The following is a 57,086-nucleotide window of genomic DNA, read 5'->3' on the forward strand; positions in this document are numbered from 1 at the left end:
GTCCGCTTCGTAGTCGGGCCGCGTCATCGAATTCTGACACCGGCCTGCGCGCTTGTTGGAGCGGCGTTTCTAGTGGGTGCAGACTTGCTGGCCAGAACTGTTAATCGTCCCGAAGAAATTCGGCTAGGCATTGTCACAGCGATCATCGGCGCGCCTTATTTCCTACGCTTGCTCTTGCGACCTATGGAATAACGGTTGAGGGCAAGCTGCCCTATGCCATCGCCAACAGGGTTTAGTCCACTCGGCAAGTACGCGACCCAACTTGGCGTCCAGCTGACCCTATGGCGCGGTGAGAACCTCTGTCAAAACAGCGACGGCATAGGCAATATCTTCCTCATCCAGAATGAGGGGCGGGAGCAGCCGAATAACACTTGGGCCGGCGTTGAGAACCAGTAACCCTCGTGCCTGAGCGGCTGCGATGTAGGTCGCCGCCGGTTCAGTCAGCTCAATCCCAATCATGAAGCCGCGTCCGCGTACATCTCGAATCCGGCGGCTTGGTATGGCGCGCAGTCGCTCAAAAAGCACAGCACTGCGGCGCGCAACCTGCGCCGGAAGGTTTGTTTCCCTGAGAACGTGCAATGTTGCACGGGCGGCGGCGCAAGCCAGCGGCCCACCGCCGAAGGTTGTGCCATGCTGGCCGGTCGCCGGCTGCGCCACCCGCTCGCCCACCGCCACGGCCCCCATTGGAAAGCCGCTCGCAATTCCTTTGGCCATTGTTAGGATGTCCGGCTGTACGCCAACGGCTTCACAGGCGAAGAATGCACCCGTTCGTCCAAAGCCTGATTGCACCTCGTCTACAATCAGTAACGCGCCACGCTCCCGGCAGAGATGCTGAGCCGTCTGAAGGAATTCAACTGTTCCGGGCCGGACACCGCCCTCGCCTTGGATGACTTCAAGAATGACCGCCCCAATCTCATCCGTCACGGCGCGCTCCAGCGCCGCGACATCGTTGTAGGGAACGTACTTAAATCCCGGCAACAGCGGCTCAAACGGCTCGCGGTATTTTGGCTCCCACGTCGCCGTCAGCGCTCCAGCCGTCCGGCCGTGAAAGCCCCGGATTGCCGCCACAACGCCATGGCGGCCTGTCGTCAAACGCGCAAACTTGAGCGCCGCTTCATTGGCCTCGGCCCCGGAGTTGCAGAAAAACAGTCGCGTCAAGCCCACCGGCATCACCGCTGTCAGCTCAGCGTAGAGCTGCGCGCGCTGGTCATTCCCAAACGAGCCGGAACAGGCGATGAGTGTCGCCGCCTGCTGACTGATTGCCTCCACGACAGCCGGATGGCAGTGACCGAGACTTGCCACGCCATACGCAGCGGTGCAGTCGAGGTAGCGCCGGCCTTCGGCGTCCCAGACATATGCACCGGCACCACGAACAAGGGTAATACCGCGTGGGAGGTACAACCCCAGGCTGTGTTGGGCTTCAAGCGCAGCAAGGGCGGCGGTTGGCGTCACCTCGTCTCCTGAAAGGGGGCGCAAGCCCGGGTAGCGTTAGGCGTCCGTCCTCTGACCGTTGCCCTGCGCCAGATGTTTCTTGATGAGCAGTTCAGCCAGATCAGGAACCACTTCCCAAGCAATTTCGCGGACAACCCGATCTGAAATTTCAGCGACTACCCTCCGTACGATGTCGTCCACAACGGCTGGCGGCAGTGTAAAGGATGACCAATCAACGGCGGCTGGCGGCATAGCTTCAACGGGCGCAACCGGCAAAGCCTCCGTTGTAGCAAGTTGCGCCGTCTCGGCCGCCAGCGGCTCCTCAACATGAGCCGGTAGGACGGAGGGAGTAGGCGCGACGGCAGCCGAAACCTCAGTAACTGATATTGATTCGTCAACGAGGGTCGCCGGCCCATCTGCAAAACGAACTGACTCATCCACCAGCGTCATTGGCCCGATCGGCGAAACCGCCGCCGGCGTAGCTTCCACAGCTTCAACCGACGGGGAATCCACCGGTGACGCCGGTGCAAAGGGCGCGATTTCCAGCGCAGCCGGCGTAAACGTCGGCGCGAATGCCGGCGTCGAAGCGCTTTCTTGCAGCGTCGTTGGCGTGGTAACGGCCATCACCGGCTTCGGCGCAACGGCCGAAACATCGGCCTCCCCCGCTTCCATAGCGGCTGCCACAGCCGTCTCAGCCTGGGGAGTGTCAACTGCAGAGGTGAAAGATGGGGCTTCTACAACCGGCGTTGGCGGCGGCAGCGCTGGCTCAACCGACGTTTCAAGTGAAGGAGCGCTGGTTTCAGCGACTTCCATCGCCGCCACGCTGGCTGTTTCGGTGGGTGTTTCAGCAACCTCAAAGACCAAGGACGGCGCTTCCGCCGCCGGCGTCGGCGCAGACTCAACGGCAGGTTCAACACGAGCCTCTGCCTGCTGTTGTTTGCGGATGGCAAGCAGTTCGTCCGGGAGTAGATCAGTGTCCGCTATTGAGGACTCTTCCTGCACTGCAATCTCAAAGGCTGGCGGCGACGGTGGTGCAGCTAGCTCCGTCACCGGCTCCATCACCGGCGCACCGGCTGGCGCAGCGTCATGGGGGCTGGGCGCCGGGGCGACTTCCGCCGCTGGCGGCTCAGCCGCTGTTGGAGGCGAGACCATCCCAACCAGAAAGTCAGGCGGCGGGATTGGCTCACTCAAAAGATCGCTTGTTTGAACGGTCGTTAGCGATGTTGTGGCTGGAGGCAAGGAGGTGGTTTCGTCCTTGGTCTCCAACGCCGTTGCCAAAGGAGGTTGGTCAAGCGGACTTGTCCACGGAGGCGTAACCTGTGCTGGCGGGGTGACAACAAAAGTGGGCGCTGAAACTTCCGCAGCAACTGGCGACGACTCGCTTGTCCCTGCGTCAACAATAAAGACCGGGGCTTCTTCCAGCGGCGCTGCTGCGGCGGAAACAGGCGTCTCAGCCGGTTCAGAGGAAACAACCGCGCTAACCTCTTGCGTAAGGATTTCCGTCTGAACCTCTGTCGCCGGCGTAACCAGGACATCTGGTGTAGACGATGGCGCAAACGTTGGGGCCTCATCCAGTTCCAGCGGCGACTCTGTCTCAAGCGCGCTTGAAGTGGTTACTGGAGTCGGGGCGGCTGCCAACAGTTCGGGGAGTTCCGCCGGATCGAGCTTCGTGGTGGTCACACCAAAGTCCGGCGGCGGCATCGGTGGAAATGTCGGACGAGCGATCGGCGTAGAAAGCGTCTTGGGCGGCTCCGGATAGGTCAACACGGGTGGCGCTTGTTCCGGCGGCGGCAGGTCAAGAATAAAGTCCCCTGTGTCCTGAGAGGGTGGCGGCGACGGCGCTGGATCAAGCGGCAGGAGCGGTTCCAAGTCAGGAAGCCGCCCGTCGTCTATCATTGAAGGTGTAACCTTAATCGTTGGCGGTGGAACATCGGCTTTCGGATCCAAGCCGACAAAGTGAAAGCTCGGCGGTTGGTTGCCAAGCGCGGACGGCTCCTTCGCGACAGGAGTAACAGGCGGTGGAGCAAACGAGCCAAGCACTTGTGTCTGAGCAACTGACGGCGCGGTGGTTGGCGGCGAGGCCGGCTTTGGCGCAGCCCGTTCCAGCATTTTCCGAATGAGCGCGACAAACTCCTGCTCCGCAATTGGTTTGACAATATGTCCGTCAGCCTTGACGCGCTTAGCTTCCTTTTCGTCGTACGGCTCAAATTTGCCTGTTAGGAGGAGAACCGGAATATGCTTGAAGTCTGGATGTTGCTTGACGTATTCGCACACCTCGTAGCCGGTGCGGCCAGGCATGAAGACATCGGCCAGAATCAAGTCCGGTTGGATGGCGGGCAGTTTCGAGACCGCCGTTTCCCCGTTGCTTAGAGCGACGACGTCAATCTCGCACTTTTCAAGGTACAGCCCGAACATCTTCTGGATGCTCAAACTGTCGTCTGCCAGCAGGACTTTACGACGCATTGGCCGTTCTCCTTCTTACGCGGCGGAGCCTGTATGGGCTTTGAATTCGAAACAGAAAGTGAGCGAAAGTTAACACCCTTGTCGAGGCCTGTCAAAAACTTCACCTCCCACCGGCCAAAACATCATCCGGCGTTAGTTTCCGGACGCGCCACCCGGTGGGGGAAAACTATCCGCGACGCCGTCCATGGTGACATGGCGTTTTCAGCCGATGAAGTGCGTTTGCTGGACACACGCGCCATGCAACGCTTGCGCGGCATCAAGCAGCTTGGCCTTAGTTCCTTGGTGTATCCGTCGGCGGTGCACACCCGCTTCGAGCACTCCTTAGGCGCATGCCACTTGGCTGGAAGAATCATTGACAGCCTTGAGCAGAAGGGCGTCTACCGCTTCACGGAAGATGAGCGCCGCCGCATCCGTGCGATGGCGCTGCTACACGACATCACCCACGTTCCTTTTGGACACACCTTTGAAGACGAACGCCGCATTGCGCCACGCCATGACGCAGATGCGGCGCGGCTCGACGCCATACTGGACGATGATCTGGGCTGGGAGCTTGAACGACAGGGGTTGCTGGCGACAGTGCGCGCTCATCTAACCGACGGCGTCGCCCGGACGCCGGACGACGATTTTCTTCACGACATCTTCGCCGGTACGATTTGCGCTGACTTACTAGACTATCTGCGGCGTGATGCGCGTTTTTGTGGGCTAACAGTGGACTACGACGACCGCCTGTTCACGCTCTTTACACGTCTGGGTGGGCGGCTGGCGCTTGACCTCCAGCGCCATGGACGATTTCGCCACGACGCCCTATCGGAAGTGGTTCAGGTGTTGCGGATGCGCTACCTCCTGACCGAGCGAGTGTATTTCCATCACGCCAAGATCGCGGCCGGGGCGATGCTGTCAAAGGCGCTCGAAATGGCTATCGCCGCCGGCAGGTTTCGCTACGCCGACCTTTTCCACTTGCGGGATGACGTTTTTCTCTACGTTCTGCGTCAGCAAACCGCCGATCTACCGGAGGTGCGACGACTGCTGGCGGACATTGAGTGTCGCCGACTGTACAAACCGATTTTCTGGACAACCCGTGACGGAATCCGGGAGGAGGAGCTGGCTGACCTCAAGCGCCGATTTTATGAAAATGCCGACGGCGCACGCGCCCAGCTGGAGACGGAGTTGTGTGAGGCGGTAGGAATGCCCCAAGGCAGCGTAATTGTCTATTGCCCATCGCCAGACATGTCACTCAAAGAAGCCGATGTGACGGTACAGTTGTCGGAAACGCAGTCGGCGCGGTTGTCGTCATTGCGGCATCCTGAGATTGAGACTTTGCTGTTACGGCATCGCCAACTGTGGCGCTTAGTAGTGCTGGCTTGCCCAAACTTTGGACGCCGCGACGCCGCCATCCGACGGACGCTAACACGGCTGTGTGAAACGCGACTCAATCTACCCCATGGCGGCGACGGCGGCAGGACGCAACCCCCTTTTGCTTTTCCGCCGTTTCAGACGCAGGTTTAGCCGCTTCAAGCGCCGATAAGTGCTGAAAGAGCCTCACACGAGGCTATCATTGCATTGACAAACATTTAACGAACTCTATAATCTCGCGCTTTTGCATTTTCCGTTGAGTTTTGAGGCAGGTGTTTTTGAAAGGCGGTGAGTACGCATGCCGAACCCAAAACGACGCCACTCTTCATCACGGCGTGGGAAGCGTCGCGCTCATGACGCGCTTCCTTACCCCACCTTGGTGCGTTGCCCAAACTGTGGGGCGCCGCGCTTGCCGCACCGTGTCTGCGGCGAGTGTGGCTTCTATCGCGGCCGTCAGGTCATCCAAGTTCGTCGGAAAGAGGAAGAATGACAAGCGAAACCGCACCGCTCGGCCGGACCGGCCGACGGTGCCGCTGATGCGTTCTCGTCCGCTGTTTTGGCAAGACGACTATGCTGCACATTGCGCTTGACGCCATGGGTAGCGACCGCGCTCCCAGGCCGGAAATTGAAGGAGCGCTGTCGGCTGCCCGTGAACTTGGGGTCGAGATTTTGCTGGTTGGGCCGCCCCACCGACTGCAACCGGCGCTGCGGGACGCCGGATGGACAAACGAACCAATTGCCATCCTTCCTGCCAGCGACGTTGTGACGATGGATGACGCCGCTGTTGACGCCGTTCGCGCCAAGCGTGATTCGTCCGTGCGTATTGGGATTGAAGCTCTCAAGCAGGGGACAGCCGTCGGTTTTGTGAGCGCTGGCAATACTGGCGCCGTCGTCGCAGCGGCGACCCTGCGGCTGGGGACGCTGCCAAGCGTGATCCGGCCGGCTCTGGCGACGGTGCTTCCAACGCTGAGCGGACGAGGAACGCTGCTGCTGGACATCGGCGCTAACGCGGACTGCCGCCCTGTGATGCTGGATCAGTTTGCCGTAATGGGAGCGGCGTACGCCGCGCGGGTGATGGGAGTGGCGCGACCGCAGGTTGGATTGCTCTCCATTGGCGAGGAAAGCGGCAAGGGGAATGCCCTAACACGCGAGGCGCATGGGTTGCTGCGCCGGCACGCGCCGCACCGAATGTTTGACTTTATCGGTAATGTAGAGGGGAAAGACCTCTACGCCGGCGTTGCGGATGTAGTGGTCTGCGACGGCTTTACCGGCAATGTCGTCCTCAAAACGAGCGAAGGACTGGCCGCCGCCTTGCTGGCGCTATTGGGACGGGTTTGGGACGAGGTGACGCCGCCGCCGAACGCCGCCACGCTCGCCGAGCTGCGGCGGGTGCGTGCCAAGTTTGATTACGCCGAATACGGCGGCGCTCTTCTATTGGGCGTACCGCACCCCATCGTTATTGCCCATGGGCGTTCAACCGGCCGCGCCATTTACAATGCGATTCGCGCAGCGCGGGACGCCTTCTTGAACAACGTCAGTCACCAGATCGCCGCCAATGCGACGGCGGCGGTGGTGCAAACGGCGCACTACAACGGCGCAACTCACAACGGACGGACTTAGCGGCGAGTTTGATATGGCTGTGCAAAATGCTCCGTTGTCCGTTGGCGACCCGGCTCCGGATTTCGCCCTTCAGGACGCCGCCGGCAATCTCGTCAGGCTGTCTGACTTCGCCGGGCGGCGCGTCGTCCTGTACTTTTACCCGCGCGACAACACGCCGGGCTGCACCAAGGAAGCGTGTGCCTTCAACAGTGTCTTGGACAAGTTAACGGCGCTTGGCGCACAGGTCATCGGGATTAGCCCCGACGACGTGCCTTCCCATGCGAAGTTCGCCGCTAAGTTTGGTTTAGCGTTCCCGTTGCTGTCCGATCCCGATCATGTCGTTGCCGAGCAGTACGGTGTGTGGCAGGCGAAGAAGAACTACGGGAAAACCTACTTCGGCGTTGTCCGCACGACCTTTATCATTGACGAGCAGGGGCGCATTGCGCGCATTTTTCCCAAGGTCAAAGTTGAGGGTCACGAAGCGCAGGTGCTTCAGGCGCTTGCCGAACTAGACCGCAAGAAAGGTTAGTTGTCTGGGGTCTTGGCAGTGGATAGAGGCGTGACGATGGGACAACGGACACAATGGCTTGGGCTGTGGTGGTTGACGTTGGGGGGCTTGGTTGCGGCGGCGGCGCAGGATATTCCCCTCCCGTCGTCAACGCCTACCACTGAGCGAAGCGGTGAGGTGCGCAAGTTCGCCGATCCCGAAGCCGGTTTTGAACTGGAACTGCCGCCTGGTTGGCGCACGGAAAACGCCATTGAGAACGACGGTCGGCGCATTCTGGAAATCATTTACCGTGATCGCAGCCAGTCATTGCTCAAGGTGCGCCGGGAAGCGATCCCGGCCGAGTGCGATGATGATCCGCCGCGTTGTATGGCCGACCGCGAGGCTGAGACTTCACTTCAGTTCCGTCCCGACTTCCAGTTGAAAAAGCGCGAACGTTTTTCGACGGCCGTGGCGCGCGGTACGCTGCTGACGTTTACGTTTCGCCGCGTCGGCAAGCCGATGACTGGCCGCTATTACTTTCTACAAACCGACGAGCGAACGGTCTGGGTGCTACGCTTCGAGGGCGAGACACGCTTCCACGACACCCTGCGCTACCAGACGGATCGGTTGGCGTACTCGTTTCGTCCGCTGCCGTAAGGCATTTTGGAGTGCCCAAGCTTCACTGGCCCGCGAAGACAACTGGAGATCAAGCCGCCTGCACGCTGGACAGGCGGTACAACTTACGCTGGGGCGACGGCAATAGCTTTGATTTCAATGAGTAAGTCAGGATGTGGTAGTTCACGAACCGCCACCGTTGTGCGTGTCGGGCCGCTCGCGGCGGTGAAATAGCGGTCATAGACGGCATTGAAGGCTGCGTAGTCGGCCATATCCGTCAGGAACACCGTCACATCCACAAGGTGGTCAAGCTCGGCGCCGGCGGCGCGTAGGACGGTTCGCAGGTTCTCGAGAACGGCTTCTGCTTGCGCCGCAATGTCACGCACGACCTGTCCGTCCGGCGTATGAGTCACGCCGGCAATGGTGTCGTCGGCCTGGCGCGCTGACAGCCCAGAGACAAACAGAAACCCGCCGGCCCGTCGCGCATGCGGATAGTTAGCCCGTGGACGGGCAAAATCGGCCACAATGATGGTATCTTCGCCCATGGCTCGCTAATTCAGTGAGCAAAATGGTTCACAAGGAGACGACCTGTGATCCCAGTTCGTGACGACATTCCCTCAAGCCGCATTCCGTTTGTCAACATCACCCTGATTGTCGTCAACGTCGTCGTCTTTTTGTTTGAACTGGCGCTTACGGAACGTCAATTGCGTCTGTTTTTCTATGAGTTCGCCGTCCAGCCTTACGAATACCTTCTCTACTTCAGCCCATACAATCACGGTCGTATTGAGCTGACCGATCTTGTCGTGCCGCTGTTTACCTCTATGTTTATGCACGGCGGTTGGATGCACATCATCGGCAACATGCTCTACCTATGGATTTTCGGCGACAACGTCGAGGATCGCATGGGACACGTCAAATACCTTGTGTTTTACCTGCTGTGCGGCGTCTTGGCTTCCGGGGCGCATATCCTGTCCGACCCGACCAGCCGCATTCCGAGTCTTGGTGCCAGCGGTGCCATTGCCGGTGTCCTGGGTGCCTACATTTGCCTCTATCCGCATGCACGGGTGTTGGTGCTGATACCGGTGCTGTTGTTTTTCTTCACTGCTGAAGTACCGGCATGGATTTTCCTCGGCGTCTGGATTCTCCAGAACTTCGCGTCCGGTGTGGCCACGCTTGGCGTCGAGACGGCGCAGGGCGGTGGGACGGCCTGGTGGGCGCACATCGGCGGTTTTGTGGTCGGCGCGATACTTGTCTGGGCCTTCGCCCGTCGCATTCCACCGCGCCGCGTAGTGTACTATTACCCCGACTGGGATGACTGAAACACCACGCGCCGTCCTTCGATGCGCCATGGCTCGTAGAGTAAGCGCTCGACAGCCGCCGGGTAGGTTTTGTGTTCGGCGGCGAGAATCCGCGCCGCTAAGGTTTCCGGCGTATCGTCGTCCAGCACCGGCACAGCTGACTGCATAACGATAGGGCCATGATCAAGCTCCTCATCCACGAGATGGACAGTGCAGCCGGACACCTTCACGCCATAGTCAAACGCCCGCCGCTGGGCGTCTAGTCCCGGAAAGGCAGGGAGCAGCGACGGGTGAATGTTTACAATGCGGTTGGGAAACGCCCGGATAAACGTCGGCGCAAGCAAACGCATAAAGCCAGCTAAACAGATTAGGTGCGGCGCAAACGGCACCACCGCCTCGCGCAGCGCGTCGGAATGAGCGGCGCGCGACAGTCCAGTGTGCGGTACAATCCGGGTTGGAATGCCCTGTTCGTCCGCAAAGGTTAGACCAGCGGCGTCGGCCCGGTTGCTGACGACGGCGGCCACCGTTGCGTGCAGGCGTCCTTTCCCAATAGCTTCAACAAGCGCCCGCAGGTTCGAGCCGCGACCGGAAATCAAAACGACCAGACGCGGTGGGTCGGTCATGAGAAGAACCCCTTGAAGAGGGTAATGGTGGGGGTTGTGGCTGGCGCGTCCCAGAGAATGGCGACGACATCGAAGCGATACGGCGCATCCGCCGGCCCGATCAGCCGCCGGTAGCGTTGGGCGGCGCGGCGTAAGCGGTACCGTTTGAAGGCCGTCACGGCGCTTTCCGGCGTGGCGACGCTGGCGGACGTACGGGCTTTGACCTCAATGAACACCAGGGTCGGGCCGTCAAACGCTACCATATCAATCTCACCGTAGATGCGTCGGCCGGTGTGCGTGCGTCCGATGGGCAGGCGCACGTTGTAAGCGGCGATACGTAAACCGCGCCGCATCAGAAATTGCGCGGCGAGCCGTTCCCCCATTCGTCCAAGTTCGGCGCGGTTCAGGCCAGCGATTGAGGACTTCCCGGTGAGTTCCGTCATGGTGATGGCTCACGATGATTGCTGCGGATGGCTTGCATCAGCCCGTGGCGTCGCCCGCCGAAAAGGCGTAAGACACAGACGAATCAGGGTGTAAGTCCAGCGGGTCGCCGCCGCCTTCCACAGTGGGCGGCGGGCCAGCCGCTCGATGCGTTGTAACCGCTCTTCAAGCAAAGTGCGTTCTTCCTTGGTGTAGTAGTCGCTGCCGCTGGACGGCGCAAGGCGTTCCGTCAAAGTTTCCCGGAGTTGCCGCGCCAAACGCGCGACTTCCGTCGGCGGATAGGACGCCAGCACCATTTCCAAATCGCGTAAGCGCACCGGCGGCGTATCCAGCCCCAAACAATCCTCCAGCAGGTAGGTTTCAGGCGGTCGCCAATCCGGTACTGAGGCGACGCATTGCACCGTCCAGATGAGTCGCAGGAACCAACGGCGTAGCCACCACGTCAGCCAAGACATCTTCGCTAGTTCCTGAAGGTCCTGCCGGCGCTGCGCGTAAGTGCGGCGTTCCGCCGGATCAATGTCTTCCGGCAGCGTTGCATACCATTCGTCAAAGGCCCGCGCCAGCGCACGCAACGCCGTCCGTGAACGGGCCATAATTAGCACTGACGAAATCTGTGTGAGACGCTGGATGGTGGTTTCAAGGGTTTGCCATTCGACCAGCACTCGTTCATCCGTCAGGTCGAGCGTTTCCAGTTCACCCAGCGCGACAATATACGACGCTAGCTGGATGGGCTCACGCCGGTCTAGATCGCGGAGCATTGCCGGGATGCGCGCCCGATATTCAAGGCGCTCCGTTTCGTTCAATACCAATAAGTCATCCAATCGGCGCTGAATGCGCCGCAAACAGGCGCGCGCCGCAACAATTTCTTCGTAAACATAAGCTTGCCCAGCTAGTTCGAGGGCGACCTCGATGGATTGCGTCACGACCGTCGCGTCGTGCGTCTGCGGCGTAACGTGTTGCGCCAGTCGCTCAAACGTATACGTCGCCATCGGCAGATCACTGCGCGCCAAAAAAGCGCGTTTGCCCAGATCGTCCACCGACACCCGCGCCGCATGCCGTTCATGCTTCTCCGGCGAAAAAACACGCTCCTCGTATTCAGCCTGCTCCTGTGCGCGGGTGAGAATGCTGATGTGAAAAGCGCGCCAGAAGCGTAAAAACGCCTCCTGCAGAATTTCGTGCGGTTGGCGCATGGTCGCCGCGCCAACCAGCTCGGCGTTTCGGTCAGACTGCACAAAGGACGGAAAGTGAATTTTAGTAAACGCTAGCTCCTGTTCGATATGCCAAGCGGCGATGCCGTCCAAATGATACTGCTCAACATCGTTCGGCGTTCGTCCGGTCAGCAGGCGGACGTAGGTGCGACTCCACTCTAGAACCAAGCTTCGCCAGTACAGATAATGCTCGTAGCTGTTTTCTCGTGCGCGGGCGTAGTCATGGTCAAAGACCCGGCGTAAATGGTTGAGGCAGTTAAGGAGGTCGCTGGTCGCCACGCTTTCGGCTTGACGGCGGAGTTCTTCCGTGTCGCCAACTGACAGAGGAATGGAGCGCCGGTGCTTGATCGCGTTGACCAGCAGTTCAGCCAACGTGTTCCGCTGGTTGAAGACATCCATGCCTTCGGCGAGCGGCAGCCCATTGCGCCGCGCAAAGTGCGCTGTGCCTTCGGTCAGTCGTTCGACGGCGTAGATGTCGCCGGTCGGTGTGGTGAATTTTCGCATCGCGTCGTGGCAGTAGAACGCCAGTTCGCAGAAATCGCCCACCCGCTTGAGCAGGAACAGTTTGCTGCGCAGTGTCCTAGATGAACTCAAGAACTCCCGCTCAAAGCCATGCAGGAAGCGATGGAGTACGTCGGGAAAGAGATCGAAAAACACCTGCCGCAGCAGCGGTACGTACACGTATCGGACGGCGTCCACGAACCGTGCGCCTTCTTCCTTCAGCATCTGCACCGTTGCAGCCAGAGCGGTTTCGATAAACTTGATCTGAGCTTCCAGCGACTCAGACAAATGATGCTGGACGTATTCGCTGAGGATATAGGCTACGGGGTGGTCAGGGCCTTGATTCCGCAGCGTAATGCTTGGAATTCCACGACGCTTGGCTAGGGCTTCTAGCGTGTACTCCACCGCCGCCGCAAAGAGCGCGTCGTCAGTGATTTTTTGCCACTTGCGCGCGCTAATGAGCATTGCCAGCAAACCGACCTCTCCTTCTCGGTCAAGCAGTTTTTGTTCTTCAATAAGGCGCTTAAGGTAGGCGGCGTCAGAGGGGGAATACACCGCCGTCCCATTTTTGTCCTTGAGCACCGTCGTTTGCAGGCTGACTTCCGCATGGTCGGCTGCGGTTTGTGGGATGAGCGGGTGTTTCAACAACGCCTGAATCACTTGTACGGTGCACCGGTCAATTTCATCCGGCGTCAGGGGGCGGTCGAGGCCGCGCGGCAGTGTTGTGCGGAGAATGGTTTCTAAGTTGAGATCTACCGCCAACTCTACTGGACGCATTGCAGCGGGAAAGTTGGGAATGAACTCCCGGCAGTACGGCAGCAAGATGTCGGCGGCGCGCACCTCAAAGTCGGCGATTTTAATTTCGCCAGTTCGGAACTTCTCCCGATGCCATTCCAGAATGATGGCGGCGATTTGGTCTTTGATTTCGGCGATGCGAACTTGCTGGCGCAGAGCCGTCCGCAGTTCACTAAGGTTAAGGATCTGGGTCATCCCGCCGCCGCCAGTGCGGAGCGGCGTTGTCGCGCGGGCCGCTGGGGGCGTCGTCGGTATCAGCGCCGGCAGACCGAGTTTGCTGAGCCGTTCGTTGAGTTCCCGCTCGATCTCCTCCAGCGAAGGCGTCACTGGCGACGGTTCTTCCGACGCTGTTTGTTGAGAAGTAGCCTTCGGCGGAACTGCGGTAGGAGAATTCCGCTCCATAGAACAGCTTCCCCGAGCCGTGAAAAAATGGGCGGAAGGCGGCGCGGGGCGCCGCTTTGACGCCGTCACCGCCGCCTTACCGGGGCAATCCTTGCTAATTGGCGGCGCGAGCTAGCCTTGCCGTTTGATGAGCCGCGTGATGTCCATCGCCAGCGTAATCTGATCGGCCACTTCATAGGCCTCAAAGGAATACATCAGCAGCGGCGACGCCAAAATTTCCCGTACGGCGGTTTCGCCAAGGCGATCTTCAAGCTTGGCGTGAACCGCGTGGCCGCCCTCGAAGAAAATCGCGCCGGAAAGCGGCGCACTGCTTTCCTCGGCGGCTTTGATCAAGACCGTCAATTTGCCGCTCAGTTTGTGCCGTATGACAAGGTCAATACACTGCGCCAAGGTGATTTGTTGCAACGGATCTGGTGTGGCCTTGCCGGTCGCCATCGCCTGATGTTTCGCCAAGGCGCTGTTGACGCGAATCAGAAGCTCCTCCAGGGCAAACGGTTTTCCAAGATAGTCGTCGGCCCCCAAACCCATACCTTCGACCCGTTCTTCAACCTCCCGCTTGGCGCTCAAAAAGATAAACGGAATATGCTTAGTCGCCTGATTGAGGCGCACTAGTTGACAAACTTCATGCCCGGTCATGCCGGGCATCATCACGTCGCACACAATCAGGTCGAAAGGTCCGGCTTGCTGCAGGAGGCGCATCGCCGTCAATCCACTGTCGGCCTCCACCGGCGTGTGTCCGCCATGCTTGAGCGCCATGACGGTCGCCAACCGCACATCCGCTTCATCGTCAATCACCAGAATGCGTGCCATAAGCTATGTCTTTTCAGGCTGGAGGCTAGAACGCCGGTTCCTGATATTCCCCAAAGACAGGTCGTAAGCAGTCGCAGATTTCGCCAAGAGTGGCATAGGCCCGTACCGCCTCGATGATAAGCGGCATGGTGTTGGCGTTGGTGCGCGCGCCGTCGGCCAATGCTTGCAACGCGCGTTCAACGGCGGCGTTGTCGCGCCGGGCGCGTAGCGCCGCCAACCGCTCACGCTGCTTTCGCTCGCTGCTTTCATCAATCAGCAACAACGGCACTTCCTGCGGCTCCGACTGCGTAAAGCCGTTGACGCCAACGATGATTTTGTCGCGGCTGTCCACCGCCTTTTGGTACTGGTATGCCGATTCCTGAATCTCCTTCTGGGGGAAGCCAGCTTCAATCGCTGCTACCATCCCGCCCATGGCGTCAATCCGCCGGATGTAGTCCAGCGCTTCGGCTTCCAAGTCATTGGTCAGTTTCTCCACAAAGTAGCTCCCGCCCAGCGGATCCACTGTATTCGTCACGCCCGTTTCGTAAGCGATGATCTGCTGCGTCCGCAAAGCGATCGTCGCGGCTTGCTCGGACGGCAGCGCCAGGGTTTCATCCAACGAGTTGGTGTGGAGCGACTGAGCGCCGCCCAAGACGGCCGCCAGCGCCTGAATCGCCACCCGCACGACGTTGTTGTAGGGCTGCTGCGCCGTCAGAGTACAGCCGGCCGTCTGCGCATGAAACCGGAGCATCCAAGAGCGCTCCTGCTTAGCACCGAACCGGTCGCGCATGATGCGCGCCCAGAGCCGGCGGGCGGCGCGATACTTGGCGATTTCTTCAAAGAAGTCGTTGTGGGCGTTGAAGAAAAACGATAGGCGCGGGGCGAAGTCGTCAACGTTCAGTCCGGCGTCCAGACAAAACTGGACGTACTCCATACCGTCGCGCAGCGTAAACGCCAATTCCTGTGCCGCCGTCGCGCCGGCTTCCCGAATATGGTAGCCCGAAATCGAAATCGGATTGAACTTGGGCATCCGCTCAACGCAGAACGCAATGCTGTCCGTCACCAGTCGCATGGCCGGACGCGGCGGATAAATCCACTCCTTCTGGGCGATGTATTCCTTGAGAATATCGTTTTGGAGTGTGCCGGAGACCTTGCGCAGGTCAGCACCTTGCTTTTCCGCCGTGACGATGAACATGGCAAAGATGACCGACGCCGGCGCGTTGATGGTCATCGAAGTCGTCACCTGTTCCAATGGAATTCCATCAAACAGCGCCTCCATGTCGGCGAGACTTGACACGGACACGCCGCACTTGCCGACTTCTCCGATGGAAAACGGACTGTCCGCGTCATAGCCCATCAACGTCGGCAGGTCAAAAGCCACCGATAGTCCGGTTTGCCCCTGTTCAAGCAGGTACTTGAAACGCCGGTTGGTGTCTTCCGGCGAGCCGAAGCCGGCGAACTGCCGCATTGTCCAGAGCTTGCCGCGATAGCCGGTCGCATGGATGCCCCGTGTATAGGGGAACTCTCCCGGAAACCCCAGATCACGGAGGTAGTTGAAGTCGGGAAGATCGTTTGGCGTGTACAGTCGCTTGACCGGACGGAGCGACACGGTCGTAAATTCCGACCGGCTTTCCGGCATCTTCGCCAGCGTCTGGGCCAAGGTTGTTTCCTCCCAGCGCCGTTCAGCCGCATCCACAGCGTCTCGTTCAGCGTCGGCGCTCAGCTTTGTCAAAACTGCACTCATGAAGCACCTTCCTTGCGTTGTTTGCGGGGCTTGGCGGAGCAAAATGTCAGCTAAAGGCTTGTCCGGGCCGGTTTGTTTGAGTCGGCGGCACTATACCCAAAGGCACGACAGGGCGGCAACGCGCATCAACATCAGCGGCTGCAGTATATGCGGTCTTCAAGTTTGCCCCCGCCGGGCAGCATGGAGGCCGGAACGTCGCCCTTCCATCGGTTCAGTCAGGAATGGGACGCCCCATGCTTTGGTAGATAAGTTCAATTTCTCGTTTCTTTTCGGCGGCTTCCTTGTGATTGGCGTCAAGGGCAAGCGCCTGCCGGTACATGCGCAGGGCAGCCGGATAATAGATGCGTGGTCCGGCCTGCCCCAAGTCGCGCAGCGCATTGCCGTACTCAACCTTGGCGGCGACGAGTCGCTGCTTGAGAGCCGCGTCCTGCGGCGCGGCGTCGTAAGCCGCCTGGAGCTTGCGTACCTTTTCGACAAGCGCCAAGGTCTCCGGCTTGAGCAACTTGACGAAATTTTCATCTGTGACTGGGTCGCCGTACTTAGGAGCGGCGTTGGCGTCGGCGGCCGGCGGTTGACTGGTCGGCGTCGGCGGCGTTTGCGGAGGCGTCCCGTAGCCGCCGGCCGGGGCCGGTGCATTTGAAGAAACAGGTCGTGGCGCGTCACTGCATGCGCCGACCAGAAGGCATCCGGCAAGGGCCGCTGTTTTCAGAAACGTGGCTGTTTTCATAAAGTCCGTCTCCATGCTTTGAAATGCACTGCTCACCTTATCACAGCCCCCGGCGACGCAGCCGCGGCTTCCCGCTGGACGACGGCCGATGCGACGGCCTCCGGCGTCTCCAGCACCACCATCAAGTGGAAGCCCTCATGCGCCAAGTTTGGACGGGCCAGACGGAGCGCCGCATGTTGTTTTTCCACGACGGCTGGTGGGACCTGCCGCAGCGGACGGGCGGCGTTGCCGGCTAGGCAGGTTTCCAGCGGCAGGTCAAAAACAATCAACAGGACGCCCACGCCGTGCGCGGCTGCAAACTCGCGCAGACGCGCACGGGCGGTCGGCTGCGTGTGGGTGGCGTCCACAACGACGAGCTTGCCGCGCGCTAAGCGGCGAGCGGCGATGAAGTATAAGGCGTCGAAAGCGTCTGCAGTCGCCGACTGGTCGCTTTCGTCATCGGCGATCAGCGACCGGAAGGCGTCGGAGGAAAGCACTTCAGTCGGCGCAAACCACCGCCGTGCGAACGTGGTTTTCCCAGACCCGGACGCTCCGGCCAACGCGACCAGTGTCCGTGGCGGAATATGGATGCGAATGGGTGGAGGAGAGCGAAGATCGTTGTTCATCCGTTGGCGTCAGATGGTGTTTGTCCGAAAATGTACGTTTCGATGACCTGCGCTACGCCGTCTTCGGCGTTTGACGCCGTGAGTTCAAAACCTAGCGCCTTGAGTTCCGGTTCGGCGTTGCCCATCAGGATGCCGCGTCCAGCGTAGCGGAGCATATCCAAGTCATTGTAGTTGTCGCCCACCGCCAGAATTTCCTCCGGCGCAATCCCAAGTTGCGTTGCGACATGGGCTATGCCGGCCGCCTTGGAGCATTCGGGATGCATCAGATCGAGAATCGTCATGTCGTTGTGCGGGTAAGTGGTGACGAGCAGACGGGCTTCGGCAGCCATTTCTCGCTCCAGAATTTGCGCCAACGCCTGCATCGGCGCACAGGGGCCGCAAAACATCACTTGCGTGACGGGCGCGGTGACGGACGTGCGCAAGTCGTCCACCTGATGGACGTAACGGCGGTTGAGTTCAAGGTAGTAGCGCAGCGCAGTGTTCCGCTCTGACACACCGTCCGTCAGGATGCGACCGTCGCCCTCCGGGTCGTCCAGTGCAATGGTGTCCGCTCCGTAGGCTTTCCCAATCGCCAACAACTCCCGTGCGACAGACAAATCAAGAGGTTGGTAGTAATGAACGGCCGCCGTGGCGATGTCTTTGACCAGCGCGCCGTTGTGTGTCACCAGCGGGGTGGTGAGTCCGGCGGCTTGGGCAATGGGGCGGGCTGAATGAAAGCGCCGTCCCGTCGCCACAACTACGGCGACATCGTATTCGCGAATGGCGCGCTCCATGGCGGCGCGGGTTCGCGGCGTGATTTGGCTATCCGGCCCTAGCAGCGTGCCGTCCAGGTCAACGGCGAGCATGCGATAACGGGTCATGGGGCAAAGCCTCCCGTAGTAGATGCTCGGAACGATTCCCTGAGACGGGATAAGTCGTCAATGACGATATCCGCCTCGGCGAGTTCGTGTGCGGCGCGAAAGCCGTAGGTGACGCCGCAGGTGCGCGTTCCGGCGGCGCGTCCGGCGCGAATATCGTTGGGGCTGTCGCCGATCATGACGGCCGCCGATGGGTCGGCGACGCCGCAGGCTACAAGTCCGGCCAATACCGGGGCTGGATGCGGTTTTCGTTCAGGCAGGGTATCGCCGCCGATGACGCCGACGAAGTAGGCACGCAGCCCTAGACCTTGCAAAATTGCCTCGGAGAAGGCAACCGGCTTGTTCGTGACAACGGCTTTGGGAAGGGCGGCGAAATGTTCCAGCACGGCGACGACGTTTGGGTAGGGCTGCGTCGTCGCCAACAGACACTGAGCGTAGTGTGCCTTGAAGCGTTCTAGCGCCTCTGTCACAAAATCCTCTGAGAAAAACTTGTCTGGGCAGGCGGCAGTCAGCCCGCGCTCCACCAGCCGCCGTGCGCCGTCGCCGACAAAGCGCGTCACGACTTCGACGCCGAGCGACGGCAACCCAAGCTCCGAGAGCGTTAGGTCAAGCGCCGTCGCCAAGTCCCGTCGTGAGTCCACGAGTGTGCCGTCCAGATCAAACAACAGGGCGCGAACGTCATACACCGGCAACGGATCAGCCAAGCGGTTTGCCGATTTCACGGAGGAGTTTGAGAGCGGCGCGAATTGGTACGGCGAGGTTGTTGCCCGGCACTTGCCCACCGCCTTCATCTACCGTCACCTGTGCATTGATGCCGATGACCTTTCCAGCGCTGTTGAAAATGGGGCTACCTGACCCACCTTCCTGTGTCGCGGCGTCATGAACAATCCGCCCAGCGACCAGCCGTGTGACATGGCCCTGCGTCACAAGCGGGACAAGTTCGCCGCGCTGGGCTAGCAGAATAGCTTTTTCAGAAACTTTCAAACGACGTTCGAGGTCGCGTTTGAGCCGGCCGTCCGTCAGTTGCGCCACCAAAACCTCGACGCCATTGGGGAAGCCCATGAGCAAAATCGCCTGTCCGGTGATATCCGGTAAAGGCTTCGCTTCGTCCTCGCCGACCCCTTCAATTGGCAAGAGGGGGATTTTGGCGTCGCCGGGGGTGAAGGTGCACACCGCTACGTCGCTTTCCTGAGAAAAGCCGATGGGCTTGAGTGTAAACGGCGTCTTGTGATCGGGGAAGTAAGCTTGAATTTCCTTGATGTAAGGCTTTCCACCCAGTTGGGTGATGAGCTTGTCGGCTGGGTCGGTCCACCACGGTTGGGCAATGTGCCGATTCGTGAGAACTAGCCCCTCGGCGACTGCAAAGCCGGTTCCGCTGAATTCCTCAAAAAACTCATTGCCCGTTCCTTCAAAACTCACGTTGAGTTTGCCGTCGGCCGAAAGCGCCCGGCTGTCGTCAAAACTGTGGTCGAGATAGCGCAACGGGCGTTGCTGGGCGTCGCGGTAGCTGTATGAGCCGATAATGAGGCACACACCGCCACGGTAGGCGGCGGCGATTCTAGGCGCAAAGTTGATGGCCTCTTCGTAGTCCTTGATTCGGTTTTTGAGTTTCTCGTTTTCGTCTAAAAGCTCATCAATCTGGATGCCCGAACTACGGTTTTTCATCCGCAAGTCTTCAGTCAACTTGGCGTAGTTCCACAAAAAGATAAACACAATCACCGTTGCGGACATGACGGCGACCGGGATGAGCACCGTCAGCAGCAACGCTACAGCGCGCACCCAAGCTGGCATTTCCGCGTACAAGGCAAAGACGAGTTCTCTGAGGAAGCGCGTCGCCGTGCGTGGGTGAAGCTGCCCGCCTGCATCTACTTCCGGGAAGTGCATAACGCCCGTGGGGGGCATCGGTTTGGTCGTTTCCAAGACAGCCTGCGGTTTGGCGACCACCTGTACGACCACTTTAGCCAGCCCACCGGCCGCTGTATCACGCGGCTCAACGGCGATAACATCACCGTTGGTCAAGAGAATTGGCGTCCCGTCAGCGGGTGTGTGAAGCTCGTCGTTGATGCGGAAAGAGTAGTGATCGGCGTCGTGGACAAACAGTTCCAGTCGCTCAGCGCGGCGGCGGATGGCGGCGACAGCGCCCGGCGCCGTTGTCCCCGGCGGATCAAGTACAACGTCGCACTCTGCTCCGGCACCGATGGTGACGGCTTCCTTATCAAACACGAACGACCGACCTTGTCCCGCTCCCGTCAAAGACACCACAAGCAGGTTGGATACGGTGTTGCTGACGCCCATGACGCTTACTGCAGACAACCTTGCGCCGGCTGACGAACGAAGTCGCGCCGTGCGGAAACGAATCGAACCCAAAGACCTATGGCGATGTTTTGGGGAACCTTGTCACGACCGCAGCGTTGGAAAGCGGACATGCCTTGCCAATGACCTCGGCGGGGATGTTACTTTTGACTGTAGCTAGCGACAAGATTTCCTTGAAGTTTTGTCGTCCAAATCCGGCGCGACGCTCATGGAACAAAGCCTGTCCCAAATGACATCCGCTGCCAGGATGGGTACGGCGCTAGGGCTGGGATTGGACGCTGTTCCGTCTGGCGGCGTCGTTTTTCTCGTCGGTTTCATGGGCTGCGGCAAAACCACCGTTGGGCGACGGCTGGCGACGCTGTTGCAGGGGAGTTTTGTTGACCTTGACGAGTATATCGAGCGCGCGGCGGGCCGGACGATTCCCGACCTATTCCGTTTGGAAGGGGAAGCTGGTTTTCGGCGGCGTGAGCAGGCGGCGCTCGTTCAACTCTGTGCAGCGTTGGCGAATGACCCGACGCCATGGAAGGTTGTTGCGCTTGGCGGCGGCACCTTTACAGTAGAGGCGAACCGCGACTGTGTCCGTCGGAATGGGTGCAGTGTTTGGCTGGATGTGCCCTTTGAGGTCCTAGCGGCCCGTATCATGCGGGACGGCGGCCGTCCATTGTGGACCTCTCAAGCCGACGCAGAGTGGCGTTACTGGAGACGTCGGGCGGACTACGCGCACGCCGACATTCACCTGCCGGTTGGTGACAGGACGCCGGATCAGGCAGCGGCGGCCATTGCGCAAGCTCTGGCTGCGTGGCAAAACCTGCGCCCATGACTTGACAAACACCGCCATTCCTCCGGTATAAGTTGGGACTGCCTTGGTCGTACGACAACAACTGGGTCGTACGCAGGCGGTTGCTTATCGCGGGGTGGAGCAGTCCGGTAGCTCGTTGGGCTCATAACCCAAAGGTCACGGGTTCAAATCCCGTCCCCGCATCCACATCTAAAGCCCCGAAAATGCTTTTTCGGGGCTTTCGTTTTTTGCAGGCCGATGACTAAGGTCGTGCGGCGGCTTGGTGCCGTGCCTTCTCCAACCAATTTTTGACCAACGGTGAATCGGGCAACAGCTGAGCGGCGATGGTCAACTCCCGTTCGGCGGCGGTGGCGTCCCCGGCCTCAAGCAGCAAGACGCCAAGCCGCGCACGCGGCCTGCCGGCCTTCGGCAACAACGTGGTCAGCCGGCGGTACACTTCAATAGCCGCGGCGCGCTCTCCGGCCATAACCAAAGCCTCCCCGGTTGCCAGCAGCGATTGTGGGGCGTCCGGCGCATAACGCAGCGCCGTTTGCGCTTCTCGGCGAGCTTGTTCTGTTTCGCCTAGCCCCGCCAGAGCTTGGGCATAGAGGGCATGAATCAAGCCCCACTCATTGGACGGCAGGGGCAGACCGGGCGGCTCTTTGGTCAGCATGCGCGCCAGACGTTCCTGAGCCGTCGCAAACGCCCCAGCGTCAATGTCGAGCGTCGTCAGCATGATGTTCGCTGAAATGGAGCGTGGCTCAAGCTGGAGCGCCTTCTCGTAAAACACCCGCGCCTGCGCCGGCTGGGAGCGCACGATCGCATCGCCGACGTTGACGTAGCCAAGCGGATGCCGTGGGTCAGTCTCAATGAACCGGCTGAACAGGGTGTAGTTGTCCCGCCAGTCGAGATTCCGTTGAACCGTGCGATAGGTATAACTCCCAACCACGGCGACCAAGCAGACGCCCAAACACAGCCGCACAACCTCCGCCCGTAGACGCCGACCTGCTCTGAGGCAGGCTGCCTCCAGCCGGGGCGTCTGCTTCCAAAGCAACCAAACCCCGTAGCCCACGGCAACGGCGTACCCTACGGATGGGACATAAAGCCACCGCTCGCCGATGAGCGCTCCGAGCGGGATTGGAACATTGCTGACGACGGTCAAGGTGATGAACCAGAAACCGACGGCAAAGGCGACCAGCGGAGCACGTCGCCGACAAAGCCAAGCGGCGACGATGAGACCGCCGGTTATGAGCAGCCCTAACATTTTGGGCTGATTCCAATCCAATGTGACGGAGATGTTTGTTTCGTCATACCACGGGCGTAACGGGTACCCGATAAAGAGCAGGCGATACCAAACAAGCCCGACCTCAAGCATGATGAGAGCGCGCTGTCCGACGGTGTAGCCGGCAAGCGGGACAATCCCAACACCCGAAGTCTGCGCAACGCCTTCACCGGCCGACGCACGCAACCAAAAGTACGGCGCCAGCGCCGCCGCAAACACCCAGAACGGCGCGGTCAGCCGCCACAGATGACGGTACTGCGCCGCCCGGTCTCCATACCTTTGACGCTGTCGTCGTGTGCGAATGGCTTCCGCAAGCCACAGGGCGGCCGGCAAAACAACCATGTTTTCCTTCGAGAGCAGCGCCGCCAAGTAGGCTGCTGCGGCAGCCGCTCGCCAGACGAAGGTCTGTTTGACCCGCCGCGACTTGATCCAGGCCCACCACATCAGCCCGCCAAAGGTCAGGCCCAAAAGTTCGCTGCGTCCGACAACATTGGCGACCGCTTCGGTATGGATAGGGTGAACGGCGAAGACGAGCGCTGTGACGCCTGCGACACCGGGGGTCGCCCGGTAACAGCGCAGCAAGTGAAACAACAAGATGACGTTCGCCGTGTGGAGGAGGGTGTTGGTGAGATGATACCCAGCTGCCCACAATCCCCACGCCGCGTATTCCAGCGTGAAGGTCACAAGGCTCAGGGGGCGGTAGTTGCCGCCGCCGCCGGTTTTGTGGCTCCAGTAGCCCTTGGTAAACAGCCAAGGGATGCGCCGCCAGTCGGTGATGTACGGGTTGGTCTGAACAATGCTGATGTCGTCAAAAGTGAACCCATTCACCAGCGTGTTGGCGTACACCAGCGCCGTCAGGAGGGCGACAGCGAACCCAAGTCGGCGCGGCGTGTCGGCGACGTTCACGGTAATGCACCCAGAGACGTTGACGACGGCGTTGGGCTGGAAACGGCGCGTTGCCGGCGTACAAAGGCGAGACGCTCTTCCAAGGGCGGGGCGTTCGGGGCCAGCCGCAAGCCTTGCAACAGTACCTCCTCAGCCTCGGCGTAGCGCCCTAAGTCTATGAGCACCGTCGCCAAATTTCCGTAGGCGCGAACGTGATCACGGTCGTGAACCGTCAGCCGTCGAAATCCATCCAGCGCGGCTTCAATGTGGCCGGCTTGCAAAAACACCTGGCTGGTCTCGAACAAGACGATTTCCGACTCCGGCGACTGGCGCAACGCAATCTTGGACTGTTCCAACGCCGCCGGCAGGTCGCCGGTCAGCGCGAGCGCTTTAGCGTATAAGGCGTGCCAATCGGCCCATTCGCCGGTCGGGATCGGAAGATTTTTCGGCTCCTGCGCCAATAAATGTGCGAAACGTTCGCAGGCCGCCGCCGCCCGACCTTCGCGCAGATCAAGTTCGGCCAGGCTCCCCTGCGGCGATAAAAACTCAGGATCGAGCCGCAACGCCGCTTCCTGCAGCACCCGCGCCCGCTGTGGGTCGGCCTCCATCAGTTCGTGACCCAGCATCATGTAGCCTGAAGGATTGTTTGGCGCGACAGCGACCAAACTCTCAAACAACGTAACATTGTTCCGCCAATCGCGGTTCCGTTGGACGGTTGCAACCACATAGAACACAAGCAGGACGAATACCCCTGCCGGAGCAACCACGCGGAGGACGCCGCCTTTGCGGGCGCACCAAAACACTCCTGTGGCGATCCCAAGCGAAGCGGCCGCGGAGGGCAAGTACAGCCAGCGTTCCGCCAGCAACGCGCCAATCGGCAGCAGTATGTTGCTCGTAATCGCCAGCGTGATGAACCAGAAAGCCACGGCAAAGGTGACCAGCGGCGCACGCCTTCGGCAGGCGATCGCCAACCCAATGAGTCCGACCGTGACGGCCAGCCCCGCCGCAACACGCCAGTGCAACACGGGCGTCAGGTTGAATTCGCGGATGCCGTAATGGATTTGCAGCGGGTAGCCGACGAGCGCCAGCCGGTACCAAGTCACGCCGACGCCCGCCATGATGATGGCGCGTTCCCAAAAACTTCTATCCGCCAACGGCGTCTGCCCGACTTCAACCGCCTGTGTGAGGCCTTCGCCCGCCAGTGAGCGCAGCCGGAAATACAGTCCGAGCGCGAGTGTGAAAAGGAGGAACGTCCACCCGCTCCGACGCCAACTTTGATACGGACGCTTGGCCAAGCATTCGGCAATCAACAGCGCCGCCGGCAGAACAATCATGTTTTCCTTCGACAGCACCGCCGCAAGATACGCTGTGGCGGCGCCGGCTCGCCAACACCAAACGACCGCGCCGCTCTCCGAAGCGCCTTTCAGCCATGCCCACCACATGAGGCAGCCGAAGAACATCCCCAGCAACTCGGCTCGCCCGACGACATTGGCGACGGCTTCCGTGTGTACCGGGTGGACGGCAAAGAGCAACCCCGTCAGCCCGGCGATCTCGGCTCCAACGCGGTAACGTCGCAGCAAATAAAAAAGCCAAGCGACGTTGGCGGCGTGCAGCAACACATTTGTCAGGTGGTATCCAAACGGACGCAGTCCCCACAGCCAATAGTCCAAGGCGAAAGTTGTCACCGTCAGCGGACGGTAGTTGCCGCCGCCGCCGGTGATATGGCTCCAGTAACCATGCAGCCAAATCGCCCGCCAGTCCGCTTCGTGAACGGCCGGGTTGTTGACGATGATGGGGATGTCGTCATAAGCGAAGTCGTTGGCGAGCGTATTCGCATACACCACCACGGCAAGTCCGGCCAGCATCGTCGCCGTCAGTGATGAAGCGCGCGGTCGCTGCAAGCCGATCCCCTGTCCTTGAGCCGACGTGTGTGGAGTCATCATTTGCGAACCAGCTCCGACGGCGGACGTTGGCGGGTGGTTTGTGCAAACGTTGGACGCGCCGCGCCAGCGCCGAGCGCCTCAATCGCCTGTTGCACACGGTCAAGCAAACGGTTGCGCGCCCAACCGCGCGTCCGGGCGCCGTAGGGCTGAAGCCGATGCTCAACTGTGACCAGAAACCGCCGCCAAGCGGTTTCTAGTTCGTCGGCGATACGCGGAAGCTGGGAAATGTCATAGGGTACCGCCACCGCCGCCACCCCCAACTGCGCAAACACCGCCAAGTAACGCGCCGTCGCTACATCCGGGCAGCTCAGTCGTCGTCGTCCAACCTTTAACTCAATGCCGAGTAAAGTGTGCTGAATCCTGACGACAGGACGCCGTAAACAAGGCGTGCTGAACAGGTTGTACCGCCGTGTCCGCTGGCTCAGCACCGATGTCTCGTACAACTTCGGCAACGTTTGGTCGCCGAGCGTCTGCGTAATGTCTGCGTACAACTCAGCGAGTTCGTCTTCCGTCATCGTTTCACACGCTGTTTCCGTTCGGTGGACGCATCCAGCGCTCAGGCGGCCGCAGCGGCGGGGTGACCTTCCGGCAACGCCACGCCTTCTGCGTAGAGCATATGCGGCGTTGCGTGGGCAATCCGTACGGTGTACAGCCCCGGCTTTGGCGCGGTTGCCCGCGATACCACTACCGTATGGTTGCCGCGAGTATGACCCTGCATGAGGCCTGCTTCGTGCGCCGGCCCTTTGACAAGGACCTCCACCGTCCGCCCAACCCACCGCTGGTAGTTCCGCAAGCTCCAGTACTTTTGCCGCTCGATGAGCCGCATGAGCCGGGCGACCTTGGTTGCATAGGGAATGTCGTCAAAGTGCCTTGCCGCCGGCGTCCCCTCGCGTTCGGAGTAAACGAACATAAACGCCATGTCAAACTGCACGGCGTCGTATAGCGTCAGAGTTTCCTCGAAGTCTTCCTCCGTTTCGCCCGGAAAACCACAGATGATGTCCGTTGAGAGTGTGGCGTCCGGCAGTTGCGACCGAATCGCCGCGATGCGCTCAAGGTAGTACTCGCGTGTGTACTCGCGCGCCATCCGGCGCAAAGTGCGGTTTGAACCGGCCTGCACCGGTAGATGGATGTATCGGCACACGGCCGGCGTTTCCGCAATCGCTGCGATGATGTCGTCGGTGAAGTTGATAGGGTGGCTCGTCAGGAAGCGGACACGCGGAATGCCCACTTGGCCAACCATCCGTAGCAGTTCGGCGAACGAAGGAAAGCCCGGCAGCAGCTTGCGGTGTGGCCCCAGCCCCGGTTCAAGTCCGTAGCTGTTGACGTTCTGCCCCAGTAGATTGACTTCCACCACGCCGGCGTCCCGCAGCGCTTCAACTTCGCGCAAGATGTCAGCCGCCGGCCGCGAGACTTCCGGCCCCCGCGTCGTCGGAACGATGCAGTAAGTGCACTTGTGATTGCAACCGCGCGTAATCGCCACGTGCGCCGCGAGCGCCCCCTTCGGCGGTGGAGGGGCGTAATCGCGCAGGTCGTCCTTGAACGCAAAGCTCTTGAATCCCTTCTGCTGCAGGGCCGGAATGAGATCGGTCAATGCGCCGGGGCCAAGCATGAAGTCCACGCCAAACTTTGCGCCCATAGCTTGGCCTTCAGGCAATTGCGCCAGACAGCCCATCAACCCGACCGTGACGGGACGACGCTTTTTTTCCTTGCGGAGTACGCCCAAGATAGAGCGGGCTTTCTCGACAGGCTTGCCCCGCACCGCACAGGTATTGAGCAAAACCAAATCGGCGTCATGAATGTTGTCCACGAACGAATACCCAATCCCGGCCAGTTGCGACTGGATAGCGTGGGTGTCGTATTCATTCATCTGACAACCAAGAGTGATGACGCATGCCTGCATAAGCGACCGACCTGCCTTACGGTGAATAAAGTGTGACTATAACGTGCGCGAACAGCTTTTCAATCCGTTCGGTAACGCGCCGTCCCACACGGGCCTTGACCCCAACCCGCCAACGTCCAAGAATGTGGCGACTTGTCCCACTTGGCGACCTGCTTCCGAGCCGTGCTCCCTGACGTTTCCTAACTCACCATGTTGGTATCAGATTATGAAGTTCCCTACGCGCACCTCGTCGTCCTTGGCTTTTGGCGTCTTCAGTTTGGTTGCCCTACTTTGTCTTGCCGGCGTCCCGGCGCCGATGAGTGACGCCTGCCGTGGCGTTGTCCATGCTCAGGAAGTAGAGTTCGGTCTGGGGCCGGAAACGGTAAACGGCGATGCCTGGAAGGGTAAGGCGGTCACAACGGCGTACATTGAGGCGTTGACGCTCGTGGAAGAACACTACGCTGGTCCCATTGACCACGAACGCCTCTGCGACGCCGCCGCGACCGGCATGCTGCGGACTCTTGACCCGCACTCCAACTTCTTCACCCGGGAGGAATTCAATGAGTTTCGCAGCCAGCAGCAGGCGAATTACTCCGGCATCGGTGCGCTGATTGCGCAGCACGGCAGCAAGGTCTACATCTGGTCGCCAATCGCCAACACGCCCGCCTACCGCGCCGGGCTGCGCTACGGTGACGAAATCATCGCCATTGATGGAGAGTCAACCGAAGGGTGGGATGTGTCAAAAGTGCGGTCGCGGTTGCGTGGCCTACGCAGTACAGCCGTCACCGTCACCGTCAGCCGGCCGGGCGAGCCGTCGCCCATCACAGTACGTATCGTCCGTGATTCCGTCGGACAGCCGTCGGTGTCGAACGTGTTTATGCTGACGCCGGAAGTTGGCTACCTAGCATTTCGGCGCGGTTTTGCGCAGGCAAGCGGGGAAGAAGTCGCGGCGGCGGTGCGCCAACTCAAAGCGCGCGGCGCCACGGCGATCATTCTCGACCAGCGTGACAACCCCGGCGGACTGGTGGACGCAGCGCGCGCGATTGCCGAGTTGTTCCTCCAGCGGGGACAGAAGATCGTCAGCATTCGCGGCCGGACGCCGCGCGGCACGACATACGAAAACACCCTGACGGCCAACAACTCCAACCCCGAAGACATTCCCCTGATTGTGTTGATCAACGGCGGGAGCGCCAGTGCGGCGGAAATTCTCGCCGGCGCGCTGCAGGACCACGACCGCGCTCTGCTAGTAGGCGAAACGACCTTTGGCAAGGGGTTGGTGCAGACGCCCTACCGCTTGCCGGACGGCTACGGACTGACGCTGACCTCGGCGAAGTACTACACGCCGGCGGGGCGGCTGATTCAGCGCCGCTACGACAATGTTTCGCTTTACGACTATCAGCGGCGACGCTCGCGCACGGACGCCGCCGGCAAGGATGGGCTGACGAAATACCTCACCGACGGCAAACGGACAGTGTACGGCGGGCTGGGCATTACGCCCGATGTCGAAGTCAAGGGCGAGACGTATACGCTGGCGCAGGGACAGCTTACGAGTTTGGCTTTTCTCTTCAGTCGTCTCCTGGTCAACGGGCAGGTGGAAGGGCTGAAGGAGTATCGCGTCCCCCCTGACGTAGATTTCAATCACACGCTTCAGGACACCGACTACCCAGTGACGGACAAGCTGCTGGCCGCGTTCAAAGGGTTTGCGCAGGAACGGCTTCAAGAGTTTGGTTTGACGCCAAACGCTTTGGTCGGACAGGACGCCTTTTTGCGCCGGCAATTGCGCCGCGAAGTGTTGACGGCGGCTTATGGCTTTGATACAGCACAGGAAGTCATCATTCGGGAAGAAGCCATTGTCAAGCGCGCCATCGCCGAAGTGCCGCAGGCACGCGCTTTGGCGGAAAACGTCCGCCGGTTGACCGCCCCGGCGGCGCGGCCGACAAACAGCTTCAAGAACTAGCGACGAAAAAACCTTGCGGTGGAGCGGCCTCTGGGCCGTCTCCCCTTCTCCGGCGCCACACCCAACCATGCGGGATGCGGACAACACCGCCGCGCGGCGACTGGTCACAGGTGACCCAGACGGCGACGAACGCAACCTTGAGGCGGCATTGCGTCCGCGTCTGCTGCGTGACTATGTTGGTCAGACGCGCGCAACGGACAACCTCGGCGTGTTCATGCAGGCGGCGCGGCGGCGCGGCGAACCGCTGGATCATCTGCTGCTGTGCGGTCCGCCGGGATTGGGCAAAACGACCCTGGCGATGATTGTCGCCAACGAAATGGGTGTTGAAATCAAGTCCACTACCGGCCCAGTGATTGAGAAGGCGGGTGATTTGGCGGCGATTCTGACGAGCCTTCAGGAAGGCGACATACTATTCATTGACGAGATACATCGTTTGCCGCCGGCCATTGAAGAAATCCTCTACCCAGCGATGGAGGACTTTCAGCTGGACATCGTCATTGGGCAGGGGCCGTCGGCGCGTTCCATCAAACTTGACCTACCGCGTTTTACACTCATCGGCGCGACGACGCGGGCCGGGCTAATTACAGCGCCGCTGCGGGGACGCTTCGGGATCAACCTCCATCTCGATTTCTACACGCCGGAACACTTGCGGCAGATTGTGATGCGCTCGGCGCGGATTCTGAACACGCCGATTGATGAGGAAGGGGCGGCTGAAATCGCCCGGCGCGCGCGTGGGACGCCGCGCATCGCCAACCGGCTGCTACGTCGCGTCCGTGACATTGCCGAGGTCATCTACGACGGACGTATCACAGCCGCCGTCGCCGCCGAGGCGCTTGACCGGTTGGAGGTGGACAAATTCGGCCTTGACGAAGTGGATCGGAAGCTGCTGCTGACAATCATTGAGAAGTTTGACGGTGGCCCAGTCGGTCTGGGGACGATTGCGGCGGCCGTCAACGAAGAGAAGGACGCGATTGAGGAAATCTACGAGCCGTATTTGCTCCAGATTGGTTTTCTCAACCGGACGCCGCGCGGGCGGATAGCGACAAGTGCAGCCTGCGCGCATCTAGGCGTTGCGCCGCGCCGAAAGGCTGACCCTGCGCCGACCACCCTCTTCGGCGACCCATGAAGAAAAACCATTGACAATTCGCCCCAAGGTCGGTACAAGACCGGTTCTCTATTCCTCAGTAGCTCAATGGTAGAGCATTCGGCTGTTAACCGAAGGGTTGTAGGTTCGAATCCTACCTGAGGAGCCATTGATTTTGATTTCGGCAAGGCGCAGGCCATACAGCCTGCGCCTCTTGGCTTTGGCGCGCTTCCAGCACGCTTTCCAGCCAGCGGCGAGCGCCCACTGCTAGCACGCTCTGTTCCATATGGATGGCGCGATGGATGGCGCGCCTGCGACCCTATAGGGTGCCGCGCGCCGCCTGATCCTGTTCAATTGCCTCAAACAGCGCCTTAAAGTTGCCCTTGCCAAAGCTCTCGCTGCCTTTGCGCTGAATGATTTCAAAGAACACTGTCGGCCGATCCTGAAGCGGCTTGGTGAAAATTTGCAGCAGATAGCCTTGGTCGTCACGGTCAACCAGAATGTTGAGGTCGCGGAGCGCAGCGAGGTCCTCCTCGATTTCCCCGACCCGCGCCGTTACGGCGTCGTAGTAGCCGGGTGGTACGCTCTGAAACTCGACGCCGTTAGCGCGCAGTTGAGCCACGGCCCGCACAATGTCCGATGTGGCGATGGCGATGTGCTGAACACCCGGCGAGCCATAAAAATCCACATACTCCTCAATCTGCGACCGCTTTTTGCCTTCAGCCGGTTCATTAATCGGCAGTTTGATAGCTAGACTCGGACTCGCCATCACCTTCGAACGCAACGCCGTGTATTCCGTTGAAATGTCCTTTTCGTCGAAGTGCCGGAACTGGAAGAAGCCGAAAATGTCTTCGTAGAACTTCACCCACGTCTCCATTTCGTGCCAACCAACGTTGGCGACGACGTGATCAATCCGATGCAGAAAGCCCGTCTGGGCGGCTTTGATGACGCGCGGCTCAAAGCCGGGAAGGAATGCGCCGGTATAATGCTCGCGGGTGACAAATCGGTGAATGGTGTCGCCGTAGGCGGCGATTTCGGCGACTTGAACCGTACCGTGAGCGTCGCTCAATGTGACAGGCGCACGCAACGCTTTCGCACCGCGCGCAACAGCCTGTTCAAAGTCGCCTTTGGCGTCGGGCGTGCGAAACGCGACGGCGTATACGCCGTCACCATGCCGACGGACATGCTCGGTAACAGGGTGGTCGGGGGTGAGCGCGCCGGTGATGATGAGGTGAATCGTTCCATGCCGGAGCGCATAGGAGACCTGGTCACGCACACCAGTTTCCGGGCCGCGATAGCCCACAATGTCAAAACCGAACGCCGTGCGGTAAAAGTGCGCCGCCTGCTTGGCGTTGCCAACGTAAAACTCAACGTGGTCGAAATCGACCACAGCGAGCGGCGCGCGTTCCTGAATCGCTTCTCTAGGCGCAGACATAGGCAATAATACCCCGTGGATGAATGTGAAAAAGCCAACGATTGGATTGTCGCCCGGCTATCCGCGCTGCGCAAGCGGGCTTTCAGTGCGGAGAAACATTTCACGTCGAAGACGTTCTGGTTTAGATTCCGCTTACTGGTCGGTAGTGTAACCGTTTTTGTCCAGAGTTGTTGCGCGCGCTATGCATCCACGCCTGACCCAAGCCGCCCAAGCGATGATGCAGTCCTATGCCGCGTCATCGGCGCTTCGTCACGATCGCGGAGCGCTGCCGTCGCGTGACGCCATCATTAAAACCCTGCTGAACTTTCGTGAGTTGCTCTTTCCGGGTTATTACGGCGCCGTGACGCGGGCGGCGACTCCAGAGCGGGTGCAGGAGTTACTTGAAGACATTGCCACAGAGTTGCCAAAGCAAATTACGTTGGCGTTATGTCACGACCGGCAACTGCCGCAGGCGGCCTGCGCCGAGTGCGCCGAGTGTCGGGCGGAAGCCGAGGCGATTGTTTGGGACCTGCTTGACCGACTGCCAGTATTCCGCGAGTGGCTGGCCGAAGATGTGGACGCCGCCTATATGGGTGATCCGGCGGCCCATGACCACGACGAAGTGATTTTGAGCTATCCGTGCATTCAGGCGATTCTGGTACATCGTATCGCGCACGATTTATTCACGCGGGGCGTGCCGCTCATTCCCCGCATTATGGCGGAGTACATCCATGGACAGACCGGCATTGACATTCATCCCGGCGCACGCATCGGCCGCCGATTCTTCATTGACCATGGCACGGGTGTCGTGATTGGCGAAACAACAGTTATCGGCGACAATGTGAAGCTCTACCAAGGCGTTACACTCGGTGCGCTGTCGTTTCCCAAAGACGCCGACGGGTTGCTCGTGCGGCACGTGAAACGTCATCCGACGATTGAGGACGATGTGGTGATCTACGCCGGCGCGACGATTCTAGGCGGCGAGACGGTGATTGGGCGGGGCAGCGTCATCGGCGGCAACGTGTGGCTGACCCGTTCCGTCGAGCCGTACAGCAAGGTGGTGATTGAGGAGCCACAGATTCGCATCGTCACGCGCGCCGGCGCCGCCCGCGCCACGTAATGTTGTTTGAACTTTTGGTTTGAGCGCGCCGCAACGGCGGCCGAACAAAACACGGAGCACGGCATGCAGGCTGGACGCCCCACAGGTTTCCCCGGAAAACTGTTCATCGTTGAAGGTATTGATGGTTCCGGCAAAAGCACCCAACTTGACCTGTTGCACAAATGGCTGGTGTCAGAAGGGTACTGCGTCTTTTTCAGTGCGTGGAACTCGTCGCCGCTAGTCAAGAAAACAACCAAGCTCGGCAAAGAGACCCATGCGCTATCGCCGACAACCTTCAGTTTGATTCATGCCACTGATTTCGCCGACCGGACAGAGCGCGACATCATCCCGCCGCTCAAGGCCGGTGCGATTGTCCTAGCCGATCGCTACGTGTACACGGCGTTTGCCCGCGACGCCGTGCGCGGCAATGACCGCAACTGGGTGCGCAAGGTCTATGACTTCGCCGTGCCGCCGACGATTGGTTTCTACTTTCGTGTCCCACTAGAGACGGCGCTAGACCGGATTCTCACTGGACGGCCGGAGCTGAAGTACTATGAGGCCGGCTTAGACATGGGTTGGTCAGAAGACCCGTATGAATCATTTCGGATTTTTCAGGGTAAGATTTTGGAGGAGTACGAGCGCTTGGTGGAGGAGTACAACCTGACGGTCATTGACGCGACGCTACCCATCCCTGAGCAGCAGCAGATTGTACGCAGCCTTGTCAAGCCGCATTTGAAGGATGTGCTGCGCGATCCGCAGTTCCGTGCGCGCCGCCGTCGCTATCTGTCCGCTGTTGTCGGCGGCGGCGTTGGAGCAATGGAGTAACAGCATGACCAAGGTTCAGTTTTTTGGGGCCGGACTACCCGGTTTTCGAGAAACCAATTTGCCCGGCCGCCTCATCGTCTTGGAAGGCACAGACGGCGTTGGGCGTTCCACGCAAATCGCTCTACTCAAGAACTGGCTGGAAGCGTCAGGGTTTGCAGTGTTGGATACGGGACTGACGCGCTCAATGCTGGCCGGGCGCGGCCTCAAGAAAGCCAAGGAAGGGCATACCCTCGGCGCAAAGACGATGGATTTGTTCTACGCGACGGATTTAGCCGACCGGCTGGAAAACCAAATGATTCCGGCGCTGCGGGCGGGCTTTATCGTGCTAACCGACCGGTATGTGTATTCGCTAATGGCGCGGGCGATTGTACGCGGCGCTTCCGCCGACTGGATCCAGAGCGTCTATGGCTTTGCGCTCAAGCCGGACGCCGTGTTTTACCTCAAGATTGACCTGCCGCATCTGATTCCGCGCGTCCTAACCAGCACCGGCTTTGACTACTGGGAGTCGGGAATGGACTTTCTGCCAGGCGACGATATGTATGACTGCTTTGTGCAGTATCAAACCCGGTTGTTGGCGACGTTTGACCAACTGGCGCAGCAGTACGGGTTCGACATCGTGGACGCGACGCAGACGGTCAACAAGGTATTCCGCGTTCTGCAGCGCAAGATTCGGAAGGTGCTGCCAAAGGCGACCCTGACGGCGGACGCGCTACGTGCTGTGACCTTTCCCAGCCGGCCGCCGGCCGGAACTGTTACTGAAACTACACAGGCCGATGTTCTCGCAGGTCAGCGGGAAACGCTGACGCCTGTCTTGGCTGCGGCGTCCGATGGTGTTGGCGCCAGAGCGACGAAAACTAAACGTCGAGCCGCCAAAACCGCCGCCGCTGAAAAGGCGTGAAGCGAAGGCAAGCGGCGACCTGCCAAGTGCTGCGCCTTTATTCAACCGGTAATGGCTAGAAATGGGGGACGGGATGCAGGTTGGATCTCGGCGGCGATTTTTGACTTGGGTGGGGATGCGCGGGGGCGCGGCGGTCCTGTTGTCAGTCAGCGGAGTCGGCGTTCGAGCGGGCGGACAGGATGAGGGTAAGCTTCCTAAGGGATTCCGTGAGCCGACGCTGACGCTCAAGGGCCTGCGCGTCGAGCGCGTGGACTACCCCGACGCCGACTTTCGCGCCACTGTTACTATCCACAATCCAAACCGTGAACTGAAGCTCACCGACCTGACGTATCGCCTAACACTTAACGGTGTCGAGTGCGGACGCGGGCGCCGACCGGAAAAACTGGTTTTACCGAAGAAAGGCGCGTTGGATGTGGTATTCCCTATCACGGGCGACCTTTCCACCGTACCCCAACTGGGGTTGAACACGCTGCTGGCGTCGGGTTTGGGGGAAGGCGTGCGGCTGCGGTATGTGATTGACGTGGAGTTTGACGTGGGCGTGCTCTTGCTTTTCAAGCGCCGGATTCAGGCCAAACTCAAGGGCGAGATGTCGCTGCGTGAGATTGTGGTTCGGATGACGCCCATTGGACTTGGGGTGCTCCGCCGTGACGCATCAGCCAAATGACGGCGCGGCGGCGTTGGGGGGCGTATGCGACTGGTTGTTCAGCGTGTGGCACAGGCTTCGGTGGCGGTCGCCGGAGAAGTGGTCGGACGTTGTGGGCGCGGCCTATGCGTACTGGTCGGCGTGACGCACGGCGACACTGAAGCCGACGCCGACTGGTTGGCGGAGAAAACAGCCAACCTGCGAATTTTCGAGGATGACGCCGGAAAGATGAACCGCTCGCTGCTAGAGATTGGCGGCGGAGCGTTGGTGGTGTCGCAGTTTACGCTCTACGGCGATGCCCGTAAAGGGCGGCGGCCATCGTTTACGGACGCCGCGCCGCCGGCTGTTGCTGCGCCGCTGGTGATGCGCTACGCCGATGCGCTGCGGTTGTTGGGCGTCCCGGTTGAGACCGGGGTGTTTGGAGCAGTGATGCGGGTTGAAATCCACAATGACGGCCCAGTGACGCTTATCTTGGAGCGTCCGTAGGCGTCGTCGCGTCGCCTCTCTGGAGGCGAAGTTTGCCACCCCTGAAGTTGCCACCCCTGACGAGCCTTTCAGCTTGCTTATGCGAGAAACCGCCTGTGGTCGCCAACCGCCGAGGCGCTTCGGAGAAGGCTTCTTGACCGTTTTGCAACGGCGGCGTTTAAGCAGGAAGCCATATCTTAGGAGTTCGTGCGCTGTGAGAACGCCTTGAAATGCCGGTTCGATGGTGCGACACTTGGTTGCCCTGCATCAGGAATGTCGCCGGCTGCGCCTGAGTTCAAGGTTATGAATGGGTTGACTTCCTCCACGTCGAGAACCAACTACATCAAGGAAGCGGCTGGCGAGCCGTACAACATTTGGACGATGGTGCTGTTTTTGTCGGCGGCGGCGTACACGCAGGACTGGATGCCGCTGGTAGCCGGAGCTGCGCTGGAGATCGCCTATCTGACGGTTGTGCCAGCGATGACCGCCTATCGTCGTTTGGTTGAGCGGCGGGCGGCGCGGCAGCGACAGATGCTCCGTCGGCGGCAGCGTGAGGAGTTGATTCGCACGTTTGAGCCGCGCGACCGCGAAATGGTTGAGTATTTGCGCTTTCAGAAAAACAAGATTTACGAAAACTACCTAAAGTTCACCAAGTTGGAAAAGCTGCCGGAGTCCATTCAGTGTCTTGACACCATGTGGGAGCAATTTGTTGACCTGCTCGACGTGTACCGGCGGCGCAAAACGCACCTACGCTCGGTCAATCGAACGACGATTCAAAACCAGATTGCTCAGGTGGAGCAGCAACTTACTACGGCTGACCCAATGACGCGGCCCTTGCTCGAGCACAACCTTGATGTACTTCGGCGACGACTCAAGGCGTTTGACGAGATTGAACGCAGTGTGCGGCGGGTTGAAGCGCAGCTTCAGGCGATTGAGAATCGGTTTAGTCTGATCAACGATCACATTGTGACCATGACGGCGCTCGATGGAACTGGCGCGGCCGATTTGGATTTCGATGAACTGCTCGCCAACATTGAGATTACAAAACAAATTCTGGAGGAGTCCGCTCCGGCGCTATCTGGTCTGAATCTCATTGAGAGCGCCAACTACCCGGAGTCTTTCCGTCCGTCGTCACCTGGCCGCCGCGAGCAATACGAGTGATCAAACCAGCCAGGGCGCTCTTCGGGAAGCGCGAAATGAACGAAGAGATGCCGCTTGCGTGAAACGCCGCTCCAAAGCGGGAAGTCGGCTTATTCTTGTCCGGCAGGCGCAAGTTCTGACTTGTTTGGCAAGCGCAGGCTCTGACAGAGCGGCTTTCGCTGTTTCGTGCGCCGATCACGTCAAGTGCATTGACATTCCGACGTGAGCCCGCCTCAATATCTTGAGCGTCTTTAAGTGTCTGCCTTCTTGCGCCGCCTGCTGCTGTGGCAGGGCGTCGCCTTGGAAGCGCGAAGCGCCGGGCTTGCCGCCGGACGAAAGCGGCGCGCGGCAGCCAGCGCACAAGTTGCTTGCCGTCGGTATAGCACTAAGCCGGCTCGGAGGACGCACCGGTTTCGACTTCAAGGCGGCTGTGCCGGAAGCCATAGCCGAAATAGATGAGCAACCCGACCGTCAACCAGCTAAGAAACCGTAACCAGTTGACAACACCCAACTCTGTCATTAGGTAGCCACACAGCAGCAGCCCCAGCACGGGTATGAGCGAAAGGTTCTTCAGGAAACAGAGCACTGCCAGCGCCAGCGTTCCCAACGCGAAAACCGCGAAAGGGATTTTGTGGGAAACGGCGCCTAGCCAACTTTCCCCCGCCGCCGGCGTCACAGTCAGGAAGTCGCGCGCCACGGCGGTCGCCGGCGGATACAGCGCAAAGATCAGCGCCGCCGCCATCACGCCGGCCGGGACAATGTACTTTGCGTTGATGTAAGGCACGCGAAACTTCCGCTCGGCCGTTGGCGCGGTTCGCTCCAGTACAAGAACGCCGCCGCAGACGAGGACAAACGCGAAGAGCGTCCCGATGCTGGTCAGATCGGTCACTTCGGTCAGATTCATAAACAGCGATGGAATTGCCACGACAAGGCCGGCCACAATCGTGGCGAAGCTCGGCGTTTTGAAGCGCGGGTGGACACGCGCAAAGACTTTCGGTAGCAGCCCATCCCGCGACATCGCCATCCAAATGCGCGGTTGGCCAATCTGAAAGACCAGCAGAACGGTCGTGGTGGCGACAACGGCGCTGACAGCGACAATGCGCTCAATGAGCGGCAAATTTGCGCCCTCCTTGCCAAAGACAAACGCCATGGGGTCGGCGACTTGCAGCTTTGTGTAAGGCACGATGCCGGTCAGCACCAGTGACACCAGCACATACAGCGCCGTACAGATGATGAGCGAGTAAATAATGCCGCGTGGTAGGTCGTGTTGCGCGTTGCGGCATTCCTCGGCGGTCGTCGAGACGGCGTCAAAGCCGATGTAGGCGAAAAAAACCGCTGCGACGCCGTTGAGCACTCCAGCGACACCATTCGGCGCAAAGGGCGACCAGTTCTCCGGCTTGACGTAGAACGCGCCGACAATAATCACGAACAGCACGACAGCGACTTTGAAGACGACCATGGCGTTTGACACCTGCTTGGACTCGCGGATGCCGACATAGACCAGCAGGGTAATGAGCGCCACAATGCCCAACGCCGGCAGATTGCACACCACTGGCAGCGTCCCCAAACGTGGCGCGGTAAGCCATGCTTCGTAGCCAGCGACTTGGGTGGCGAAACCATCCAGCGCCCGGATTTGTTCAAGGGTTTGACCCTGCCTGAGCAGCTCTGTCACAGCGTCGAAACCGCGTTTAGCGGTGAGGAAATCCATCCGAAAGTACACTGGGATCGGGAAGCCCCACCCGGTAAGCAGGTTTGAGAAGTACTCGCTCCACGAAATAGCGACCGCGATGTTGCCGATGGCGTACTCAAGAATGAGGTCCCAGCCAATAATCCAAGCGATGAGTTCGCCGAAACTGGCGTAGGCGTAAGTGTACGCCGAACCGGCCACAGGAATCATCGAGGCGAACTCGGCGTAGCACAGCGCGGCGAAGCCGCAGGCGACGGCCGTAAAAATGAACAGCAGCGACACCGCCGGACCGCCGCTGTAGGCGGCGTTGCCGACGGTGGAAAAAATCCCTGCGCCAATAATGGCGGCGATGCCAAGCGCCGTCAGATCAAATGTCGTGAGTTCTTTGGCCAGGGCGCCGGGCGCGTTGTGGTCATCGAGACCGGACGCCGCGTCAGCCTGAATCTGGGCGACCGACTTCTTGCGGAACAGACGGGTAAGCAAGGACATGTTCCAGAAAAGCGGATCAAGAATGTCTTTGGAAAGCGGTGCGATGCTATGGTTTGCCGCCGACGGCTGTCAAACTCGGCTTTTACCGCGCCCCACGCAGTTGAAAGTGTGCTATGCCCAGTCAAACCTCAGAGCTATCGCGCATCATTGTGGTGTACCTCTATCCCGGCCTGACGGCGCTTGACGCCATCGGTCCATATGAGATTTTGCGCGGCTTGCCCGGCGCGGTCGTTCATTTTGTCGCTCAACAGCGCGGTCCAATAACAGTGGATTCGGGCTTCCTGCGGCTTCAAGCGGATGTGTGTTGTGAGGAGATCACACAGGCTGACATTCTGCTTGTGCCGGGCGGCAATGCGCCGGCTCAAATGAACAACCTGGAGGCGCTGGACTGGCTACGCCGCATCCACGCGACAACTCGCTGGACATTGAGCGTATGTACTGGGTCGCTGATTCTGGCGGCGGCCGGTATCCTAACAGGCGGCGAAGCGGCGACGCATTGGTCGGCGCGCGAGACATTGTTGCAGTTCGGCGTTGCCCCCAGTCGGGCGCGCGTGACGCGGCAGGGCAAGCTCATCACGGCGGCGGGCGTCTCGGCTGGTATTGACGCGGCGCTCATGCTCGCCGCCCTTGAATGTGACCAGGCGACGGCCGAACTCATGCAGCTTTTTGTTGAGTACGCGCCGGCGCCGCCGTTTACGGCCGGCACGCCTGAAACCGCCGACCCAAGCATTGTGGCGCGGGCGCGGGCGTGGCTTCAGCAGCGCGCTTCGGGGTAAGTCGCCGTCAGATCAGTTCGCTTCCGCCTTCACGCCGGTGTGAAGCGCCGCAATGCCGCCCGACAGGTTGCGCCACCGTACGTCGCGGAAACCAGCCCGCGTCATGTGCGCCGCCAGTGTCGCTTGGTCGGGGAAATGTTGCACCGAAGCCGGTAAGTACGAGTAGGCATAGCCCGACCGCGACACGGCGTTCCCAATCGCAGGTAGAATCCGTGTGAAGTAAAACCCGAACAGTTGCTTAAGACCCGGTACGACCGGATGCGAGAACTCTAAGATCACCGCCTTGCCGCCCGGTTTGAGGACACGGTGCATTTCCGCCAGCGCGCCGTCGAGGTCTACAACGTTGCGGATGCCGAACGCCACTGTCGCCACGTCGAAGCTTGCATCCGCGAACGGCAGCGCCAGGGCATCGCCCGCCAGCAGGCGTACCGGACGCCCGCTTCGGCGGACCTTTTCCAGCCCCCGGACGAGCATTGGCCGGCAGAAATCCACGCCGATGGTCGGCGCAAGGCGTCCCAGCTCGATGGCGAGGTCGGCAGTCCCACAGCAGATGTCGAGTGCTATAGCGCCCGGACGGCGCAACGCCTCCGCTGCCTCCCGGACGGCGGCGCGGCGCCAGTGTTGATCAATGTTGAGCGACAACCAGCGGTTGAGCTGGTCATAGGTGGGCGCAATACCGGCGAACATCGCCTGAATGCGCCGGGCTTTTTCCGCACCCTGAAAGGCAAGAGGATTTTCCATAACGCTGACGGTTGCGCCGACTGGGGGAGACGACGGTGTTTTTCGCCGGTTCTGATCCGGGCTACAATCGGCGGTACTTTACTGGCCAAACAACGCTGGGGAAACGGAGGATGACGACTGTCATGGCGACGCCCGACGACGTTCGCCGCGCGCGACTTGCGGCCGACTACGAAGAAATGCGCACCATTCGGGGCGAATACATCCACTGGTACAACAATGACTTCCCGGCCACGGACTACGTTGTCACGCTTCGGGTGCGTAGTTATATCAGCCCAACCATGACCCGCGACGAGCATCAGATTCGCATCCTTTTGTCGCCGAATCATCCTTTTGAGAAGCCGACTGTGATGATGCATGGCATGACGCCTATCTTTCACCCGCATGTGTGGCCTGACGGGAAAATCTGCATTGGTCAATGGGACTTCCGCGAAGGTCTGGCGTCGTTTGTCGTCAAGTTGGCGCGACTGTTTCAGTTCGATCCCCAACTGATTGATCCGCACAGTATCGCCAACTACAAAGCGGCGGATTGGTTTTATGCCAACCCTAACCTGTTCCCCTGTGACCAGTCACAACTGCCCGTTCCCGGTGAAAAGCCAACCTACACCTTTGTCGTCAAGCGCGTGACGCCGCCGCGCTCAACCGGCGGCGGGCGATTTCAGATTCGCTCTTGAGTAAGGATGCTTGCCTAACACCTCTAAGCCAAGGCGAGGCGCTACTTCAACGCTGCTGGGCCGTGTCAGCCGGACAATCCCCACAGGCTGTCGCCAGTGGAACGCTTGCCGGGCGCGGATGCCGGCGCCGGATTTGACCATTCCCTCAGGGCAAAAGGATGTTGGCGGCGGTGACGACGTGGGCGCAGCAGTGCCCACACCGCTGGCATTGCTTTTTGATGAAATAGATTCGCTGCAGGACGAGGGCTGGCTTTGGTTTGCGGCAGTGGCGGCACAGGTAGCGGGAGAGTTTCGAGCCTTGAATGCTGACTTGGCAAGCTTAGGGAAGCAAGCAGTAGAGTAGTTGGTCATCGTTGACCACGGGAGTGGCGGGTGTCGGTGGCGGAGCGGACACGGGAGTATGCGGCGCGACGCCCCCGATGGACGCGGCATGATGGTTGTCCGCGCACAGTGAGCGAACGGCGCAGCGAGGCTGTTGAAAACAAGCGCGACGGCAAATAGCGAAGAGAGTCGTCAAAACGTCAGCGATGTGGACAGCCTGTTCGCCGTCATCGAACATCTTCCTTGAAAACCTCCTGACGCCTTGCGGTTTTGCGCCGCCGCCTTAGAAGCTCAAGTCGTTTCATGTTGATTCGGCTATGCTTGGCGGATGCCAATCTTAAACGTCAAAGGACTCACGGTTTTTATGCGCCCTCTCCTTCCCGAACGCTTTGCGCCGCTTTGTTCGGCGACGGTCATCATTTCGGCGCTGGGCTACTTCGTGGACATTTACGACTTGCTGCTGTTCGGCATTGTTCGCGTACCGAGCTTACAGGCGCTCGGCCTTAGCGGGCAACAGCTTCTTGACGACGGTATTCTCCTACTCGATGTCCAGATGGTCGGGCTGCTCATCGGCGGCGTGCTGTGGGGGGTGCTGGGCGACAAGCGCGGGCGGCGCTCGGTGTTGTTTGGCTCGATTTTGCTCTACTCGGTCGCCAACTTCGCCAACGCTTTTATCATCGAGCTGGCGGGCTGGCTGCCGGGCGGCGTGACGCCCTTTCAGCTTTACGTCGTTCTGCGATTTTTGGCGGGCGTCGGGCTGGCCGGCGAGTTGGGCGCGGCGGTGACGCTCGTGAGCGAAAGCCTGCCGAAGGAATTGCGCGGCTACGGTACGGCGATTGTCGCCGGCGTCGGCGTTTCGGGGGCGGTGGTCGCCGCGACGGTCGGCAAGTACTTCTCGTGGCAGGTCGCCTACATGACCGGCGGCTTGCTTGGTTTTCTTCTGCTGGCGATGCGCGCCACGCTGCTCGAATCCAAGATGTTCCACGCGCTTGAACAGCAGGAAGTGTCGCGCGGCAACTTCTTCGCCTTGTTTACCAACGCCGACCGTTTCCGGCGCTTCTTTTGCTCGATTTTGATTGGCGTCCCGCTGTGGTTCGCCATCGGGATTTTGATTACGCTGTCGCCCGAACTGTCGCAGGAGTTGGGGATTCCGGGTATTACGGCCGGCGACGCCATCAAGTACGCCTACGCCGGGTTGGTTGTCGGGGATTTGGCCAGCGGGTTATTGAGTCAGTATTTTCAGAGCCGGAAGCGAGTGGTGTTCGCTTTCCAAACGCTCACGCTGGCGCTGACGTTTGTCTATGTCGCCTCGCGCGGGGCGTCGCCGACGTATTTTTACGCGCTCTGCTTTGCGCTGGGCGTCGCGGCCGGCTACTGGGCGGTGTTCATCACCATCGCCGCCGAGCAGTTCGGGACGAACCTGCGCGCCACGGTCGCCACGAGTGCGCCGAACTTCGTCCGTGCGTCGGTTGTACCGCTGACGCTGGCGTTGCAGTGGCTTACGCACCACACAGCGCTTGGGTTGCTCTACAGCGCCTTGGTCGTAGGAATTGGCTGTACAATGCTAGCCTACCTCGCGTTGGCGCTTCTTGAAGAATCTCACGGCAAGGCGCTTGACTTCGTGGAAGCTACATAAAATACGAACCGGCGGCGGTTTTGTCTGCATCGCCAAAGATTGTGAGGAAATGAGAATCCGCGCTTCTTGGCGGCAGTCAGATTGTATGAATTGGGCAGACTTTCCTCTGTAAGTACATCCGGGCTGCTGGCTTGGAACTAGGGTCGGCAAAATTGCTCATCTCACGTGCGATGCCTGAAGAGTTGAATAATGTCTTGCGGTGCAAGGACTTTGAAAGGTAGGCGACCCGGAGCAGAGCGTATAGAGTTTCTGAATGCTTTTGTCAGGGATAATCTTCTTGTGGAAATTATGGAGCGGATAGCGGCCTTTCATGATCCCAAAGACAACAAATTTCTCGAATTGACGGTAACGCAACTTACCTTGTGGCCGGCGATGAAGACCTACTGATTTTGCATCCGTTTCAGGGGATAGACATTGTGACACCACGTCAGTTTCTGGAGCGCCCAATCAAAAACGCCAGCTGACCCATGTTCCCGACGTGCCTAAACAGCCGACTGCGGGTAAGTGTGTTCGCCAAAGCAATGGAGCTAAGAAAAGGTTCATCCATGACGCAAACGATTCGTTTTCTTTCCGGCATCCAGCCTTCGGGCAAGCTTCACCTTGGGAACTACTTTGGCGCGATTGCGCAGCACATTGCACTCCAGAGCGAAGGTGAAGCGTTTTACTTTATTGCCAACTACCACGCGCTGACGACCATCAATGACGCAGCCCAGCTGCGCGAATTGACGCGCGATGTCGCCGCAACCTATCTGGCGCTTGGGCTTGACCCGCAGCGGGCTACGTTGTTCCGGCAGTCAGACATTCCAGAACTGCACGAGCTGGCGTGGCTGCTGGCGACGGTGACAGGCATGGGGTTGTTGGAGCGCGCGCACGCTTACAAGGACAAAGTTGCGCGTGGGATTCCGGCCAAAGTTGGGCTGTTTTACTACCCGGTGCTGATGGCGGCGGACATTCTGGCGTATCGCTCAAACGTCGTGCCGGTCGGAGCCGACCAAGTACAGCACGTTGAGATGACGCGCGACATGGCAGGTTATTTCAATCACACTTACGGCGAAGTGTTTGTCTTGCCGGAAGTGCGCGTCAGCGAGGCGGCGAGCGTCGTGCCCGGCATAGACGGGCAAAAAATGAGTAAATCCTATGGCAACGCGATTGACATCTTTGCCGACGATGAGGCGCTGAAAAAAGCCGTGATGAGCATTGTGACCGACTCCGCGCCAATTGAAGCGCCGAAAGACCCAACTAAGAACACGATATTTCGGCTCTATGCGCTGGCGGCGTCCCCTGAAGAAACGGCGGCGATGGCGGAGGCTTTTCGCGCCGGCGGCTATGGCTATGGCGAAGCGAAAAAGGCGTTGCTAGCCAAGCTCAAGGAGCGGTTTGGCCCGGCGCGCGAACGTTACCGTGAGTGGCTGGCGCGGCCGGACGACCTTGAGGACGTACTGCGCGCTGGCGCGGCTCGCGCACGGCAGGAAGCTATGGCGACGATTGACGCCGCGCGTCGCGCCTGCGGCGTCGCGTAGGCGGCGATGGTCACGGCGCAAACAACCGACCGGTGGGCGCAGGCGCGGTCGTGGGCGCAGCACGCCCGCGTGCCGCTGGGCTTTCTCGTTGGAGTCGTGTTTCTTGCCACGGCACAACCCTCACCCCAATGGATGGCCGTCGGCGCACTCATCGGTGGCGTGGGGGCGGCGCTGCGTGCGTGGGCGACCGGCCACTTGCGGAAGGATGAGGCGCTAGCGGTACGCGGTCCCTATCGGCTGACGCGCAATCCACTGTACTTGGGCAGTTGGCTAATGATGATGGGATGCCTGACAGCTGCTGCGCCGTGGCCGCTGGCGCTGGTCATTAGCGCGCTGTTCGTCGCCGTCTACTGGCCCGTCATGCGCGCCGAAGAAGCGCACCTGCACAAGCTTTTCCCGGATGAGTATCCGGCGTACGCCGCCCGTACGCCGCTCTTTCTACCAACTTGGCGCAACTTTGGCGCGGCGTGGCGTGATGGGTTCGATGGACGGCTTTACCTGCGCCACCGTGAATACCGGGCGGTGCTGGGGTTGGCAGGCGTCTTTTTAGCCCTGGGCGCACTGTGGTTGTGGCAGCAGTGACACGCCAAAGGGAAGGGGGCTTTTGCCACGCGCTGACTGCACCCAATGCCGCGCTGGCGTGACAACCGCCCTAAACCAGCAAGTCAAGGGAAAACACCGCTCGAACCCCTCCGGCGACTTGGTTACGGTGCGTCAGCACAGGGCGGCTGTATTTGACCGCCAAGGCGTCATGCGATGCAGCGCCAAGAAGTCCCAACCGCTGAAGCGCCGCCAGCATCGCCGTGTTCCGCGCGCGAAAACTGTCGCCGTCCTCAATTTTGACAGCAACGCCCAGACCTTCGGGAAAGCGGTCGGAGGGCGGGACGGCGACGACGTGCACGCCTTCCGCGCCAACTTTCGACAACAGCCGTCCCGGTACGGCGCGCATCAAGTCGGTGTCAATCCGCTCCGTCCCGCCGACGAGTTCGGGATGCGCTAGCATCGCCGTTGTAACGTGATGACTTTCAGCTGGATAGGGTGAATGCGTAAATAACCGCGCGTAGCCGACCGCCATGGCCGCGAGCGGTACGGCCCACGTCGGGACGGTACACCCATCCAAACCGACCGGCATTTGCTCGACCGGAACGCCGCACATTTCGGCGACCACCTGCGCCATCATTGCTTGCAGCGGATGCGCTGGGTTGTCGTAGTCGTCGGTTGAAAAGCCCGCCGCCAGACAGCCGGCCAGCATCCCGGCGTGCTTGCCGGAGCAGTTGTTGTGCAGGGGCGTAACGGCGACGCCAGCCAGTCGCCGCGCCGCCGCACTATTGAACGGTGGGTGGACGCCACACCGCAGCGCCTCCGCCGTCAGCCCCAGTCGCTCAAGTAGCCCGGCGACGACCGCCGTATGCTCCGGTTCGCCGTTGTGCGAGGCAGCGATGAGCGCTACCTCCTGTGTCGTAAGGCGAAAACGTTCTCCTGCGCCGGTACGAAGGACGGTGATGGCCTGGAAGGGCTTGGCCGCGGAGCGTAGGAAGCAAAGCCAGTGAGGGTCGCCGACGGCGGCGATAATGCGCCCTGTCGCCGTCGCTGCCACGACCGCACCCCGGTGCCGCGACTCCACCGCTGCGCCGCGCCAAACCTCGACCAAAACAGGCGCGGTGGACGCTGTGGATAAAGATTGGTTCGTCATAGGGGCTTCAGGTCCGGCGGTCGGCGACAATCCGGCCGACAAGATCGTAGGTGTGTGTAGCGGTGATCTCCACTCGTACGAGGTCGCCGGGTTGGGGCGGCGGCAGGTCGGTTGGAGCGTCGGTGATGAGCACGCGCCCATCAATCCCCGGCGCTTGTGTCGCCATACGCCCCTGCCAGATAAGGTCGCTGTCGTCGGATGCGCCCTCGAACATCACCTCGACTACCTGCCGCTTGAACCGCCTGAGCCGTTGCTTCGAGATGCGCGCCTGAAGGCGCATGAGCTTCGCCCGTCGCGCTTCGGCGGTGCGCCCTGAAACCTTATCCGGCAAATCAAACGCCGGCGTGCCTTCCTCATCCGAATAGACGAACGCGCCAACCCAATCAAACGCCTGGGCTTCGCAAAAATCGAGCAGCACGTCGAAGTCCGTCTGCGTTTCGCCGGGATAGCCGACAATGAACGTCGTCCGCAGCGCCACGTTGGGAATGCGCGCACGGATGCGGGCGATGAGCTTTTCCAGAAACGCCCGCGAGCCAGGCCGCCGCATGGCGTGCAGCATGCGCGTCGCCGCGTGCTGCAACGGCATGTCAATGTACGGGCAAAGTTTCGGTTCACTCGCCAGTACGTCCAGCAGCGCGTCGCTGATGCGCGTCGGGTAGGCGTAGAGGAAGCGAATCCAGCTGATGTCCTTGACCTGCGCCAGCGCCCGCAGCAAGTCTGCCAACCCGTCCTTCAAGCCAAGGTCTTCGCCGTAGCTAGTCGTATCCTGTCCAATGAGGATGACCTCCCGGACGCCCTCCGCCGCCAGCTGCTCGACTTCGGCGAGAATCGAGCCGACGCGCCGACTGCGCAGGTTGCCGCGCATTTGCGGGATGGAGCAGAACGCGCAGGGATGGTCGCAGCCTTCGGCGATCTTGACGTAGGCGTAGTGCTTCGGCGTCGTCCGCAGGCGCGGCGTCGTCTCGCTATAGAGATAATCAGCGTCGGGGCGGTCGCGCTCGCGCGCCGGGACGCCGCCGCGCGGCCGCAGCGTCACTGGACGGGGTGTGATGGTTGCGTCGGGACGCTCTAGCAAACGGGGCAACTGCTCTAATTCATTTGTGCCAATAAAGGCGTCCACTTCCGGCAGTTCCGCCGGCAGCTCACGACGGTAGCGTTCGACCAGACACCCGGCGACAATCAACCGTCGGCCCGGTTGCGCCGCCTTGAGCGCCGCCATTTCAAGAATCGTCTCGATGGATTCCTGCTTGGCTTCTTCTATGAAGCCACAGGTGTTGACAACGATGACATCTGCACTACTAGCGTCGTCGGTGACGGCGTAGCCAGCGCGGGCCGCCAGTCCCAACATCACTTCGCTGTCCACGAGGTTCTTGGGACAGCCCAAGCTGACCAGGCCAAGGGTCGGTTGAGGAGCCGTCATCGCGGGTTTGTCTTCTCCGTCAGTTGCCTAAGGCGTCAAAGCTGACAGGATACGTTATCGACCGGTGAAAAACGAAGCCAAGTACGCAAGATTGCCGATAGGCGAGCGCAGTTCACCGTAAAAGCCGTCGGCCTGGAGACGGAAGTAGCCCATCGCTGGCGGCTGTTGCTCGATTGCCCGCCGTACGGCGGGTTCCTCCAAGCGTGCCGGCGTCGGGTCGCCAGCGCGCATCAGGGCAATCAGCGCAAGCGTGGCGGTGTTGAGGTCCACCTGCGACCGGTAACACCGGTGGAGAAAAGCTTCTGCCGGTAAAGGCGGGAGAGGGGGCGGCGGCGCCCCCGACCGACGTTGGTTGAGGAAACGCTCCAGCGCGGCTTGGTCGCCAACAAACAGCCAGTCGTCGAGGAAGCAGGCGGCGCGTCGGTCGCGGTGCGTTGAGACGACAAGCGGGACGCCTAGGTACGTCGGGGATGGATTGACAAGACCCGCGCCGTCGGCGCGCAGGTAGCGATCCAGCGTCGGCAGCACCCGCGCCTTGTCTCGGACGCGCACGCCGAGGACGGTTCCGCCGTCCGGCGCGCTTGCCGGGCTGAGCAAAAGCCACTGGTCGCCAAGGGCGTCGTCAAGCGGTTCATGGGGGCGAACGCCGTACCGCTCACGCAACCCGGCGACCAGTTCACGAGCGACAAAAGCAACGGCCGCATTGCTGCGGGCGGCGACCGCTGTTTGAAGCCGGTCTAACGCCGTCAGCGGACGCGACAGCCCCAAGACGGCAACCCCATTTGTGTAAGCGATGAGGCCCGCCGCAAGTGAAGCGTCAAGCCTCTGAGCCAAATGTGGCTGAAGTTCGGCGACCAACTGCGGATGAAGCGACAAATGGTAGCGCTCAAGCGTCGTCCCGTCCTGAACGTCCAAACCGTAACCAAGACCTTCCAAAAGCCCCGCTAGGAGCGAGGCCGTCAGCGACTGTTCCTGTCCGTTGACCAAGAGCTTCCCGCCAATGCTGGGGCGGCTTGACCGAAGACGGAGCGCCGCATCCAGTCCAGCGGGATTGGCGAAAGCAAAGAGCAACGCTTGTTCGCCGCCGACAGTTTGCCGGGCACGTCTGAAAGCGGGTAGGTCGGCAAGGGCAGCGCGGCGGCCAGCGGCGGCGTCTAGGCAGGCGCGAAGGGCGGCTTCATCGTTGGCCAGTAGGAGCGCCCCACCGACAACGGCGGCCCACAGCGCCGTTGTCGGACGTTCCACATGGCGAAAGCAGAGCAGGAGAGCGCTGTGGTGGGTTTGCTCCGAAAATTGCACATCACCGCCGAAGAGCTTGCGCGCAACCAGCGGCAGGCAGTTGCGGGCGACGGCTGTTGTTTGTTCGACGGGTAACCCGCTTGTTAGGCACAACACAAGGCGCGGTGTTACATCGAGCGTCGCCCCGTCGCCGTCCGGTGGCTTGAGCGGCGGTTGGGACTCTGGAGGAACGACCTCAGCGGCGAAGCCGGTCACCACCAACCCCCAGCGGGCGCGCGCCAACAGCCGCGCTTCCGCCGGTCCGACATCCAGCCATTCCACTAAACGTGCGCCAGTGAGGATGTCGGTGAGTTGTCCGGGAACGCCAATCGCCGGATGGATCGCCTGCCAGAACGCCAGGGTTTCAAGGCGGCGAAGCCCAGCGGGAAGGGAAGTCATTTCGATGAAGAGCAACGCTTCGCGTGGGCTGTAGCGCGCCAAGTCGGGCGGCGACGGCTGCGGTTGCAACCACCACCAGAGCAAGCCGCCGACAAGAACAAAACTCGCCAAAGGCCATCTAAAACGTCGTGCAATGGAGACGGCCGCGCCTGCGTTCACACGCCGACTGTAGTGCGTTTTAGGTCGAGACGCAACGGCTCGCTTGCGCTGTGCAGACGCCGCTTGACGGGGATGTGGCTGTGGAACAGCGCCGGCGCAGGTCTCCTGACTCCGAAAGTGATTGAAAGTATGGGACTTTGTACTGGATTCATATTACCGGCGCTCAAAAAGAGGTTGACGCGCCCGGAACGCGATGATAACCATACGCCACGCAAAAGGTACAAGGCGGTTGTCTATCGCGGGGCGTGCATTCGTTGCTCCAGACAGACTTAACATTGCCAGCGCTGTGTGGTGCGCGTTTTCCGTAGCCAGGTTGACCATTTTGAACAATGACGAGCACGGTGACATGCACGGCGCAGTGACGCGAGTAGACTCGTTCGAGTGTGGCCCCTGCTGCTTCCGGTGGGACTCACAACTTGTCCAGTGTGTAAAGGCCAGCTTCATCTGCTCTCGCTGGGCACGCAACCTGGATTCCTGCGGGAAATGGAGGCAATAGGTTAGGCTATGGGCCTATTTGGTTTCGGTGGCGCCAAAACCGTTGTGGGCATTGATATTGGTTCGAGCGCCGTCAAAGCCGTCGAGTTGAAACCACTCAAAAACGGTTTTGAACTGATGGCGATTGGTCATGCCAATCTGGTTCCAGACGCCATCGTGGATGGTCATATCATTGATCTCAACCATGTCAGTGACGCCATTGGTCGTCTCTTAGGCGAACACAACATCAAAACTAAGGATGTCAATACATCTGTTTCTGGGCATTCAGTCATCATCAAGAGAATTGAAGTCGCCTACATGACCGATGACGAGTTGGCGGAGCGGATCCAGTGGGAGGCTGACCAACACATTCCGTTTGACATTGCCGACGTCAACCTGGACTACTCGGTAGTTAGCCGCGATCCGGCAGCTGGCGTCATGCAGGTGTTGCTGGTCGCCTGTAAACGCGACAAGATTGCTCAGTATACAACGGTGATTTCACAGGCTGGGCGCAACCCGGTCGTCATTGATGTGGACGCTTTTGCTTTGCAAAACGCCTACGAGGTTAACTACCAACCGATGCCAACGGCGACCGTGGCGTTGTTAGACATTGGCGCGGCGGTGACAAGCATCAACATTGTGCGGGGCTCTACCTCGGTTTTTGTCCGTGACATTTCGGCGGGCGGCAACCAGTACACCGACTTGCTCCAGAAAGAGTTGGGTCTGACATTTGAGCAAGCTGAAGCGCTCAAGCGCGGCGTCCCGACGGACAACGGCTTGCAGCCGAGCGACGCTCAATCTCTGCTGGATTCGGTGACGGATATCATTGCGATGGAGGTTCAGAAAACACTGGACTTCTGGCGATCAACCAGTCCCTCGGCGGATGTCGCGCCGGTGGATCGAGTCTTGGTGGCCGGCGGGAGTGCAAAAGTTTCCGGGCTAACGTCCATCTTTTCGGAACGGTTCGGCATTCCCGTCGAACGGTTCAACGCCTTCAACCCATCCCGGATCATTGTGAACCCAAGAAAATTCGATGAAGAATATATTCGTGAAATGTCACCGACAATGGCGGTTGCCGTCGGACTGGCGGCGCGTCGTCCGGGAGAGTAGCCGGCATGTTCAACGGCGAATTGTTCCAAACGGATGGTTTCGCCTTGCAGTTGTCTAAACCTCCATGCCTTAGACATCAGTGCAAATGTAAAGAAAGGTCGCTGGTCGGCACCGCTTTGGTTGGCGACTGGCGCATAGGTTGACTATGCCGAGAATCAATCTTGCCACAAGCGCGGTTACTGAACCGACGCCGACAACAGCGCCGGCGCCGGTTCGAGGGTTGGCCTTTATTGTTCTGGCGATTCTAGGTCTTTTAGTCGTGATCGTCGGTGGCATCGCTGACTACTACTATTGCAACAACCGGAGGGAGCAGGCTAAAGCGCGCCTTGACCAGGCGAGAAAGAACAAGGCCGAGTTGGAGAAAGTTAAAAAAGAGCGTGACGAGTACGAGCGAAAGAAAAAACTCCTTGAGACACGTCTGGAAATAATTAGGAAGCTTGACGCCGAGCGGCGCGGCCCGGTAGGGGTGATGTCTCAAGTCAATGCGCGGATTCCGGCCGGCGTCCGTCTGGAACGCATCACACTGCGCGGCAACAACGTCACAATTGAAGGCGTTGTTGATCGAGTTGAAAAAGAAAAGGAGAGGAAGAATCGGGACATCATCACCGAGTTCGCCCAACAACTGGAGCTTCGCTCGAACGGCCTCTTTACGAATGTCAATCCAACCTTTCAGGAAACCGGCCAGACCATGCCGGACGCTACAGAGCAGCAGTCACTCAAGTTTACCATCGTCTGCGATTACAACCCGCCCCAGCCGGTAGCCCCGGCCAGCGCCGCCCAAACGGCGCAAACCGGAACGGTGCAGACTGGGAAATAGCCGAGGAGTCTTTGTATGCTTGACCGATTGTGGCTACAGATTCTGATCGTCTTCGTTGGCGTCGGCGCCTTTCTTTTCCTTATTGATCAAATGTTTTGCGCCGGTCTCCGTACGGACGCCGACCGTGACGAGAAGGAAGCCCAAAAAATAGAGCGAGAAGTTCAGGAACTCGAAAACGTTCGGGTACAGCTCAACGACTACAAGAAAAAGATCGAAGAATACATGCGCGATTTGCAGGCATACCGCGCCAATATTCCGGAAGAAGTACGCTTGTCGGAAACATTGGCGCAGTTGCAAAAAATCGCACAGGCGCGGTCGGCTGTGGTGCGTGAGTTTCGTCCAGGCAATGTTCAGAAGCGGGGTTTTTACTACGAAAAGACAATCAGCGTCAAATCCGGTACCACCTATGACCAACTTGGCCAGCTTTTCGCCGACATTGCCGCTCTTCAGCGGATTGTGAAGGTGTCCGATGTGGAAATTCGTCAGGCAAGCGCCCAGACACCGAAACTGACGGTTGAGGCGAGTTACCAACTTACGACCTTCTTTGCTTCAGAACAGGATATCCTAAGTACAGAAGAAGAGCCGAAGTAAGGTTTGGATCGAGGCAATTCGTTGGGGAAGCCTGAGAGCCTGGGTTGACTTGACGAGTCGAGGCTAAAAAAGTTGAGGAAAAGCCCATGGATACCTATACTGGTTATCATCGTTACATGTGGCTGTTGATTGGTTTGCTGTGCCTTGCGACGCCAGCTCTGGGCCAGTCGCCTTCAGCAGTAGCGCAGAAGGCGACAGCTGGACTGCAGACGCCGCCTGACAGGCAGGGCGATAAGCCGCCGCAGGGGCCTCCGGCGGACACCATACCGACGACCTACACTGGGACTGGGCGCGACCCGTTTCGCCGTCCGTCCAGTGATCCATTTCGGGACAGCGGCAAGCTCCGCGAGCCATTCCGGCCGCCCGTCACCGACCTTCCCTATCCCGATTTCCCAACCCGTGAGGCGAAATGGCGTGAGATTCGAGACCGACGCTTGGATCAAGGGCAACCGCCGCCTGCTGAATCGGAGAAGTACCTTGTAGAGGAGTTGACCGTGATAGGCATCTACTCAACTGAACGCGGCCTGGGCGCACTGCTCAAGGAGCGTCGGTCAGGGACGACCATGTTTGTGCGCGAGGGATCAAAGTTCTGGAATGGCTCGGTCAAGAAAATCGAACGCGCGCCACGGACGTTTGGCGTGGCCGACGCTCAGGTTGTGGGGCGGGTGGTGTGCTCTGAAATCATCGTTCGCAGCAACGGCCAGCTTGTCGAAAAGCAACGCTTCTTAGACTACATCCCGAAGGCTGCGTCCGGCGGCGCACCGACAGCGGCGCAATAGTTCGGACGGTTTGCTTGTTGTCCCGAAAAGCGGCGCTTGCCGACGGGACCAAACACAATCATCAAGTGGCTTGGTCAGGTTTCGACCGTTTTTCAATTAGAGGATTCTTCATCGGAGGAGAGCTATGAAACCCCTGCCGAAACGTTCCCGCGTCGGCGCGACGTTGCTCCTGCTGTGTGGCTTTGGAGGCTGCGGAGCAGCGCCGGTTCAGGGCTTTGCTGTTGCGCCGGAAACGGTTGTTGTCGCTACACTCGATATACGCTCGGATTCGACGCGCACAACGCGCGTACAACTCCAAAGCGCAGCCCGTTTGGATTACCATATCTCAAAGCCTGAACCATGCTTGGTAACGATTGAACTCTATGGCGCGGACACCTCAGCGCTGTTGCCGGAGTACCGCATAGAACAAGGGTTGGTGTCGTCTGTTGTCGTTCGATCAGGCCTAAATGGCCGGAACACGGCTCGGCTGGATGTCGCACTGCGCGAGGCGTGCGAAGTGCGTTCGTACCTGCGTGACGACGCCAAGACCCTCGTGATCGAATTCGAACCGGCGAAGACAACCACCACGGAAGTGAAGCCAGCGTCTGTCGCTGGTGAGGCGGCTGGATCGGTTGCAACGCATAAAACAGCGACTCCTGTCCAGCCGGTCGTTTTGAGTCGGGCAGGCACGGCGCGTTCTGGAAAGCCCTCCAACGGAAAACCGCTGGCGCTCCACGCTTTGACGCTGGCTAAAGCAGGGCTGGCGACCGTCGCGGAACTCAAGCTGACGGCAAAGACAAAGCATAGCCACTTTCTCCTCCAAAACCCGGCGCGATTGGTAGTGGATTTGTTCGACACGGTGGCAACCGTCGAGAAGCGAATGCTGGCAGGCGATGACCGGCTGGTGGCCCGGATTCGCGTCGGAGCGCCGGACAGCCGTACAACTCGTGTGGTGTTTGATCTTAAGCAGACCGTCGCATACACCGTCTCCGAGTCAGACGCTGGGTTGGTAGTGCGTTTTACCGACGAGCAGCCCTCAGCGACAATGACGCCCACTGCGCCGACGGAAAAGGCAAGTAGTGAAGAGTCATCGCCCGCCTCTGCTGTGGCTTCGCCTGTGACTGAGCCGATCTCAACCGCAACGACGGCCGCTGAGTCGCCCTCAGCCAAGCGTTCAGCTGGCGTCAAACCGGAACCGGCGGCGCTCACCGTCCCCGCTGCACGGCGGGTCTCCGCCGAGCCGCTGGCGGGAGGAAAAGCAGCTTCCACCGCCGAAGCGATGACGCCCCCGGCTAATGCTCCGACGCCGGCCGCCGGACGGAAACCACAAGGTGGGCGCGGCGCACAATTCGGCGATCCTTCGTTCCAAGGCGACCCGGTAAGTCTGGACATCACCAATGTTGACCTGTCGGATATTCTCCGGTTTATCTCGGACAACTACGATGTCAACTTTGTGTTGGATAAGTCCGTCGGCAAGGTGCCGGTGACGCTCAAAGTCAACCAGGTACCGTGGACGCAAGTGCTCGAATCCATTTTCCGGGCCAATCAGCTGACGTACCGCCGCGAAGGGATGATTGTTCGTGTGGCGACCGTCGCCGCCATCACGGCTGAAGAGCAGAATCGCCGTAACCAGCGGCTTCAGGAAATTTACAGCGCCCCAACGGTGACAGAATACTTCAAGCTGAAGTACGAGCGGGTTGACCAAGGTTCTGTACAGCAGCAAGCCGGCGGCGGGGCTGGACTCCAGAGTCCGAGTGGTCAGCCGATTGGCGGCATCTTGGGTGGAATCGGTTTTGTCGGAATCGTCCAGCAGGCGCTCTCTCCGGCCGGGCGAATTTCGATCAATCCCCGCACCAACACCGTCATCATCACCGACATTCCATCTTACTTGGAGCAGGTGCGGGATGTGATCGCGCGGTTGGATGTACCCGAACCGCAAGTGGAGATTGAAGCGCGGATCGTTTTTGCTTCGCGCAACTTTGCGCGCGAACTGGGTGTTCAGCTTTTCGCCGCCGCCCTCACGCGCCAGGGACGCGCCGCCGCTTTCTCAACGTCAGCAGGAACCTTTCTTCAGCCGAGGGGAGAGACGAGTCCCGGCGCAACGGAGTCTCTGATCCCCGGTCTGCTCATCGGCCCGCGTGCAGCACCCGGCATTTCAGGTGGTGGTTCGTCGGTGCTCGGCTTGACAACCGGGCCGATTGGGACCGGATTATTGTCGGCGACGCTCACCGCCAATGAACAGAAGGGAATTGCGAAGTCCATCGCCGCCCCGCGCGTGACAGTACTCAATAACGCACAAGCCACTATCGCCTCCGGTACACAGATTCCTTTCATTGCGACAGCCGGCGTTGGCGTGGCGCAAACAGTGACGTTCGTCAATGCGACCATTGGGTTGACCATCACGCCGCAGATCACGACGGAGGGGAATGTACTGCTGACGGTGTCCGTCACTAACGACGCGCCCGGTCAGGTCATCAACGGCTTTACAAGCATTAGCCGTCGGACGGCGACAACCCAAGTCATCGTCCCGGACGGTGGAACAACGATCATCGGCGGCGTCCTCAACGATGTCGAAACCAGCGATGTCTTTCGGACGCCGGGCATTTCCAGCTTGCCGTTGTTGGGCGAGCTGTTCAAACGGCGCGCTTTGTCCCGTACAACTGGTGAACTGCTCTTCTTCATTACGCCACGGATTGGACGCGGCGAGAACATTTTGTCGGGCGGTGAACCGCCGGTTTCCCCACAACCCGCCGCGAGCGGAGGGCAACCGTGACCTTTTCGGAGCTGCTCGAAGGCATCCTGCAACGGGTTGAGGGCAGCATCGGCATCGCCATCATGGGGCTTGACGGATTGGCCATTGAACATGTTCAAGCCCCATCCAAAATGGACTTGGGGGAGCGGGTAGCGTTGATTGCCACGTCGCACGCGACACTCCTCCGCAACACCATGCGGATGTCGTCCGACACCGGCGTTGGTTCCCTCACTGAACTCACGCTCATGTCGGACGCTTTTTTACTGGTCGTGCGTTTGATTGGGCGCGAGTACTTCATCATCATCGCCCTTAGCCCGGAAGGAAACATCGGACGCGCTCGCTTTGAGCTACGCAAAGCGCACTTGCTCCTCGAAAAAGAGTTCGTCTAGCCTTATGCGCTCCAAACGCCGATGGAAAGCCTTCGCATTCGCGAAGGCTTTTTTGTTGCAGCTCGGATAGGGACCGACACGAAAACCGTATGACCGGCTACATCACGGGATTTGCCCAGGGTCAAGGCTTTACGCCGCCGCCCTTTTTCAAGCCACTCGGCCAAACCGGCCTATGGTGCCATCCGCTCGGCTTTGGCTGTTACCGCATCGAAGAAGACAATCCGGCGCACGAAGCGGCGCTGCGCGACTATTTGGCGCGCGGCGGCAACTTGATTGATACCAGCGCCAACTACACCGACGGCGGCGCGGAGCGAACTATTGGGCGCGTTCTCCGGGACGTTGATCGTGCTTCCGTCATCGTCGTGACGAAAGGCGGCTACATTCAGGGCGAGAATATGCGGCTGGCACAGCGCCGGAACTTCCCAGAGGTCGTCAAGTATGGCCCCGGCCTCTGGCATTGTATTCACCCGGAATTTCTGGCGACCCAGATTGAACGCAGCCGTGAGCGCATGGGCTTGGCGACGCTGGATGTTTTCCTGTTGCATAACCCCGAATACTTTCTCAACGCATGCAAAAAACGCGGCGTCACGGCGGCTGACCACGACGAGTTTTACCGTCGCATCCGGGAGGCGTTTGCTTTCCTTGAAACCCAAGTCGCCGCCGGTACGATTCGTTTCTACGGGATTTCTTCCAACAACTTTCCACTGCCGGCGGACGACCCAACCCAGACCAGCATTGCACGCTGTCTGGCGCAGGCGGAGGCTGTGACGCCCAACCACCATTTCAGGGTCGTGCAGTTTCCGCTCAACCTGTTTGAAACCGGCGCTGCGACGGAAGCCAACAACGAAGGCCTGACGCCGCTGGCTTTTTGCGCAGCGAAAGG

Annotated in this window: 52 protein-coding genes and 2 tRNA genes (2 of these 54 running past the window's edge); 31 read left to right on the forward strand and 23 right to left on the reverse strand. The window is 60.0% G+C overall.

All coding sequences use genetic code 11. From position 1 onward, the window contains the following. A protein-coding gene (locus NZ585_06140; protein ID MCS7079614.1) for an iron ABC transporter permease crosses the window boundary here: on the forward strand, positions 1-192 show its 3' portion. The gene continues 843 nt to the left of window position 1, outside the view; the window shows 192 of its 1,035 coding nt (coding positions 844-1,035); its start codon lies off the left edge, out of view; its stop codon occupies positions 190-192. A gap of 87 nt (positions 193-279) precedes the next feature. On the opposite strand, the gene NZ585_06145 is transcribed toward NZ585_06140, so the two are convergent. Both NZ585_06145 and NZ585_06150 read right to left on the reverse strand, forming a co-directional pair. Further along, a complete protein-coding gene (locus tag NZ585_06145; protein ID MCS7079615.1) occupies positions 280-1,452 on the reverse strand; it encodes an acetylornithine/succinylornithine family transaminase in 1,173 nt (390 codons plus the stop codon). A 36-nt stretch (positions 1,453-1,488) separates the two neighbouring features. Next, the gene (locus NZ585_06150) at positions 1,489-3,894 is read right to left on the reverse strand and encodes a response regulator (GenBank protein MCS7079616.1); all 2,406 of its coding nucleotides are present in this window, start codon (positions 3,892-3,894) and stop codon (positions 1,489-1,491) included. A 78-nt stretch (positions 3,895-3,972) separates the two neighbouring features. On the opposite strand from NZ585_06150, the gene NZ585_06155 reads away from it, so the two are divergent. The 5 genes from NZ585_06155 (at position 3,973) to NZ585_06175 (ending at position 7,990) form a co-directional block, all read left to right on the forward strand. Next, positions 3,973-5,400, forward strand: coding sequence for an HD domain-containing protein (locus NZ585_06155; GenBank protein ID MCS7079617.1), 1,428 nt, complete (start codon positions 3,973-3,975; stop codon positions 5,398-5,400). A gap of 145 nt (positions 5,401-5,545) precedes the next feature. Further along, positions 5,546-5,737, forward strand: coding sequence for a 50S ribosomal protein L32 (gene rpmF / locus NZ585_06160; GenBank protein MCS7079618.1), 192 nt, complete (start codon positions 5,546-5,548; stop codon positions 5,735-5,737). 80 nt (positions 5,738-5,817) lie between these two features. Then, positions 5,818-6,867, forward strand: a complete 1,050-nt coding sequence (gene plsX, locus NZ585_06165) for a phosphate acyltransferase PlsX (protein MCS7079619.1) — start codon at positions 5,818-5,820, stop codon at positions 6,865-6,867. Positions 6,868-6,880: 13 nt separating this feature from the next. After that, positions 6,881-7,375: a thioredoxin-dependent thiol peroxidase gene (bcp, locus tag NZ585_06170; GenBank protein MCS7079620.1), complete on the forward strand. Its 495-nt coding sequence runs from the start codon at positions 6,881-6,883 to the stop codon at positions 7,373-7,375. 36 nt (positions 7,376-7,411) lie between these two features. Then, complete coding sequence (locus NZ585_06175; protein MCS7079621.1) at positions 7,412-7,990, forward strand: hypothetical protein; 579 nt, start codon at positions 7,412-7,414, stop codon at positions 7,988-7,990. Between the two features lie 83 nt (positions 7,991-8,073). Here the strand turns inward: NZ585_06175 and NZ585_06180 are convergent, their stop codons facing one another. Further along, positions 8,074-8,493: a RidA family protein gene (locus tag NZ585_06180; protein MCS7079622.1), complete on the reverse strand. Its 420-nt coding sequence runs from the start codon at positions 8,491-8,493 to the stop codon at positions 8,074-8,076. 45 nt (positions 8,494-8,538) lie between these two features. Here NZ585_06180 and NZ585_06185 point away from each other — a divergent pair, with 45 nt between their 5' ends. Then, complete coding sequence (locus NZ585_06185; GenBank protein MCS7079623.1) at positions 8,539-9,267, forward strand: rhomboid family intramembrane serine protease; 729 nt, start codon at positions 8,539-8,541, stop codon at positions 9,265-9,267. Here the strand turns inward: NZ585_06185 and purN are convergent. From purN to NZ585_06235, 10 genes are all read right to left on the reverse strand, one after another. Continuing rightward, the gene (gene purN / locus NZ585_06190; GenBank protein ID MCS7079624.1) at positions 9,246-9,869 is read right to left on the reverse strand and encodes a phosphoribosylglycinamide formyltransferase; all 624 of its coding nucleotides are present in this window, start codon (positions 9,867-9,869) and stop codon (positions 9,246-9,248) included. The two genes, NZ585_06185 and purN, sit on opposite strands and share 22 nt — an antisense overlap. Next, positions 9,866-10,291: a YraN family protein gene (locus tag NZ585_06195; GenBank protein MCS7079625.1), complete on the reverse strand. Its 426-nt coding sequence runs from the start codon at positions 10,289-10,291 to the stop codon at positions 9,866-9,868. The genes purN and NZ585_06195 overlap by 4 nt, the downstream gene beginning before the upstream one ends. A 9-nt stretch (positions 10,292-10,300) precedes the next feature. Beyond that, positions 10,301-13,120 (reverse strand): hypothetical protein, encoded by a 2,820-nt coding sequence (locus NZ585_06200; protein ID MCS7079626.1) that lies wholly within the window; start codon positions 13,118-13,120, stop codon positions 10,301-10,303. A 186-nt stretch (positions 13,121-13,306) separates the two neighbouring features. Then, entirely contained in the window at positions 13,307-14,005 is a 699-nt protein-coding gene (locus tag NZ585_06205) for a response regulator (protein ID MCS7079627.1), read from the reverse strand. Between the two features lie 25 nt (positions 14,006-14,030). Next, positions 14,031-15,728 (reverse strand): methylmalonyl-CoA mutase family protein, encoded by a 1,698-nt coding sequence (locus NZ585_06210; GenBank protein ID MCS7079628.1) that lies wholly within the window; start codon positions 15,726-15,728, stop codon positions 14,031-14,033. 211 nt (positions 15,729-15,939) lie between these two features. Beyond that, complete coding sequence (locus tag NZ585_06215) at positions 15,940-16,455, reverse strand: hypothetical protein (GenBank protein ID MCS7079629.1); 516 nt, start codon at positions 16,453-16,455, stop codon at positions 15,940-15,942. A 32-nt stretch (positions 16,456-16,487) separates the two neighbouring features. Beyond that, positions 16,488-17,060 (reverse strand): AAA family ATPase, encoded by a 573-nt coding sequence (locus tag NZ585_06220; GenBank protein MCS7079630.1) that lies wholly within the window; start codon positions 17,058-17,060, stop codon positions 16,488-16,490. Continuing rightward, complete coding sequence (locus NZ585_06225) at positions 17,057-17,920, reverse strand: Cof-type HAD-IIB family hydrolase (protein MCS7079631.1); 864 nt, start codon at positions 17,918-17,920, stop codon at positions 17,057-17,059. Before NZ585_06225 ends, NZ585_06220 begins: the two co-directional genes overlap by 4 nt. After that, positions 17,917-18,639, reverse strand: a complete 723-nt coding sequence (locus NZ585_06230; protein ID MCS7079632.1) for a phosphoglycolate phosphatase — start codon at positions 18,637-18,639, stop codon at positions 17,917-17,919. The genes NZ585_06225 and NZ585_06230 overlap by 4 nt, the downstream gene beginning before the upstream one ends. Then, complete coding sequence (locus tag NZ585_06235) at positions 18,614-20,212, reverse strand: trypsin-like peptidase domain-containing protein (protein ID MCS7079633.1); 1,599 nt, start codon at positions 20,210-20,212, stop codon at positions 18,614-18,616. The genes NZ585_06230 and NZ585_06235 overlap by 26 nt, the downstream gene beginning before the upstream one ends. A gap of 247 nt (positions 20,213-20,459) precedes the next feature. Between NZ585_06235 and NZ585_06240 the strand changes: the two genes are divergently transcribed. After that, positions 20,460-21,050: a shikimate kinase gene (locus tag NZ585_06240; protein ID MCS7079634.1), complete on the forward strand. Its 591-nt coding sequence runs from the start codon at positions 20,460-20,462 to the stop codon at positions 21,048-21,050. An 88-nt stretch (positions 21,051-21,138) separates the two neighbouring features. Beyond that, a tRNA-Met gene (locus tag NZ585_06245) sits at positions 21,139-21,215 on the forward strand. Positions 21,216-21,270: 55 nt separating this feature from the next. On the opposite strand, the gene NZ585_06250 is transcribed toward NZ585_06245, so the two are convergent. The 4 genes from NZ585_06250 to miaB are packed head-to-tail and all read right to left on the reverse strand — an operon-like array spanning position 21,271 to position 27,018. Next, entirely contained in the window at positions 21,271-23,196 is a 1,926-nt protein-coding gene (locus NZ585_06250) for a hypothetical protein (GenBank protein ID MCS7079635.1), read from the reverse strand. Then, on the reverse strand, positions 23,193-25,118 hold the full coding sequence (locus tag NZ585_06255; GenBank protein ID MCS7079636.1) for a tetratricopeptide repeat protein: 1,926 nt from the start codon (positions 25,116-25,118) through the stop codon (positions 23,193-23,195). Before NZ585_06255 ends, NZ585_06250 begins: the two co-directional genes overlap by 4 nt. Then, positions 25,115-25,633: a hypothetical protein gene (locus NZ585_06260; GenBank protein MCS7079637.1), complete on the reverse strand. Its 519-nt coding sequence runs from the start codon at positions 25,631-25,633 to the stop codon at positions 25,115-25,117. Before NZ585_06260 ends, NZ585_06255 begins: the two co-directional genes overlap by 4 nt. 41 nt (positions 25,634-25,674) lie before the next feature. Beyond that, a complete protein-coding gene (gene miaB, locus NZ585_06265; GenBank protein MCS7079638.1) occupies positions 25,675-27,018 on the reverse strand; it encodes a tRNA (N6-isopentenyl adenosine(37)-C2)-methylthiotransferase MiaB in 1,344 nt (447 codons plus the stop codon). Positions 27,019-27,223: 205 nt separating this feature from the next. On the opposite strand from miaB, the gene NZ585_06270 reads away from it, so the two are divergent. The 3 genes from NZ585_06270 to NZ585_06280 all read left to right on the forward strand — a co-directional run bounded on the left by NZ585_06270 (position 27,224) and on the right by NZ585_06280 (position 30,207). After that, a complete protein-coding gene (locus NZ585_06270) occupies positions 27,224-28,954 on the forward strand; it encodes a S41 family peptidase (GenBank protein MCS7079639.1) in 1,731 nt (576 codons plus the stop codon). A gap of 67 nt (positions 28,955-29,021) precedes the next feature. After that, on the forward strand, positions 29,022-30,080 hold the full coding sequence (ruvB, locus tag NZ585_06275; protein MCS7079640.1) for a Holliday junction branch migration DNA helicase RuvB: 1,059 nt from the start codon (positions 29,022-29,024) through the stop codon (positions 30,078-30,080). 52 nt (positions 30,081-30,132) lie between these two features. After that, positions 30,133-30,207 (forward strand) — tRNA-Asn (locus tag NZ585_06280). A 150-nt stretch (positions 30,208-30,357) separates the two neighbouring features. Here the strand turns inward: NZ585_06280 and hppD are convergent. Beyond that, complete coding sequence (gene hppD / locus NZ585_06285) at positions 30,358-31,473, reverse strand: 4-hydroxyphenylpyruvate dioxygenase (GenBank protein MCS7079641.1); 1,116 nt, start codon at positions 31,471-31,473, stop codon at positions 30,358-30,360. A 181-nt stretch (positions 31,474-31,654) separates the two neighbouring features. On the opposite strand from hppD, the gene NZ585_06290 reads away from it, so the two are divergent. The 6 genes from NZ585_06290 (at position 31,655) to NZ585_06315 (ending at position 36,543) form a co-directional block, all read left to right on the forward strand. Further along, complete coding sequence (locus NZ585_06290) at positions 31,655-32,572, forward strand: serine acetyltransferase (protein ID MCS7079642.1); 918 nt, start codon at positions 31,655-31,657, stop codon at positions 32,570-32,572. 63 nt (positions 32,573-32,635) lie between these two features. Then, positions 32,636-33,376, forward strand: a complete 741-nt coding sequence (locus NZ585_06295) for a thymidylate kinase (GenBank protein ID MCS7079643.1) — start codon at positions 32,636-32,638, stop codon at positions 33,374-33,376. A gap of 4 nt (positions 33,377-33,380) precedes the next feature. After that, positions 33,381-34,274 (forward strand): thymidylate kinase, encoded by an 894-nt coding sequence (locus NZ585_06300; protein MCS7079644.1) that lies wholly within the window; start codon positions 33,381-33,383, stop codon positions 34,272-34,274. 73 nt (positions 34,275-34,347) lie between these two features. Continuing rightward, the gene (locus tag NZ585_06305) at positions 34,348-34,938 is read left to right on the forward strand and encodes an LEA type 2 family protein (GenBank protein ID MCS7079645.1); all 591 of its coding nucleotides are present in this window, start codon (positions 34,348-34,350) and stop codon (positions 34,936-34,938) included. Between the two features lie 24 nt (positions 34,939-34,962). Next, positions 34,963-35,403 (forward strand): D-aminoacyl-tRNA deacylase, encoded by a 441-nt coding sequence (gene dtd, locus NZ585_06310; GenBank protein MCS7079646.1) that lies wholly within the window; start codon positions 34,963-34,965, stop codon positions 35,401-35,403. A gap of 282 nt (positions 35,404-35,685) precedes the next feature. Beyond that, entirely contained in the window at positions 35,686-36,543 is an 858-nt protein-coding gene (locus tag NZ585_06315; protein MCS7079647.1) for a hypothetical protein, read from the forward strand. 364 nt (positions 36,544-36,907) lie between these two features. Here NZ585_06315 and NZ585_06320 read toward each other — a convergent pair whose 3' ends face one another. Beyond that, positions 36,908-38,698 (reverse strand): amino acid permease, encoded by a 1,791-nt coding sequence (locus tag NZ585_06320; GenBank protein ID MCS7079648.1) that lies wholly within the window; start codon positions 38,696-38,698, stop codon positions 36,908-36,910. Positions 38,699-38,811: 113 nt separating this feature from the next. On the opposite strand from NZ585_06320, the gene NZ585_06325 reads away from it, so the two are divergent. After that, positions 38,812-39,474, forward strand: a complete 663-nt coding sequence (locus tag NZ585_06325; protein ID MCS7079649.1) for a DJ-1/PfpI family protein — start codon at positions 38,812-38,814, stop codon at positions 39,472-39,474. A 12-nt stretch (positions 39,475-39,486) separates the two neighbouring features. Here NZ585_06325 and ubiE read toward each other — a convergent pair whose 3' ends face one another. Then, positions 39,487-40,215 (reverse strand): bifunctional demethylmenaquinone methyltransferase/2-methoxy-6-polyprenyl-1,4-benzoquinol methylase UbiE, encoded by a 729-nt coding sequence (ubiE, locus tag NZ585_06330; GenBank protein ID MCS7079650.1) that lies wholly within the window; start codon positions 40,213-40,215, stop codon positions 39,487-39,489. A gap of 110 nt (positions 40,216-40,325) precedes the next feature. On the opposite strand from ubiE, the gene NZ585_06335 reads away from it, so the two are divergent. From NZ585_06335 to NZ585_06355, 5 genes are all read left to right on the forward strand, one after another. Continuing rightward, entirely contained in the window at positions 40,326-40,886 is a 561-nt protein-coding gene (locus tag NZ585_06335) for a hypothetical protein (protein MCS7079651.1), read from the forward strand. Between the two features lie 118 nt (positions 40,887-41,004). Further along, the gene (locus NZ585_06340) at positions 41,005-41,229 is read left to right on the forward strand and encodes a hypothetical protein (protein MCS7079652.1); all 225 of its coding nucleotides are present in this window, start codon (positions 41,005-41,007) and stop codon (positions 41,227-41,229) included. 342 nt (positions 41,230-41,571) lie between these two features. Next, the gene (locus NZ585_06345; protein MCS7079653.1) at positions 41,572-42,843 is read left to right on the forward strand and encodes an MFS transporter; all 1,272 of its coding nucleotides are present in this window, start codon (positions 41,572-41,574) and stop codon (positions 42,841-42,843) included. Between the two features lie 557 nt (positions 42,844-43,400). Continuing rightward, entirely contained in the window at positions 43,401-44,363 is a 963-nt protein-coding gene (trpS, locus tag NZ585_06350) for a tryptophan--tRNA ligase (GenBank protein MCS7079654.1), read from the forward strand. 6 nt (positions 44,364-44,369) lie between these two features. Next, a complete protein-coding gene (locus NZ585_06355) occupies positions 44,370-44,945 on the forward strand; it encodes an isoprenylcysteine carboxylmethyltransferase family protein (protein MCS7079655.1) in 576 nt (191 codons plus the stop codon). Positions 44,946-45,015: 70 nt separating this feature from the next. Here the strand turns inward: NZ585_06355 and NZ585_06360 are convergent, their stop codons facing one another. Genes NZ585_06360 through NZ585_06370 form a run of 3 tightly spaced genes read right to left on the reverse strand, consistent with a single transcriptional unit; the run spans position 45,016 to position 49,264 of the window. Then, positions 45,016-46,056, reverse strand: coding sequence for an asparaginase (locus NZ585_06360; GenBank protein ID MCS7079656.1), 1,041 nt, complete (start codon positions 46,054-46,056; stop codon positions 45,016-45,018). Between the two features lie 7 nt (positions 46,057-46,063). Then, a complete protein-coding gene (gene rimO, locus NZ585_06365) occupies positions 46,064-47,476 on the reverse strand; it encodes a 30S ribosomal protein S12 methylthiotransferase RimO (protein MCS7079657.1) in 1,413 nt (470 codons plus the stop codon). A gap of 54 nt (positions 47,477-47,530) precedes the next feature. Then, positions 47,531-49,264, reverse strand: coding sequence for a hypothetical protein (locus NZ585_06370; GenBank protein ID MCS7079658.1), 1,734 nt, complete (start codon positions 49,262-49,264; stop codon positions 47,531-47,533). Positions 49,265-49,816: 552 nt separating this feature from the next. Here NZ585_06370 and NZ585_06375 point away from each other — a divergent pair. The 7 genes from NZ585_06375 to NZ585_06405 form a co-directional block, all read left to right on the forward strand. After that, positions 49,817-50,896 (forward strand): pilus assembly protein PilM, encoded by a 1,080-nt coding sequence (locus NZ585_06375; GenBank protein MCS7079659.1) that lies wholly within the window; start codon positions 49,817-49,819, stop codon positions 50,894-50,896. Between the two features lie 145 nt (positions 50,897-51,041). After that, the gene (locus tag NZ585_06380) at positions 51,042-51,713 is read left to right on the forward strand and encodes a hypothetical protein (protein MCS7079660.1); all 672 of its coding nucleotides are present in this window, start codon (positions 51,042-51,044) and stop codon (positions 51,711-51,713) included. Between the two features lie 15 nt (positions 51,714-51,728). Then, positions 51,729-52,304, forward strand: a complete 576-nt coding sequence (locus NZ585_06385; protein ID MCS7079661.1) for a type 4a pilus biogenesis protein PilO — start codon at positions 51,729-51,731, stop codon at positions 52,302-52,304. Positions 52,305-52,390: 86 nt separating this feature from the next. Continuing rightward, the gene (locus tag NZ585_06390) at positions 52,391-53,083 is read left to right on the forward strand and encodes a hypothetical protein (GenBank protein ID MCS7079662.1); all 693 of its coding nucleotides are present in this window, start codon (positions 52,391-52,393) and stop codon (positions 53,081-53,083) included. Positions 53,084-53,207: 124 nt separating this feature from the next. Beyond that, a complete protein-coding gene (gene pilQ / locus NZ585_06395) occupies positions 53,208-55,835 on the forward strand; it encodes a type IV pilus secretin PilQ (protein ID MCS7079663.1) in 2,628 nt (875 codons plus the stop codon). Then, positions 55,832-56,203 (forward strand): hypothetical protein, encoded by a 372-nt coding sequence (locus tag NZ585_06400; protein ID MCS7079664.1) that lies wholly within the window; start codon positions 55,832-55,834, stop codon positions 56,201-56,203. The genes pilQ and NZ585_06400 overlap by 4 nt, the downstream gene beginning before the upstream one ends. Positions 56,204-56,292: 89 nt before the next feature. Continuing rightward, positions 56,293-57,086, forward strand: the 5' portion of a protein-coding gene (locus tag NZ585_06405) for an aldo/keto reductase (protein MCS7079665.1). 628 nt of this gene lie beyond the right edge of the window; the window shows 794 of its 1,422 coding nt (coding positions 1-794); the start codon lies at positions 56,293-56,295; the stop codon falls past the right edge of the window.

The organism is Chloracidobacterium sp. (assembly GCA_025057975.1).
In the GTDB taxonomy this organism is placed as follows: domain Bacteria; phylum Acidobacteriota; class Blastocatellia; order Chloracidobacteriales; family Chloracidobacteriaceae; genus Chloracidobacterium.

What these genes read in the sequence shown, in the direction of transcription:
- NZ585_06150 (MCS7079616.1), bottom strand. Translation starts at nt 3,894, where the DNA reads ATGCGTCGTAAAGTCCTGCTGGCAGACGACAGTTTGAGCATCCAGAAG.
- rpmF (MCS7079618.1), top strand. Translation starts at nt 5,546, where the DNA reads ATGCCGAACCCAAAACGACGCCACTCTTCATCACGGCGTGGGAAGCGT.
- plsX (MCS7079619.1), top strand. Translation starts at nt 5,818, where the DNA reads ATGCTGCACATTGCGCTTGACGCCATGGGTAGCGACCGCGCTCCCAGG.
- bcp (MCS7079620.1), top strand. Translation starts at nt 6,881, where the DNA reads ATGGCTGTGCAAAATGCTCCGTTGTCCGTTGGCGACCCGGCTCCGGAT.
- NZ585_06175 (MCS7079621.1), top strand. Translation starts at nt 7,412, where the DNA reads ATGGGACAACGGACACAATGGCTTGGGCTGTGGTGGTTGACGTTGGGG.
- NZ585_06180 (MCS7079622.1), bottom strand. Translation starts at nt 8,493, where the DNA reads ATGGGCGAAGATACCATCATTGTGGCCGATTTTGCCCGTCCACGGGCT.
- purN (MCS7079624.1), bottom strand. Translation starts at nt 9,869, where the DNA reads ATGACCGACCCACCGCGTCTGGTCGTTTTGATTTCCGGTCGCGGCTCG.
- NZ585_06195 (MCS7079625.1), bottom strand. Translation starts at nt 10,291, where the DNA reads ATGACGGAACTCACCGGGAAGTCCTCAATCGCTGGCCTGAACCGCGCC.
- NZ585_06205 (MCS7079627.1), bottom strand. Translation starts at nt 14,005, where the DNA reads ATGGCACGCATTCTGGTGATTGACGATGAAGCGGATGTGCGGTTGGCG.
- NZ585_06210 (MCS7079628.1), bottom strand. Translation starts at nt 15,728, where the DNA reads ATGAGTGCAGTTTTGACAAAGCTGAGCGCCGACGCTGAACGAGACGCT.
- NZ585_06215 (MCS7079629.1), bottom strand. Translation starts at nt 16,455, where the DNA reads ATGAAAACAGCCACGTTTCTGAAAACAGCGGCCCTTGCCGGATGCCTT.
- NZ585_06220 (MCS7079630.1), bottom strand. Translation starts at nt 17,060, where the DNA reads ATGAACAACGATCTTCGCTCTCCTCCACCCATTCGCATCCATATTCCG.
- NZ585_06225 (MCS7079631.1), bottom strand. Translation starts at nt 17,920, where the DNA reads ATGACCCGTTATCGCATGCTCGCCGTTGACCTGGACGGCACGCTGCTA.
- NZ585_06235 (MCS7079633.1), bottom strand. Translation starts at nt 20,212, where the DNA reads ATGGGCGTCAGCAACACCGTATCCAACCTGCTTGTGGTGTCTTTGACG.
- NZ585_06240 (MCS7079634.1), top strand. Translation starts at nt 20,460, where the DNA reads ATGACATCCGCTGCCAGGATGGGTACGGCGCTAGGGCTGGGATTGGAC.
- NZ585_06255 (MCS7079636.1), bottom strand. Translation starts at nt 25,118, where the DNA reads ATGATGACTCCACACACGTCGGCTCAAGGACAGGGGATCGGCTTGCAG.
- NZ585_06260 (MCS7079637.1), bottom strand. Translation starts at nt 25,633, where the DNA reads ATGACGGAAGACGAACTCGCTGAGTTGTACGCAGACATTACGCAGACG.
- miaB (MCS7079638.1), bottom strand. Translation starts at nt 27,018, where the DNA reads ATGCAGGCATGCGTCATCACTCTTGGTTGTCAGATGAATGAATACGAC.
- NZ585_06270 (MCS7079639.1), top strand. Translation starts at nt 27,224, where the DNA reads ATGAAGTTCCCTACGCGCACCTCGTCGTCCTTGGCTTTTGGCGTCTTC.
- ruvB (MCS7079640.1), top strand. Translation starts at nt 29,022, where the DNA reads ATGCGGGATGCGGACAACACCGCCGCGCGGCGACTGGTCACAGGTGAC.
- hppD (MCS7079641.1), bottom strand. Translation starts at nt 31,473, where the DNA reads ATGTCTGCGCCTAGAGAAGCGATTCAGGAACGCGCGCCGCTCGCTGTG.
- NZ585_06290 (MCS7079642.1), top strand. Translation starts at nt 31,655, where the DNA reads ATGCATCCACGCCTGACCCAAGCCGCCCAAGCGATGATGCAGTCCTAT.
- NZ585_06295 (MCS7079643.1), top strand. Translation starts at nt 32,636, where the DNA reads ATGCAGGCTGGACGCCCCACAGGTTTCCCCGGAAAACTGTTCATCGTT.
- NZ585_06300 (MCS7079644.1), top strand. Translation starts at nt 33,381, where the DNA reads ATGACCAAGGTTCAGTTTTTTGGGGCCGGACTACCCGGTTTTCGAGAA.
- NZ585_06305 (MCS7079645.1), top strand. Translation starts at nt 34,348, where the DNA reads ATGCAGGTTGGATCTCGGCGGCGATTTTTGACTTGGGTGGGGATGCGC.
- dtd (MCS7079646.1), top strand. Translation starts at nt 34,963, where the DNA reads ATGCGACTGGTTGTTCAGCGTGTGGCACAGGCTTCGGTGGCGGTCGCC.
- NZ585_06315 (MCS7079647.1), top strand. Translation starts at nt 35,686, where the DNA reads ATGAATGGGTTGACTTCCTCCACGTCGAGAACCAACTACATCAAGGAA.
- NZ585_06320 (MCS7079648.1), bottom strand. Translation starts at nt 38,698, where the DNA reads ATGTCCTTGCTTACCCGTCTGTTCCGCAAGAAGTCGGTCGCCCAGATT.
- NZ585_06325 (MCS7079649.1), top strand. Translation starts at nt 38,812, where the DNA reads ATGCCCAGTCAAACCTCAGAGCTATCGCGCATCATTGTGGTGTACCTC.
- ubiE (MCS7079650.1), bottom strand. Translation starts at nt 40,215, where the DNA reads ATGGAAAATCCTCTTGCCTTTCAGGGTGCGGAAAAAGCCCGGCGCATT.
- NZ585_06335 (MCS7079651.1), top strand. Translation starts at nt 40,326, where the DNA reads ATGACGACTGTCATGGCGACGCCCGACGACGTTCGCCGCGCGCGACTT.
- NZ585_06340 (MCS7079652.1), top strand. Translation starts at nt 41,005, where the DNA reads ATGCCGGCGCCGGATTTGACCATTCCCTCAGGGCAAAAGGATGTTGGC.
- NZ585_06345 (MCS7079653.1), top strand. Translation starts at nt 41,572, where the DNA reads ATGCGCCCTCTCCTTCCCGAACGCTTTGCGCCGCTTTGTTCGGCGACG.
- NZ585_06355 (MCS7079655.1), top strand. Translation starts at nt 44,370, where the DNA reads ATGGTCACGGCGCAAACAACCGACCGGTGGGCGCAGGCGCGGTCGTGG.
- NZ585_06360 (MCS7079656.1), bottom strand. Translation starts at nt 46,056, where the DNA reads ATGACGAACCAATCTTTATCCACAGCGTCCACCGCGCCTGTTTTGGTC.
- rimO (MCS7079657.1), bottom strand. Translation starts at nt 47,476, where the DNA reads ATGACGGCTCCTCAACCGACCCTTGGCCTGGTCAGCTTGGGCTGTCCC.
- NZ585_06375 (MCS7079659.1), top strand. Translation starts at nt 49,817, where the DNA reads ATGGGCCTATTTGGTTTCGGTGGCGCCAAAACCGTTGTGGGCATTGAT.
- NZ585_06380 (MCS7079660.1), top strand. Translation starts at nt 51,042, where the DNA reads ATGCCGAGAATCAATCTTGCCACAAGCGCGGTTACTGAACCGACGCCG.
- NZ585_06385 (MCS7079661.1), top strand. Translation starts at nt 51,729, where the DNA reads ATGCTTGACCGATTGTGGCTACAGATTCTGATCGTCTTCGTTGGCGTC.
- NZ585_06390 (MCS7079662.1), top strand. Translation starts at nt 52,391, where the DNA reads ATGGATACCTATACTGGTTATCATCGTTACATGTGGCTGTTGATTGGT.
- pilQ (MCS7079663.1), top strand. Translation starts at nt 53,208, where the DNA reads ATGAAACCCCTGCCGAAACGTTCCCGCGTCGGCGCGACGTTGCTCCTG.